Source organism: Streptomyces sp. NPDC005408, assembly GCF_040606445.1.
GTDB lineage: Bacteria > Actinomycetota > Actinomycetes > Streptomycetales > Streptomycetaceae > Streptomyces.
This window is the reverse complement of the sequence record NZ_JBEXEX010000004.1, coordinates 111,956-169,626: the sequence shown is the minus strand read 5'-3', so window position 1 is coordinate 169,626 and position 57,671 is coordinate 111,956. Positions and strand designations below refer to the sequence as shown.

44 protein-coding genes, 2 pseudogenes and 1 riboswitch (1 of these 47 cut by a window edge) are annotated in these 57,671 nt (G+C 70.3%); of the genes and pseudogenes, 26 read left to right on the top strand and 20 right to left on the bottom strand.

The genetic code is table 11. From position 1 onward, the window contains the following. The 4 genes and pseudogenes from ABZS64_RS06120 to ABZS64_RS06105 all read right to left on the bottom strand — a co-directional run. A protein-coding gene (locus ABZS64_RS06120; protein ID WP_355823805.1) for a hydroxyacid dehydrogenase crosses the window boundary here: on the bottom strand, nt 1-476 show its 5' portion. It extends 553 nt beyond the left edge of the window; 476 of the gene's 1,029 nt are visible here — the first part of the coding sequence; it begins with the start codon at nt 474-476; its stop codon lies off the left edge, out of view. A 59-nt stretch (nt 477-535) separates the two neighbouring features. After that, nucleotides 536-1,207 (bottom strand): annotated as a pseudogene (locus ABZS64_RS06115) (carbohydrate ABC transporter permease); the annotation flags it as partial. Next, nucleotides 1,111-2,114, bottom strand: a pseudogene (locus ABZS64_RS06110) (extracellular solute-binding protein). The pseudogenes ABZS64_RS06110 and ABZS64_RS06115, both read right to left, overlap by 97 nt. A 347-nt stretch (nt 2,115-2,461) precedes the next feature. Continuing rightward, nucleotides 2,462-3,562, bottom strand: a complete 1,101-nt coding sequence (locus tag ABZS64_RS06105) for a substrate-binding domain-containing protein (RefSeq protein WP_355823802.1) — start codon at nt 3,560-3,562, stop codon at nt 2,462-2,464. A gap of 162 nt (nt 3,563-3,724) precedes the next feature. On the opposite strand from ABZS64_RS06105, the gene ABZS64_RS06100 reads away from it, so the two are divergent. Beyond that, nucleotides 3,725-5,611 (top strand): DUF2264 domain-containing protein, encoded by a 1,887-nt coding sequence (locus ABZS64_RS06100; protein ID WP_355823799.1) that lies wholly within the window; start codon nt 3,725-3,727, stop codon nt 5,609-5,611. Here ABZS64_RS06100 and ABZS64_RS06095 read toward each other — a convergent pair. Together ABZS64_RS06095 and ABZS64_RS06090 are read right to left on the bottom strand one after the other, a co-directional pair. After that, the gene (locus ABZS64_RS06095; RefSeq protein WP_355823797.1) at nt 5,574-6,347 is read right to left on the bottom strand and encodes an SDR family oxidoreductase; all 774 of its coding nucleotides are present in this window, start codon (nt 6,345-6,347) and stop codon (nt 5,574-5,576) included. The genes ABZS64_RS06100 and ABZS64_RS06095 overlap by 38 nt on opposite strands. 75 nt (nt 6,348-6,422) lie before the next feature. After that, complete coding sequence (locus ABZS64_RS06090; RefSeq protein ID WP_355823794.1) at nt 6,423-7,091, bottom strand: MOSC domain-containing protein; 669 nt, start codon at nt 7,089-7,091, stop codon at nt 6,423-6,425. A 79-nt stretch (nt 7,092-7,170) separates the two neighbouring features. Between ABZS64_RS06090 and ABZS64_RS06085 the strand changes: the two genes are divergently transcribed. Next, entirely contained in the window at nt 7,171-8,061 is an 891-nt protein-coding gene (locus ABZS64_RS06085; RefSeq protein ID WP_355823791.1) for a LysR family transcriptional regulator, read from the top strand. An 86-nt stretch (nt 8,062-8,147) separates the two neighbouring features. Here the strand turns inward: ABZS64_RS06085 and ABZS64_RS06080 are convergent, their stop codons facing one another. Continuing rightward, nucleotides 8,148-8,471 (bottom strand): WhiB family transcriptional regulator, encoded by a 324-nt coding sequence (locus tag ABZS64_RS06080; RefSeq protein WP_355823788.1) that lies wholly within the window; start codon nt 8,469-8,471, stop codon nt 8,148-8,150. Nucleotides 8,472-8,926: 455 nt separating this feature from the next. On the opposite strand from ABZS64_RS06080, the gene ABZS64_RS06075 reads away from it, so the two are divergent. The 4 genes from ABZS64_RS06075 (at nt 8,927) to ABZS64_RS06060 (ending at nt 13,397) form a co-directional block, all read left to right on the top strand. Beyond that, entirely contained in the window at nt 8,927-9,538 is a 612-nt protein-coding gene (locus ABZS64_RS06075; protein WP_003948568.1) for a response regulator transcription factor, read from the top strand. Between the two features lie 416 nt (nt 9,539-9,954). After that, entirely contained in the window at nt 9,955-10,530 is a 576-nt protein-coding gene (locus ABZS64_RS06070) for a sigma-70 family RNA polymerase sigma factor (RefSeq protein ID WP_142214158.1), read from the top strand. 139 nt (nt 10,531-10,669) lie between these two features. Further along, nucleotides 10,670-12,169 carry an IMP dehydrogenase gene (gene guaB / locus ABZS64_RS06065; RefSeq protein ID WP_355823784.1) on the top strand — a complete coding sequence of 500 codons (1,500 nt, stop codon included), beginning with the start codon at nt 10,670-10,672 and terminating at the stop codon, nt 12,167-12,169. 103 nt (nt 12,170-12,272) lie between these two features. Beyond that, nucleotides 12,273-13,397, top strand: coding sequence for a GuaB3 family IMP dehydrogenase-related protein (locus tag ABZS64_RS06060; protein ID WP_355823781.1), 1,125 nt, complete (start codon nt 12,273-12,275; stop codon nt 13,395-13,397). Between the two features lie 87 nt (nt 13,398-13,484). On the opposite strand, the gene ABZS64_RS06055 is transcribed toward ABZS64_RS06060, so the two are convergent. Together ABZS64_RS06055 and ABZS64_RS06050 are read right to left on the bottom strand one after the other, a co-directional pair. Next, nucleotides 13,485-13,970, bottom strand: coding sequence for a hypothetical protein (locus tag ABZS64_RS06055; protein WP_355823778.1), 486 nt, complete (start codon nt 13,968-13,970; stop codon nt 13,485-13,487). Between the two features lie 148 nt (nt 13,971-14,118). After that, nucleotides 14,119-15,360 (bottom strand): nucleotide sugar dehydrogenase, encoded by a 1,242-nt coding sequence (locus tag ABZS64_RS06050; protein ID WP_355823775.1) that lies wholly within the window; start codon nt 15,358-15,360, stop codon nt 14,119-14,121. A gap of 230 nt (nt 15,361-15,590) precedes the next feature. On the opposite strand from ABZS64_RS06050, the gene ABZS64_RS06045 reads away from it, so the two are divergent. From ABZS64_RS06045 to ABZS64_RS06010, 8 genes are all read left to right on the top strand, one after another. Further along, the gene (locus ABZS64_RS06045) at nt 15,591-17,297 is read left to right on the top strand and encodes a glycerol-3-phosphate dehydrogenase/oxidase (RefSeq protein ID WP_355823773.1); all 1,707 of its coding nucleotides are present in this window, start codon (nt 15,591-15,593) and stop codon (nt 17,295-17,297) included. Between the two features lie 307 nt (nt 17,298-17,604). Further along, nucleotides 17,605-19,914, top strand: a complete 2,310-nt coding sequence (locus tag ABZS64_RS06040) for a serine/threonine-protein kinase (RefSeq protein WP_355823771.1) — start codon at nt 17,605-17,607, stop codon at nt 19,912-19,914. A 138-nt stretch (nt 19,915-20,052) separates the two neighbouring features. Continuing rightward, nucleotides 20,053-22,671, top strand: a complete 2,619-nt coding sequence (locus tag ABZS64_RS06035; RefSeq protein WP_355823769.1) for a protein kinase — start codon at nt 20,053-20,055, stop codon at nt 22,669-22,671. A gap of 102 nt (nt 22,672-22,773) precedes the next feature. Further along, a complete protein-coding gene (locus tag ABZS64_RS06030; RefSeq protein WP_355823766.1) occupies nt 22,774-24,372 on the top strand; it encodes a serine/threonine-protein kinase in 1,599 nt (532 codons plus the stop codon). A gap of 29 nt (nt 24,373-24,401) precedes the next feature. Next, nucleotides 24,402-26,051 (top strand): serine/threonine-protein kinase, encoded by a 1,650-nt coding sequence (locus ABZS64_RS06025; protein WP_355823763.1) that lies wholly within the window; start codon nt 24,402-24,404, stop codon nt 26,049-26,051. Between the two features lie 102 nt (nt 26,052-26,153). Beyond that, a complete protein-coding gene (locus tag ABZS64_RS06020) occupies nt 26,154-27,788 on the top strand; it encodes a serine/threonine-protein kinase (protein WP_355823760.1) in 1,635 nt (544 codons plus the stop codon). A 155-nt stretch (nt 27,789-27,943) separates the two neighbouring features. Further along, nucleotides 27,944-29,560: a succinic semialdehyde dehydrogenase gene (locus ABZS64_RS06015; RefSeq protein ID WP_355823757.1), complete on the top strand. Its 1,617-nt coding sequence runs from the start codon at nt 27,944-27,946 to the stop codon at nt 29,558-29,560. 28 nt (nt 29,561-29,588) lie between these two features. Beyond that, a complete protein-coding gene (locus tag ABZS64_RS06010; protein ID WP_355823754.1) occupies nt 29,589-31,418 on the top strand; it encodes a GMC family oxidoreductase in 1,830 nt (609 codons plus the stop codon). Between the two features lie 72 nt (nt 31,419-31,490). On the opposite strand, the gene ABZS64_RS06005 is transcribed toward ABZS64_RS06010, so the two are convergent. Next, entirely contained in the window at nt 31,491-32,231 is a 741-nt protein-coding gene (locus tag ABZS64_RS06005; RefSeq protein ID WP_355823750.1) for an LPXTG cell wall anchor domain-containing protein, read from the bottom strand. Here ABZS64_RS06005 and ABZS64_RS06000 point away from each other — a divergent pair. Further along, nucleotides 32,215-32,538, top strand: coding sequence for a hypothetical protein (locus tag ABZS64_RS06000; protein WP_355823747.1), 324 nt, complete (start codon nt 32,215-32,217; stop codon nt 32,536-32,538). The genes ABZS64_RS06005 and ABZS64_RS06000 overlap by 17 nt on opposite strands. 653 nt (nt 32,539-33,191) lie before the next feature. On the opposite strand, the gene ABZS64_RS05995 is transcribed toward ABZS64_RS06000, so the two are convergent. Beyond that, nucleotides 33,192-33,473, bottom strand: a complete 282-nt coding sequence (locus tag ABZS64_RS05995) for a chorismate mutase (RefSeq protein ID WP_355823744.1) — start codon at nt 33,471-33,473, stop codon at nt 33,192-33,194. A 311-nt stretch (nt 33,474-33,784) separates the two neighbouring features. Here ABZS64_RS05995 and guaA point away from each other — a divergent pair, with 311 nt between their 5' ends. Continuing rightward, entirely contained in the window at nt 33,785-35,368 is a 1,584-nt protein-coding gene (gene guaA / locus ABZS64_RS05990; RefSeq protein WP_355823741.1) for a glutamine-hydrolyzing GMP synthase, read from the top strand. A gap of 114 nt (nt 35,369-35,482) precedes the next feature. Beyond that, nucleotides 35,483-36,067, top strand: a complete 585-nt coding sequence (locus ABZS64_RS05985; protein WP_355823738.1) for a Uma2 family endonuclease — start codon at nt 35,483-35,485, stop codon at nt 36,065-36,067. Between the two features lie 5 nt (nt 36,068-36,072). Here ABZS64_RS05985 and ABZS64_RS05980 read toward each other — a convergent pair whose 3' ends face one another. Then, nucleotides 36,073-36,516: a cupin domain-containing protein gene (locus ABZS64_RS05980; protein ID WP_355823735.1), complete on the bottom strand. Its 444-nt coding sequence runs from the start codon at nt 36,514-36,516 to the stop codon at nt 36,073-36,075. Between the two features lie 80 nt (nt 36,517-36,596). Here ABZS64_RS05980 and ABZS64_RS05975 point away from each other — a divergent pair, with 80 nt between their 5' ends. The 3 genes from ABZS64_RS05975 (at nt 36,597) to ABZS64_RS05965 (ending at nt 39,414) form a co-directional block, all read left to right on the top strand. Further along, entirely contained in the window at nt 36,597-37,385 is a 789-nt protein-coding gene (locus ABZS64_RS05975) for a class II aldolase/adducin family protein (protein ID WP_355823732.1), read from the top strand. Nucleotides 37,386-37,545: 160 nt separating this feature from the next. Then, nucleotides 37,546-38,787 carry a hypothetical protein gene (locus tag ABZS64_RS05970; protein WP_355823729.1) on the top strand — a complete coding sequence of 414 codons (1,242 nt, stop codon included), beginning with the start codon at nt 37,546-37,548 and terminating at the stop codon, nt 38,785-38,787. Nucleotides 38,788-38,892: 105 nt separating this feature from the next. Further along, a complete protein-coding gene (locus tag ABZS64_RS05965; RefSeq protein ID WP_355823726.1) occupies nt 38,893-39,414 on the top strand; it encodes a DoxX family protein in 522 nt (173 codons plus the stop codon). Nucleotides 39,415-39,582: 168 nt separating this feature from the next. Here ABZS64_RS05965 and ABZS64_RS05960 read toward each other — a convergent pair whose 3' ends face one another. Next, a complete protein-coding gene (locus ABZS64_RS05960) occupies nt 39,583-40,896 on the bottom strand; it encodes a PspC domain-containing protein (protein WP_355823724.1) in 1,314 nt (437 codons plus the stop codon). Nucleotides 40,897-41,048: 152 nt separating this feature from the next. Between ABZS64_RS05960 and ABZS64_RS05955 the strand changes: the two genes are divergently transcribed. The 3 genes from ABZS64_RS05955 (at nt 41,049) to ABZS64_RS05945 (ending at nt 44,330) form a co-directional block, all read left to right on the top strand. Next, nucleotides 41,049-42,341, top strand: coding sequence for a PspC domain-containing protein (locus ABZS64_RS05955; RefSeq protein ID WP_355823722.1), 1,293 nt, complete (start codon nt 41,049-41,051; stop codon nt 42,339-42,341). Then, nucleotides 42,338-43,033 carry a response regulator transcription factor gene (locus ABZS64_RS05950; RefSeq protein WP_355823720.1) on the top strand — a complete coding sequence of 232 codons (696 nt, stop codon included), beginning with the start codon at nt 42,338-42,340 and terminating at the stop codon, nt 43,031-43,033. The genes ABZS64_RS05955 and ABZS64_RS05950 overlap by 4 nt, the downstream gene beginning before the upstream one ends. Before the next feature lie 70 nt (nt 43,034-43,103). Next, nucleotides 43,104-44,330 (top strand): alpha/beta hydrolase-fold protein, encoded by a 1,227-nt coding sequence (locus ABZS64_RS05945; protein WP_355823718.1) that lies wholly within the window; start codon nt 43,104-43,106, stop codon nt 44,328-44,330. Nucleotides 44,331-44,351: 21 nt separating this feature from the next. Here ABZS64_RS05945 and ABZS64_RS05940 read toward each other — a convergent pair whose 3' ends face one another. Then, nucleotides 44,352-45,119: a GNAT family N-acetyltransferase gene (locus ABZS64_RS05940; protein WP_355823716.1), complete on the bottom strand. Its 768-nt coding sequence runs from the start codon at nt 45,117-45,119 to the stop codon at nt 44,352-44,354. 43 nt (nt 45,120-45,162) lie between these two features. Next, complete coding sequence (locus ABZS64_RS05935) at nt 45,163-46,224, bottom strand: NlpC/P60 family protein (RefSeq protein ID WP_355823713.1); 1,062 nt, start codon at nt 46,222-46,224, stop codon at nt 45,163-45,165. Between the two features lie 344 nt (nt 46,225-46,568). Here ABZS64_RS05935 and ABZS64_RS05930 point away from each other — a divergent pair, with 344 nt between their 5' ends. Further along, nucleotides 46,569-46,922: a hypothetical protein gene (locus tag ABZS64_RS05930; RefSeq protein WP_355823710.1), complete on the top strand. Its 354-nt coding sequence runs from the start codon at nt 46,569-46,571 to the stop codon at nt 46,920-46,922. 92 nt (nt 46,923-47,014) lie between these two features. Here ABZS64_RS05930 and ABZS64_RS05925 read toward each other — a convergent pair whose 3' ends face one another. Continuing rightward, nucleotides 47,015-48,178 (bottom strand): NlpC/P60 family protein, encoded by a 1,164-nt coding sequence (locus ABZS64_RS05925; RefSeq protein ID WP_355823707.1) that lies wholly within the window; start codon nt 48,176-48,178, stop codon nt 47,015-47,017. Between the two features lie 2 nt (nt 48,179-48,180). Beyond that, a riboswitch (cyclic di-AMP (ydaO/yuaA leader) is annotated at nt 48,181-48,344 on the bottom strand. A 262-nt stretch (nt 48,345-48,606) separates the two neighbouring features. Here ABZS64_RS05925 and pcrA point away from each other — a divergent pair. After that, on the top strand, nt 48,607-51,048 hold the full coding sequence (gene pcrA / locus ABZS64_RS05920) for a DNA helicase PcrA (protein ID WP_355823704.1): 2,442 nt from the start codon (nt 48,607-48,609) through the stop codon (nt 51,046-51,048). A gap of 18 nt (nt 51,049-51,066) precedes the next feature. Here the strand turns inward: pcrA and ABZS64_RS05915 are convergent, their stop codons facing one another. Further along, nucleotides 51,067-52,611, bottom strand: coding sequence for a M23 family metallopeptidase (locus ABZS64_RS05915; protein ID WP_355823702.1), 1,545 nt, complete (start codon nt 52,609-52,611; stop codon nt 51,067-51,069). Between the two features lie 239 nt (nt 52,612-52,850). Next, on the bottom strand, nt 52,851-53,705 hold the full coding sequence (locus ABZS64_RS05910) for an alpha/beta fold hydrolase (protein WP_355823699.1): 855 nt from the start codon (nt 53,703-53,705) through the stop codon (nt 52,851-52,853). A 381-nt stretch (nt 53,706-54,086) separates the two neighbouring features. Between ABZS64_RS05910 and ABZS64_RS05905 the strand changes: the two genes are divergently transcribed. Next, the gene (locus ABZS64_RS05905) at nt 54,087-54,500 is read left to right on the top strand and encodes a cobalamin B12-binding domain-containing protein (protein WP_355823697.1); all 414 of its coding nucleotides are present in this window, start codon (nt 54,087-54,089) and stop codon (nt 54,498-54,500) included. 65 nt (nt 54,501-54,565) lie between these two features. Here ABZS64_RS05905 and ABZS64_RS05900 read toward each other — a convergent pair whose 3' ends face one another. Together ABZS64_RS05900 and ABZS64_RS05895 are read right to left on the bottom strand one after the other, a co-directional pair. Beyond that, the gene (locus ABZS64_RS05900; RefSeq protein ID WP_355823694.1) at nt 54,566-56,182 is read right to left on the bottom strand and encodes a DUF5691 domain-containing protein; all 1,617 of its coding nucleotides are present in this window, start codon (nt 56,180-56,182) and stop codon (nt 54,566-54,568) included. Nucleotides 56,183-56,197: 15 nt separating this feature from the next. Continuing rightward, nucleotides 56,198-57,547 (bottom strand): SWIM zinc finger family protein, encoded by a 1,350-nt coding sequence (locus tag ABZS64_RS05895; RefSeq protein WP_355823691.1) that lies wholly within the window; start codon nt 57,545-57,547, stop codon nt 56,198-56,200. Between the last annotated feature and the right edge of the window lie 124 nt (nt 57,548-57,671).

Here is a 57,671-nt window from a genome sequence, read left to right as displayed (position 1 = left end):
CCCGCGCCGGCGAGTTCACGCCGCCAGTCGTAGTCGGTGCGCAGCTTCTCGTAGCGCTGTGCCGAGCGCAGGACATGTTTGCCCGCGAAGAGGATCGCGGCGAGCGTGTACTCGGCCACGGGCAGGGCGTTGGCGGCTGCGGCCGAGGTCACCGCGATGCCCCGCTCCCAGCAGGCGTCGGTGATGTGGTGCTTGACGGAGCCGGCGGCGTGCACGACCGCGCGCAGGCGGGGTGCCCTGTCGAGGATTTCGGCGGTGAGCGGGGTGGCGCCCCAGCAGGTGAACAGGACGTCGGCCTCGGCAAGGGCGGCGGCTACGGCGGGCGTGGCGGCGGCCAGGTCGTGGGCGATCAGACGCGGATCGGTGCGGGCGAGCGTGGCGAGGCGGTCGCGGTGGCGGTCGGCGAACAGGCGCTCGGCGATGCCGGGGCCCATGGCGAGCAGGACGGCAGGGCGATTGTCAGTGGCGTGGTGCATGGTGGAACTCGAGCTCCTCGTATGTCGCTTGAGGTCACTGGGCGCGCGGCCGGCGGAGGTCACTTGACGCTGCCGGCGGTCAGGCCTGCCTTCCAGTGCCGTTGCAGGGAGACGAAGGCGACGATCAGGGGGATGACGGCGAGAAGGGAGCCGGTGACGACGAGCGGATAGAAGTCGGGCTCGGCGTGGGTGTTGCTGTTCCACGCGTACAGACCGAGGCTCAGCGGGAAGAGCTTCTGGTCCGAGAGCATCACGAGAGGGAGAAAGAAATTGTTCCAGATTGTCGTGAACTGGAAGAGGAAAACGGTGACAAAACCCGGCATGACCATGCGCAGTCCGATGGACCAGAAAGTGCGCAGCTCGCCGGCCCCGTCGATGCGGGCCGCCTCCAGCGCCTCGTTCGGTATATAGCCCGCGCTGAAGACGCGCGCGAGATAGACGCCGAAGGGGTTGACGAGTACGGGGATGAAGACGGCCCAGTAGGTGTTGGCGATGCCGGTCTTGCTGGCGAGCAGATACATGGGAAGCGCGAGCGCGGTGGTCGGCACCAGCACCCCCACCAGGACCAGGCCGAAGAGCTTCTCCTTGCCCCGGAATTCGTACTTGTCGAAGGCGTAGCCCGCGGCGACGCTGATCAGCGCGCAGACGAGCGCGCCGCAGCCCGCGTAGAGAAGGCTGTTGAGGTACCAGCGGAAGTAGATCCCGTCGCTGTACGAGGTGAGCCGGGAGAGCCGCCGTAGTAGCTCGCGTCGAAGGCCTTCTTGGCGGCCGGGCGCAGTTCGTAGGTGGCCGGGAAGGCGCTTGAGGTACCGGAGGCGATGCGCGCCGTGATGCCGTCCTCGGTGGTGGCCATCCAGGTGGCGAACTCCACCGCGGCCTCGGTCTTCTTGCTGCCCTTGGTCACGGCGTAGGTCGAGCCGCCGAGCATGCCGCTGGCGGGCTTACCGTCCCAGGACGGCATCGGGCGACGGCCCACTTGCCGCTCTGCTCGGGCAGGGTGCCCTTGAGGACGCCCGCGCCCCAGGAGGCGCCGAGGTAGCCGATGGTGCCGCCGCTCTTGAGGGAGTTGGTCCACTCGGGCGTGAAGGAGGGTGCGTTGCGGATCAGATCGTCGTCGAGCAGGCCCTGCCAGTAGCCGGCGACCTTGTTGGTGGCGGCGTCGGCGGTGCTGACCTTCCACGTCTCGTCCTCGGCCTTGAACCACTGGGCGCCGGCCTGCCAGGCCATCGCCTCGAACGAGGTCGGGTCGTCGGGGAAGAAGGTGGCGATACGGGCCTTGGCATCGGCCTTCTTGACCTTGGCGGCGGCCGCGCGGAACTCGTCCCAGGTCTTCGGCACGGTGACGCCGTACTTGGTGAAGAGGTCCTTGCGGTAGTAGAAGGCCTGGGGAGCGGCGTCGAAGGGGAGCGCCCAGTTCTTGCCGCCGAGGGTGGTCAGCTCCACCGCCTGCGGCAGCATCTTGCTCTTGATGTCGTCGGTGACGTACTTGCTGATGTCCTGGAGCGAGCCCGAGCTGACGAATTCGGGGAGCGAGGGGTACTCGATGGAGACCAGGTCGGGGGCGTTGCCCGCCTTCACGGCGTTGGAGATCTTGGCGTAGCCGCCGGCGTTGCCGGAGGGGATCTCCTCGAACTTCACCCGGATGTTCTTGTGCGACGCGTTGAAGGCGTCCACGACTTCCTTGGAACCCTTGGTCCATCCCCAGAAGGTGATGGTCACGGGCTTGCCGTCGGCCCCGGAGGCCGCGGAGTCGTCGCCGCTGCCGCCACAGGCCGTGAGTACGGCGAGGGCGGCGGCGCCGACTATGGCAGGGGACTTCCTGGTCCAGCTGGTCCAACTACGGCTCACGGCACAGCTCCTGAGAACGCGGCGACATTGACGTTGGCCGCGATCCTTGGGCCAGTTCTGACCGAAGTCAAGAGCGAAAGATTGATTGATCGAAAAAAGACCAGGCAATGTTCATTCTCGGGCCCCAGTGGCGGTGGTCATCGCTCGACGGCACCGCAGGACGCGCGCACCCGCAGCCTCGGCAGCAGCGAAAGATGCCGCCGCGGCTCGTCCGCATCCTTCGCACCGGTCAGCCGCTCCACCAGCAACCGTGCCGCCTGGCTGCCCACCTCGTGCTTGGGCGGGGCGACCGCGGTCAGCGGGGTGTCGGCGAGCGCGGCCACCTCGTCGTCGTACGCGATCAGGGCCAGGTCCTGGGGCACCCGCACACCCAGTTCGGCCAGGCGCTGGACCATCTGGATCGCGTCCACGTCGTTGTGCACCAGGGCCGCGGTCGCCTTCCCCGAGGCCACCGCGGAGTGCAGCGCCCGCACCGCGGCCTCGAACTCCTCGGGCTGCTGGTCGGCCGGCACCGAGTCGATGACCTCGCGGGGTGCTCGCAGCCCCAGCGCGCCCAGCGCCTCCGTGTACCCGGAGCGCACCGCTAGCGCGGTCGGGCTGTCGGCGCGCGCCACCAGCACCGGCGCCCCGTGCCCGAGGTTCACCAGATGCCGTACGGCGAGCACCACCCCGTGCCGGTGGTCGGACGCCACCCGGTCCAGGCCGTCCAGGGCGCTGCCGGGGACCGCGCGGCGCTCCAGCAGCACGGCGGGCACGGGCAGTTCGGTGATCCACTCGCCGTGTTCGGCCGCGTCCCCCGGCCCGCGCCAGCCGGGCGCGATCAGCAGCCCCTCGGCTCCGGCCGTGAGCAGCCCTTCGGTCCGGGCGCGGTCGTCCTCGGGGCGGTAGTCCGAGATCCGCAGGATCAGCCGGGCCCCGGCGAGGGCCGCGGCTTCGTGCGCCCCGCGGATCACCTCGGCGAAGTAGTACGTCGCGGAGGGCGCGAGCAGTCCCAGTACGGGGCCGCCGCCCGCCGGGCTCCCGGCCGTGGCCGGGCCCCCGGCCGTACGCCGCTCGGGCCAGGAGACCGAACCGTGCACCCGGTCCAGCCGCCCCTGCCCGGCCAGCGCCTCCACGTCCCGGCGCACCGTGACGGGGGAGACCCCGAGCTGGGACGCGAGGTCCGAGACGCGCGCGCTGCCGCGCTCCCGCACCAGCTCAAGCAGTCTCTCGTGACGTTCAGCAGCACTCTCGCGCACGGCGGCAGTCCCCCTCGCAGTGTGGTGGCTCGGCTGGCACAGATCCTAGTGCAGTTTGATCGAACGACGGGAGTTTCGATCATTCGCTCTAGATCCGTTGACGTTCGATCGGTGCCAGTCCATGATTCCGGCGATGCCGTCGTCCGCCTCCTGGGGAGCATCATGCCGAGGCCGCCCGAGAACCGTGAACTGAGCCCGTACACGGGCTGGACACGGGCCCACTGGGAGGTGTCAGCCGATGAACTCCTGCTGGCCGTGCGGCCGTACGCGTCGCGCCGCCACGGCCTGATCAACCTCCCGGGCCCGAGACCCAGTTCATCGGGACCTCGCTCCGACGGCCTTGAGGGCTATGCCCGTACGTTCCTCCTCGCCGCCTTCCGTATCGCGGGCGCGCACGGGCACGACCCCCACGGCCATCTCGACCGGTACGCCGAAGGTCTGGCCGCAGGCACCGAAAATCCCGTCCCCACCGGCCAGTTGAGCGGCTCCGACCCCGACGCCTGGCCACTCATGGCGGACGTACGCCAGGCGATCGTCGAATCCGCCTCCATCGCCCTGAGTCTTCGGCTCACCCGCCCCTGGCTCTGGGACACCCTCGACGACCGCACCCGCCAACAGGCCGTCGACTGGCTGCTTCCCGCCCTCGGCCCCTCACCCGTCGACAACAACTGGTGGCTCTTCGGCCTCACGGTCGCCGGCTTTCTCCAGGACGCCGGGATCGAGACCGACCGCGCCCGGCGCACGATCGACCGCTCCCTCGCCCGGATCGAGGAGTGGTATCTCGGGGACGGCTGGTACAGCGACGGACCCAATCGCGCATTCGATCACTACAACGCGTGGGCCCTGCACTTCTATCCCGTACTGCACGCCCATCTCGCGGGCGACGCTGCCCTCCTCGCCACCCACGGCGCCCGGCTGCGCGAGCAACTCGACGCCGCCACCCGCCTCTTCGACACCGACGGCGCGCCCATGCCGTACGGCCGCTCCCTCACCTACCGGTTCGCCGCGGCCGCGGCCCCCTGGCTCGGCGCGCTGACCGGGCACACCCCGCTCAGCCCCGGCGCCACCCGCCGGCTGGCGTCCGGCACCCTGCGCCACTTCCTCGACCGGGGCGCGACCGGCGAGCGCGGCCTGCTCAGTCTCGGCTGGCACGGCCCGTACGAACCGGTCCTGCAGACCTACTCCGGTCCCGCCTCCCCGTACTGGGCCTCCAAAGGCTTCCTCGGGCTGCTGCTTCCGCCCGGCCACCCGGCCTGGACCGACCGTGAGGAACCCCTGCCCGCCGAGAGGCAGGACGCGGTCACCACCCTCAGCCCGCCGAACATGCTCATTCAGTCCACCGCGGCCGACGGTGTCGTCCGCCTCCACAACCACGGCAGCAACCACCTCGGCTACGACGAAGACCCCGCCGGATACTCCCGCTTCGCGTACTCCACCCGCACCGGGCCCACCACCCGGCACGACCTGACCGACAACCACTTCGCGCTGCTCATCTACGGCCGCCCCACCGCGCGCGGCCCGGCGGAACCGCTCGGATCCGGCCCCGGCTGGGCCACCTCCGCCCACATCCCGCACCCCGGCGTCCGGGTCGTCTCCTCCACACTCGCCCACGGCCGCGTCGAAGTCCGCGCCCATCTGGTGACCGGAGCACTCGAAGGCACACCCGTACGCCAGACAGGCTGGGCCACCGGCGAGGACGGCCCCACCGCCCAACTCCACCCGGTCCTGGGCTACTCGGCCGACAGCACCTACGAAACAGGCTCCACGCCCCTCGCCCCGCGCACCCGTACCGCGGCCCTCGAAGGCCGTATCACCGGCGAGAGCGCACACGGCTCACTCTTCGTCGCGCTCGCATCGCTCACGGCCGAACCGGACCCCGCCCCCGTCCACTCCCTGGCCGAGGTCGAGGTCACGTACGAGGGAGACGCAGCTCCCGGGACCGACGCAGCTCCAGGGGCCGTCCTCCGCATCCGCTGGCCGGACGGCAGCCGCAACACCCTTGCCGTGGGCCCTACTGCGGACCGTACTTCCGGCCTGTCCTGGACGTGACCCCGCCGAGCAGCCCGCGCGGCGCCAGCTTCACCACACCCATCAGCGCCTTGTAGCGCGGGTCCGGAATCGACACCGCCTTCCCGCGCGCCAGATCCGCCAGCGCGGCCGACACCAGCTTGTCCGCGTCGAGCCACATCCAGCCGGGGATGTTGTCCGTGCCCATCCCGGCCCGCTGGTGGAACTCGGTGCGCACGAAACCGGGGCACAGCGCCATCAGCCGCACCCCCGACCCCGCCAGATCCCGCGCGGCGCCCTGCGTGAACTGCACGACCCACGCCTTCGAGGCGCCGTACGTACCGCGTGGCACGAAAGCAGCCACCGACGCCACATTCACCACGCCGCCCCGCCCGCGCTCGCGCATCGACTCGGCAGCCGCCGACGTGAGCCGCAGCACCGCCTCGCAGTGCACCTTCAGCATCGTCAACTCATCGGCCATGGACACTTCCAGAAAGCGTCCCTTGTTCCCGAACCCGGCGTTGTTGACCAGCAGATCCACCGGATTCTTGCGGTCGGCCAGCCGCTTCTCGACCGCTCCGATCCCCGCGTCCTGGGACAGGTCGGCGCTCAGCACCTCCGCCTCGATGCCGTGCCGGTCGTGCAGCTCCGTGGCCTGCTCCTGCAGCCGCTTGGTGTCGCGGGCCACCAGCACCAGGTTGTGTCCCTCGGCCGCGAGCCGCCGCGCGAACGCGGCGCCGATCCCCGCGGTCGCTCCCGTAATCAGTGCAGTCGTCATAGGCGGCACGTTAGTGCCCCCTGTGTGAGCGCGGCGTACGCGGCCGCCGCGGCCGCCGCGCCCCCGGGATGTCCGCTACGCGCTCTGCTTCGCGACGTACTCCCGTGCCGCCTTGAGCAGTTCCGGGTGGAGCGTGTCGCCCGCCGCGAGCACCCTGGGCAGCAGCGTCCGCTCGGTGGTCTCGGCCCGGAACACCATGTCGACCGTCACCTCGTGATCCGGCCGGTGCACGATCTCGATCGGGTCGCCCGCGCGGATCTCGCCCGGCTCGATGACCCGCAGATACGCGCCGGGCGCGCCCTGGCGCGTGAAGCGCTTGACCCAGCCGCTCTCACCCAGCCAGCTCGCGAACGTACGACACGGAATGCGGCCGCTCGTCACTTCGAGCACCAGCTCGCCGCCTATCCGCCAGCGCTCGCCGATCTTCGCCCCGTTCACATCGAGCCCGCTCGTGGTGAGGTTCTCCCCGAAGGCGCCGTTGCCTATGGGCCGCCCCAACTCCCGCTCCCAGAAGTCGAGATCCTCGCGTGCGAAGGCGTACACAGCCTGGTCGGTACCGCCGTGGTGGCGTAGATCGCAGACCGCGTCCCCCGCGACACCGCTGGCCCCCTCGCCCTTGGGGCCGGGGTCCGTCACCCGAACGGCCCCTTCCGCCGGCTGTTTGTCGATGCCGGTGGCGCCGCCCTTTGTGTCGGTGTACTCGACGATCTTCGGCCGGCCCACATTCACGGTCAGAAGCTTCATGGACAACACGCTAGCCCCCGCTCTCAAAGTGGCCAACCAGATTTTGGGCTCCCCTCCAAGCTTCCCTTATGCTCGGGGGGTGATCGAAGCACGTCATCTGAGAGTTCTGCGCGCCGTGGCCGCCACCGGATCGTTTTCCGCGGCCGCGCGCCGGCTGGGCTGCACCCAGCCGGCCGTCAGCCAGCAGATGAAGGCGCTCGAAAACTCGGCGGGCACCCCGCTGCTGGTCCGTACGGGCCGTGAGATGCGCCTGACCCAGGCGGGTGAAGTGCTCGTACGCCACGCATCCGGCATCCTCGCCGGGCTGACCGCCGCCGAGGAGGAGATCGCAGCCATCGCGGGCCTGCGGGCGGGCCGGGTCCGGCTGGTGTCCTTCCCCAGCGGCAGTTCCACGCTCGTACCGGCCGCGCTCGCCGCCCTGCGCGCGGCCCACCCGGGCACCCGGGTCTCGCTCGTCGAGGCGGAGCCGCCGCGTTCGGTGGAGATGCTGCGCGAGGGCGACTGCGATGTGGCGCTCGCCTTCCGCTACGGGGGTACGACCGCGGAATGGGACGACCTGGTCGTCCGCCCCCTGCTCACCGACCGCCTGGTCGGCCTTGTCCCGGAGGGGCACCGGCTCGCGGGCGCCGATGCCGTCACCATCGCCGATCTCGCCGACGAGCCCTGGATCGCGGGCTGCCCGCGCTGCCGCCGCCAGCTCGTCGAGGTCTGCGAGGAGGCCGGATTCACCCCCCGGATCGACTTCGCCACCGACGACTATCCGGCGGTGATCGGCCTGGTCGGCGCGGGTCTTGGCGTGGCGGTGCTGCCCGAGCTGGCGATGGAGTCCGTACGGCCCAAGGGCGCGCGCACCGTGACCGTGGAGCCCTCCGTGCACCGCGAGATCGTCGCCCTCACGCTGCCGGACCTGGCTCAGGTGCCCGCGGTCGCCGCCACCCTCGATCAGCTGGCCCTGGCCGCACCCCGCTGAGCCGACCACCCCCGTCCGGCAGCCCGGCGGGGGTGATGCGGATCCCTTGCAGGAACGTTTCTTCGAAATCTTGCCAAGCGTGGGTGTCAGCTACGCGTTGTGCCGCCCACGCTGGTCGCCGGGATCAGCCGATGTCGCGCACGCCCCATCAGCTCCTCCCGTTCGTCCTCAGTCAATCCACCCCACACGCCGTACGGCTCCCGCACCGCCAGCGCGTGCGCCGCGCACTCCGCTCGTACCGGGCACCTCATGCAGACCTCTTTCGCCGAGTTCTCGCGCGCACTCCGTGCGGCCCCCCGCTCTCCCTCGGGGTGGAAGAAGAGCGAACTGTCCACCCCACGGCAGGCTGCGAGGAGCTGCCAGTCCCACAAATCGGCGTTGGGTCCGGGAAGGCGGGAGAAATCTGCCATAGCGCATGTCCCCTTGAAACCGTGCTGCGTGGATACAGGTCAGGTCGTGCACGAGCGGGATCCGAGCAGGGTCAGGGGCCGGATCGGAGCCGCATGCGGCATCCGTTCGTGCATCCCGACCGTACATCTCCTGTGTAAGTAGATGTAAATATGACTCATTGCGAATCTAGCTACAGACACTGCAAAAAGGGAAGAAAAGCAGCTAAATGGGGCATAGCTTCCGGGTGAAGGACTCCACCACCTGCAGTGCTCTCCTCTGCGCACGGCCCCTCACATAGAGTGCTGAAGGCGGAAGTCCGACCCGTAACTCTTTCGAGTGACCGTCGTTGAGAGTGCGGAGGCGGTTGAAGGAACAAGCGCTCGGGCACATGTCCGAGAGCGTTCAACCGCACAGGTGACGAAACGTACCCAGCCTGGAGGCTCAAGGTGACGCGCATCAGCTGCGGAGGGCGGCCATGACATCCGTCCTCGTCTGCGACGACTCCCCGCTTGCCCGAGAGGCGCTCCGCCGGGCGGTTGCGACCGTGCCCGGCGTCGAGCGCGTGACGACCGCGGCCAACGGCGAGGAAGTCCTCCGCCGCTGGGGCGCCGACCGCTCGGACCTGATTCTGATGGACGTACGCATGCCCGGTCTCGGCGGTGTCGAGACCGTGCGCCGGCTGCTGTCCGCGGACCCGGGCGCCCGGATCATCATGCTCACCGTCGCCGAGGACCTGGACGGTGTCGCGCTCGCGGTCGCCGCCGGTGCCCGCGGCTATCTGCACAAGGACGCATCGCGCGCCGAACTGCGCGCGACGGTCACCCAGGCGCTCGCCGACCCGACCTGGCGGCTCGCGCCGCGGCGGCTGCGTTCGGCCGAGATGGGCGCCGCGCCCACCCTCACCGCGCGTGAGATCCAGGTCCTCGAAGGCATGAGCCACGGCCGGTCGAACGCCGAGATCGGCCGGGAGCTCTTCCTCTCCGAGGACACCGTGAAGACCCACGCCAGGCGGCTTTTCAAGAAGCTGGGCGCCTCGGACCGGGCGCACGCCGTCGCGCTCGGATTCCGCTGGGGCCTGGTCCGCTAAGCGGTGCCGGGGAAGTGCAGGTGGGACAAGGAGCGGGTCGAGGGCCGAGTCTGGCAAGGCAGAGGAAGGAGCCCACGCGGAGCGTCGGCGACTGACGACAACGCAGCCAGGCGACAGCCGTCGGCCCGCGACGCCGCCCGCACTTCCCCGGCACCGCTCAGGTCCGGACGAGTGGGTCGCCGCGGGGGCACGACAGACCCCGCCCGCCGGCGGGCGGGCGGGGCGGCGGATGACCGCGGGCATCCGTTTCCCTCGCGATGCCGCATCCTTGAGGGGTGGAGTTCCTCGGGGACGAGTCGGTCGAGCGTGATGGGAGGGCGCAGGAGATGAGTTCCGGCGCACCTGCTCATAACGCTTCGGTGCACAACATTGGACGCAGTGCCACGGATGCTCAGCAGCCAAGGCACCATGGACCGATGCGCGACGACGAGACCACGGTGATCGGTGCACTCGTTCACCGTGCCGTCGAAGGCGACGAGCAGGCTACGCACGATCTCCTCGCGTGCGTCCATCCGCTCGCGCTTCGGTACTGCCGCACCCGGCTCAGCCGGCTGCCCGGCGACGCGCGTCACTTCGTGGAGGACCTCGCCCAAGAGGTCTGTGTCGCGGTGCTCATGGCACTGCCGCGCTACAAGGACACCGGAAGACCTTTCGAGGCCTTCGTCTTCGCCATCGCGTCGCACAAGGTCGCCGATCTGCAGCGGGCCGCCATGCGGCACCCGGGATCGACGGCTGTGCCGTCCGACGAGATGCCGGAGCGGCCCGACGACTCCCTCGGTCCCGAGGAGCGCGCGCTGCTCAGCGACGACGCCGAATGGGCGAAGAGGCTTCTCGCCAACCTCCCGGAGAACCAGCGCGAGCTTCTGGTGCTGCGGGTCGCAGTGGGGCTGACCGCCGAGGAGACCGGGCAGATGCTGGGGATGTCTCCGGGCGCGGTACGGGTCGCGCAGCACCGCGCTCTCAGCCGGCTGCGGGCACTCGCCGAGCAGTGAACCGGGCAGCCTTCGCCTACGTATGGTCATACGTAGGAATGCACAAAGCTGCTTACTGATCTTGATCGTGGAATGAGACGGTCGCTACGCCCGTTAGCATGGACATCCGCACCGATCAAGGCCATTTGGGGAAGGTGTCATGACCAACGTCGACGGAGTGCCCGAGAAATTCGCGACACTCGGGCTGACCTACGACGATGTGCTGCTGTTGCCGGGTGCGTCGGAAGTACTTCCGAACGCGGTCGACACCTCGTCCCGCGTTTCCAGGAACGTCCGGGTGAACATCCCGCTGCTCTCGGCGGCGATGGACAAGGTCACCGAGTCCCGGATGGCGATCGCCATGGCGCGCCAGGGCGGCGTGGGCGTGCTGCACCGCAATCTGTCCATCGAGGACCAGGTGAACCAGGTCGACCTGGTCAAGCGTTCCGAGTCCGGCATGGTCACCGATCCGATCACGGTGCACCCCGATGCCACGCTCGCCGAGGCCGACGCCCTGTGCGCCAAGTTCCGTATCAGCGGCGTGCCGGTCACGGACGCCGCGGGCAAGCTGCTCGGCATCGTCACCAACCGCGACATGGCTTTCGAGACGGTCCGTACGCGGCAGGTGCGCGAGGTCATGACCCCGATGCCGCTGGTCACCGGCAAGGTCGGCATCTCCGGCGTGGACGCCATGGAGCTGCTGCGCCGCCACAAGATCGAGAAGCTTCCGCTGGTCGACGACGCGGGCATCCTCAAGGGCCTCATCACGGTCAAGGACTTCGTCAAGGCCGAGCAGTACCCCAACGCGGCCAAGGACTCCGAGGGCCGTCTGCTCGTCGGTGCGGCGGTCGGTGCCAGCCCCGAGGCCCTGGAGCGGGCCCAGGCGCTGGCGGCGGCGGGCGTCGACTTCCTCATCGTCGACACCTCGCACGGGCACAACAGCAACGCCCTCAACTGGATGGCGAAGATCAAGTCGAGCGTGGGCGTCGACGTCATCGGCGGCAACGTGGCGACCCGTGACGGTGCTCAGGCCCTGATCGACGCCGGTGTGGACGGCGTCAAGGTCGGAGTCGGCCCCGGCTCCATCTGTACCACCCGCGTGGTCGCCGGCATCGGTGTCCCGCAGGTCACGGCGATCTACGAGGCGGCGCTGGCCGCGCGGGCTGCGGGCGTGCCGGTCATCGGTGACGGCGGCCTGCAGTACTCCGGCGACATCGGCAAGGCACTCGCCGCGGGCGCCGACACGGTCATGCTTGGCAGTCTCCTCGCGGGCTGCGAGGAGTCCCCGGGCGAGCTGCTCTTCATCAACGGCAAGCAGTTCAAGTCCTACCGCGGCATGGGCTCGCTCGGCGCCATGCAGTCGCGCGGCCAGGGCCGCTCGTACTCCAAGGACCGTTACTTCCAGGCCGAGGTGGCCTCCGACGACAAGCTCGTCCCCGAGGGCATCGAGGGCCAGGTACCCTACCGCGGCCCGCTCGCGGCCGTGCTCCACCAGCTGGTCGGCGGTCTGCGCCAGACCATGGGCTACGTCGGGGCGGCCGCCATCGACGAGATGGAGAGCAAGGGCCGCTTCGTGCGCATCACGTCGGCGGGGCTCAAGGAGAGCCATCCGCACGACATCCAGATGACGGTCGAGGCGCCGAACTACAGCCGTAAGTAGTCCACGTACTGAGAGGGGCGGTCCCGGGGATTCCCGGGGCCGCCCCTGACGTATGTGTCGGGGATACTGGTAGGCGCAGACGTAGAGGGAAAGGCCACACATCGTGACTGAGATCGAGATCGGGCGCGGCAAGCGCGGCCGCCGGGCGTACGCGTTCGATGACATCGCCGTCGTACCGAGCCGGCGTACGCGGGACCCGAAGGAGGTCTCGATTGCCTGGCAGATCGACGCCTACCGCTTCGAGCTGCCCTTCCTGGCCGCTCCGATGGACTCGGTGGTCTCCCCGCAGACCGCGATCCGCATCGGCGAGCTGGGGGGTCTGGGCGTACTGAACCTCGAAGGCCTGTGGACCCGGTACGAGGACCCGCAGCCGCTGCTCGACGAGATCGCCGAGCTGGACGAGGCCGCCGCGACCCGTCGTCTGCAGGAGATCTACGCAGCCCCGATCAAGGAGGAGCTGATCGGGCAGCGGATCAAGGAGGTGCGCGACTCGGGTGTGGTGACCGCAGCCGCGCTCTCACCGCAGCGCACCGCGCAGTTCTCCAAGGCCGTCGTCGACGCCGGTGTGGACATCTTCGTCATCCGCGGTACGACGGTCTCCGCCGAGCATGTCTCGGGTGCGGCCGAGCCGCTGAACCTCAAGCAGTTCATCTATGAGCTCGATGTGCCGGTCATCGTGGGCGGCTGCGCCACCTACACGGCCGCGCTGCATCTGATGCGTACGGGCGCCGCGGGCGTGCTGGTCGGCTTCGGCGGCGGCGCCGCGCACACCACGCGCAACGTCCTGGGCATCCAGGTCCCGATGGCGACGGCGGTGGCCGACGTGGCCGCGGCCCGCCGGGACTACATGGACGAGTCCGGCGGCCGGTATGTGCACGTCATCGCGGACGGCGGCGTGGGCTGGTCGGGTGACCTGCCGAAGGCGATCGCGTGCGGCGCGGACGCGGTGATGATCGGCTCCCCGCTCGCGCGTGCGACGGACGCACCGGGTCGCGGCCACCACTGGGGCATGGAGGCGGTCCACGAGGACGTGCCGCGCGGCAAGCTGGTGGACCTGGGCATCGTGGGCACGACCGAGGAGGTCCTCACCGGTCCCTCGCACAGCCCTGACGGGTCGATGAACTTCTTCGGCGCGCTGCGCCGGGCGATGGCGACGACGGGCTACAGCGAGCTCAAGGAGTTCCAGCGCGTCGAGGTGACGGTGGCGGACTCGCAGCACCGCCGCTGACTGCACGCTGACTCCAGCGCGTACGAAAGGGCCCCGCACCGGGTGGTGCGGGGCCCCTTTCCGTATGCCCGGATCAGGCGTTGGGCTTCAGCCGTTGGCCTTCTTGGCGCCACCGAAAGCGGCGACGGCGCCGATGACCAGGAAGACGTACGTCATGCCGTCCGCCGACTTGCTCCACGCCTCGGTCAGCACACTGAACTTGTCCAGGAAGATGTCCAGGAAGGCGAGCTCCGTTTCCTTGGCGACGATGACCGCGATGGCGATCAACTGGCCCAGGTACACGGCGGGGAGCGCGAGCAGCGCGCTGACGACGGGCAGCGCGGGGTTGCGGCCGCCCACCTTGGCGGCGGCGAAGCCGATGAGGAAGCCGACGCCGATGGCCGCGTAGCCGATCTCGCGCTCGATGGCACCGCCGAGGGCGCCGTACGCGCCGGCACCGATCAGCGCGGCGACGAGGGCGACGACGATGCCGAGGCCGACGTTGTCACGGACGGGCGCCGCGGGAGCCGGGGTGTACGGGGCGTCGCCGCCGGCGAACGGGTTGTCGGACTGCGGTGGAACGGGCTGGCTCATGTGGAATTTTCCCCCAGGGACGAATGCATCGCACGAGCGTGCGAGCGGAGATCCCGGAGACTAGCAGTCCGGTACGACAGTTCGGCACTGCGTTATCGAGCTGTTGGAATGCGGCTGTTGGAGGCTCGCATTGGGCTCGGAGTGGGGCTCAGAGGCGGTGTGCGGCCCCGGCCGGGGTGGCTCCCCTTGTGTCCAGGAGGAGTTGTGCCTTGACCGCCAAGCCCTGCAGGTCATACGTGCGGTGGTGCTGGAGCAGCACCGTCAGATCCGCGTTGGCTGCGGCCTCGTAGAGGGAGTCCGCGCGCGGGACCGGCAGTTGGCCCACGCGCCAGTCGGAGACGTACGGGTCGTGGTAACTGACAGCCGCGCCCAGGTCCATGAGACGGCGCGCGATTTCGGTGGCCGGGGAGGTCTCCAGGTCGGGGAGGTCCGGCTTGTAGGTGATGCCGAGGAGCAGCACGCGCGCGCCGCGGGCCGATTTGCCGTGTTCGTTGAGGAGTGTGGCGCAGCGCTGGATGACGTACTGCGGCATCCGGGTGTTGATCTCCTGGGCGAGGCCGACCATCCGCAGGGGGTGACCGCTGCCGCGGCCGGGGTGGGGGATCAGGCCCGGGTCCATCGGGACGCCGTGGCCTCCGACGCCGGGGCCCGGGCGGAAGGCCTGGAAGCCGAAGGGCTTGGTCTCGGCGCAGCGGATGACGTCCCAGAGGTCGACGCCGAGGTCGTGGCAGAGCACCGCCATCTCGTTGACCAGGGCGATGTTGACGTGGCGGAAGTTTGTTTCGAGGACCTTGACGGTCTCGGCCTCGCGCGGTCCGCGCGCGCGGACCACCTTGTCGGTGAGGCGGCCGTAGAAGGCGGCGGCCGATTCGGTACAGGCGGGGGTGAGGCCGCCGATGACCTTGGGGGTGTTGGCGTAGCCGTGGGTGCGGCTGCCGGGGTCGACGCGGCTGGGGGAGTACGCGAGATGGAAGTCGCGGCCGGCGCGCAGCCCGGAGCCTTCTTCGAGGATCGGGCGCAGGAAGGTCTCCGTGGCGCCGGGCTGGACAGCCGATTCGAGAAGCACGGTGGTGTGGGGGCGAAGCCTCGCGGCGAGTGTCCGGGCGGCCTCGGCGAGGGCCGTGAGATCGAGCGTCCCGTCGGCGCCGAGGGGGGTGGGTGCGCAGATGACGGCGGTGCGTACGCGTCCGAGCTCGGCCGGGTCCGTGACGGTCCGGAAGCCGCGGGCGAGCATGCGGCGGATGTCGGCCGGGGTGACTCCCGCCGCCGGTTCTGCCAGATGGCGGGGATCGGTGTCGTAGCCGATGGTCTCGATGCCGGCGGCTACGGACGCCTGGGCGAGGGGCAGGCCGAGATGACCGAGTCCGATGACGGCGAGATCTGCGGGCATGGCGTTGGCCGTCCTTCCCTATAAGCCGCGGGGACAGTGAGCGCAAGCCCTGTGGGCAGAACGAGCACGCGCAATGTCAGACTAGGCGTAAATATGACCGATATGCCGCATTGCAAGCTTGTGGCTGTCCGAGTGTTATCCACAGGCGGTGGCTGAAGTCGGCGAGTGCGGACAGAATCGACGTTGTGAGCCCGACCGCAGGGACCGTACGGGGGCGACGGGAGGCAGCAGTGAGGACAGCGACACTGGGACCGGAGGAGCGCGCCGAGGCGCTCGCCGGGATGGCCGAGCGTGAACTGGACGTGCTGGTGGTCGGCGCGGGCGTGGTCGGAGCAGGGACCGCGCTCGACGCTGCGACGAGAGGGCTCTTCACAGGTCTGGTCGAGGCGCGTGACTGGGCGTCGGGCACATCGAGCAGGTCGAGCAAGCTGATCCACGGCGGGCTGCGCTATCTGGAGATGCTGGACTTCGCACTCGTCCGGGAGGCGCTGAAGGAGCGCGGGCTGCTGCTGGAGCGGCTGGCGCCGCATCTGGTGAAGCCGGTGCCGTTCCTGTATCCGCTGCAGCGCAAGGGCTGGGAGCGGCTCTATGCCGGATCGGGCGTCGCGCTGTACGACGCGATGTCTGTGTCGTCAGGGCACGGACGCGGACTGCCCGTCCACCGGCATCTGTCGCGGCGGCAGGCGCTGCGGGTCGCGCCCTGCCTGAAGAAGGACGCCCTGGTGGGGGCGTTGCAGTACTACGACGCCCAGATGGACGACGCCCGCTATGTGGCGACGCTGGTGCGGACGGCCGCGAGCTATGGCGCGCATGTCGCGAGCCGGGCCCGCGTGATCGGCTTTCTGCGGGAGGGCGAGCGGGTCGTCGGCGCGCGCGTGCAGGACGTCGAGTCCGGCGGGGAGTACGAAGTCCGCGCCAAGCAGGTGGTGAACGCGACCGGGGTGTGGACGGACGACACCCAGGCGCTGATCGGGGAGCGCGGGCAGTTCCATGTGCGCGCCTCCAAGGGCATTCATCTGGTGGTGCCCAAGGACCGGATCCACTCGACCACCGGGCTGATCCTGCGCACCGAGAAGTCCGTACTGTTCGTCATCCCCTGGGGACGGCACTGGATCGTGGGAACGACGGACACCGACTGGGACCTGGACAAGGCCCATCCGGCGGCGTCCAGCGCGGACATCGACTATCTGCTCGAGCACGTCAACTCCGTGCTGGCAGTGCCCCTGACACGTGACGACGTCCAGGGTGTGTACGCGGGGCTGCGGCCGCTGCTCGCCGGGGAGTCGGACGCGACCAGCAAGCTGTCGCGCGAGCACACGGTGGCGCATCCGGTGCCGGGACTGGTTGTCGTGGCGGGCGGCAAGTACACGACGTACCGGGTGATGGCGAAGGACGCGGTGGACGAGGCGGTGCACGCGCTCGACCAGCGAGTTGCCGCGTGCGTCACGGAGAACGTGCCGCTGGTGGGGGCCGAGGGCTATGGCGCGCTGTGGAACGCACGGGCGAGGATCGCGGCGCGGACAGGGCTTCATGTGGTGCGCGTGGAGCATCTGTTGAACCGGTACGGCTCGATGATCGAGGAGCTTCTGACGCTGATCGCCGACGACCCGAAGCTCGGTGAGCCGCTGGGAAGCGCGGAGGACTATCTGCGGGCCGAGGTCGTCTATGCCGCATCGCACGAGGGGGCGCGGCATCTCGACGACGTACTGACACGGCGGACCAGGATCTCGATCGAGACTTTCGACAGGGGGACGCGCAGTGCTCGCGAGTGCGCGGAGCTGATGGCGCCGGTGCTCGGCTGGGACAAGGAGCACATCGAGAAGGAGGTCGAGCACTACGAGAAGCGGGTGGAGGCGGAGCGTGAGTCGCAGCGGCAGCCGGACGACCTGACGGCGGACGCTGCGCGGCTGGGGGCGCCGGACATCGTGCCGATCTGATCCTGTCGTTTCGGCCCCGGCCCGGTGGAAATCGGCCATGTGGAGAGCCGGTTCGGGGTGACGAGTGAGGTGGAGGGGTGTACTCCGCTTGGTCGGGCAGCGCCCCGACCAGCGGAGCGGTGACCTTCACTGCGAGTAGTGGCATGGTGGGTGGACCCATGCTTCTCACCCGTCCAGGCGGACGGCGGACCCGGGAGAAACGCCGGTCCCGGAGTGAGGGACAATGGGGGCTCTGCCAGGGCGGGTTACCCGCATCGCGCGGGAAGCGGCAGGCGCGGGCGAAGATCAGGGATCGCAGAGGGGACGCATGTCGGAGGCGGAGCAGTCGCGGGAGCCCCAGCGGGACACGGCCGATGAGCCCCAGCGGGACGCCGGGCAGGATTCCGGGACGGAACTCAAGACGGAGTCCCAGGACGCCGAGAAGAAGCTCGACACGGGGTCGGTGCCCGAGTCTGAGCCGAAGCTCGAGTCGGAGTCGGAGTCGGAGCCTGCGAGGCCGGCGAAGCCTGAGTCGGAGTCCGGCGCCGGGTCCGGGTCCGGGGTGGCGACGGAGCCTGGGAAGGTTTCCGGGCAGGGTTCTGAGCAGGGCTCAGGGCAGGGGTCCGCATCGGGCTCGGGGCAGAGCGCCGCGAAGGACTCGGGCCGCGAAGCCGGGGACGCCACGTCCCGGCCCGCCGCGTCGAAGTCCCCGGCCGCCGAATCCGGCGCGCCGGCGTCCGCGGCGGCCACGCCCGAGGCCCCCAAGGCCGGGCAGGGCGGCGCCAAGGCCGGTGCCGGTGGGCGGGGTTCCGGTCGGGAGACCCAGGGGCGGTTGCTTGCCGGGCGGTATCGGCTCGGGGGCGTGCTCGGGCGTGGCGGCATGGGCACCGTGTGGCGGGCCGTCGACGAGACCCTCGGCCGTACCGTCGCCGTGAAGGAACTGCGCTTCCCCAACAGCATCGACGACGAGGAGAAGCGCCGCCTCATCACGCGCACGCTGCGCGAGGCCAAGGCGATCGCCCGTATCCGCAACAACAGTGCCGTCACGGTCTACGACGTGGTCGACGAGGACGACCGCCCGTGGATCGTCATGGAGCTCGTCGAGGGCAAGTCCCTGGCCGAAGCCGTACGCGAGGACGGCATCCTGACGCCGCGGCGGGCCGCCGAGGTCGGGCTCGCGATCCTCGACGTACTGCGCTCCGCGCACCGCGAGGGCATCCTGCACCGCGATGTGAAGCCGTCCAATGTCCTCATCGCCGAGGACGGGCGCGTCGTGCTCACCGACTTCGGTATCGCGCAGGTCGAGGGTGACCCGTCGATCACCTCGACCGGCATGCTCGTCGGCGCGCCCTCCTACATCTCGCCGGAGCGCGCCCGCGGTCACAAGCCCGGGCCGGCGGCCGACCTGTGGTCGCTGGGTGGGTTGTTGTACGCGAGCGTCGAGGGCTGCCCGCCGTACGACAAGGGCTCCGCGATCGCGACGCTGACCGCCGTGATGACCGAGCCGCTGGACCCGCCGAAGAACGCGGGACCGCTGCAAGAGGTCATCTACGGCCTGCTCGCCAAGGACCCCGACCAGCGGCTCGACGACGCGGGCGCGCGGGCGTTGCTCACCCGGGTGCTGCACGCGCCCGAGGCGCCGGAGCGGCCCGCCGAGCCCGAGCCGTCGCCGGAGGCCACCCGCGTCGTCGCACTGCCGCCGGTTCCCCCGGCGCCGCCGGCCACGCCGAAGGACCCGGCCGCCGACCGGGTCCGCGGTGCGCTGCGCTCCGTACGGAACGCCGCCGCGGCCGCGAAGCCGGAACCGAAGCCGAAGCCCGCCCCGCAGACGCCCGCCGCGCGGCCCGCGCCGGTGCGGGCGCCGCTCACCGATGTGGTGCCCCGCCGCACCCTGATGATCATCGCGGCAGTCGTCGCGCTCGCCGTGCTGACGACCGTGCTCTATCTGACGCTGGGCGGCGACGACAAGGGCGGCAAGAACAAGTCCGGGAACGACAAGACCACTTCGGCCGGGGCGACCGGCGGCAAGGACACGGGTGCCGCCGGCAACACGGACGGGGACAAGGGCAAGGACACCGCCAAGGACGACCCCAAGGACGGCACCGGGACGACTGACGGTCAGAGCGGGCAGCCGTCCGGCGGGCCCAAGGGCGACGGCCCTGCGGGCAAGGACGGAATCCCGGCCGGGTATGTCATGGTCTCGAACGACCAGTTCCACTTCATCATGGCGATGCCCAAGGGCTTCACGATGACCGATATAGCGGGCCAGAACTCCGGCGGGATATTCAACCGGAAGAGCGGTGCCTTCCCGCGCGTTCAGGTCGACTTCAACGGCAGTCCCAAGGACGATGCCGCCGCTGCCTGGAATGCGGCGCGGGCAGCGACCGCCGCCAGCAGCAATGGCTATAAGCACCTGGGCATCGGGCCGGTCCAGTACAACGGCTATCCGACCGTCGCCGACTGGCAGTTCGAGCGCAATCAGGGCGGCCAGCGGGTACGAGTCCTCAACAGGGGCTTCAAGGTGGATGCCGAGCACGGCTACTCGATCATGATCACGTGCAAGGCGAGCGAGTGGCACAGCGCGCAGTGCGAGACGTTGCGCAAGACGGCGTTCGCCACATTCAAGCCCAAGGACTGAGCCAGGACACGTATCGTGAGAGCTCGCGGACGGTACGCAGCCGCAAGGGGTCGTAAGAGGCCGTCAAACGACCGGAATTGACGGTTTGGTGCGACCCTTGGGGCCGTCCGGGGGACAGCGCGCGCGTGGGGAGGCGACGTGGACGACTATGCGGGAAGGGTGCTCGCCGACCGCTACCGCCTGCCGCTGCCGCCCTCCGACGAGTACGAACTGGTCGAGACCCGCGCGTTCGACACGTACAGCGGGCAGGAAGTCCTGGTGCGGCAGGTGCCGTTGCCGGAGGTCATCGACGCCGAGGTCGTCGACACGGACGGCTTGGCCGGCGCGGTGCAGCGCAGGGCTCAGGGGCGTACGACACGGCGGCCCACGGACCCGGCCGTGCGGCGGGCGGTCGAGGCCGCGCAGGCAGCCGCGCAGATACCCGACCATCCGCGCCTGGACCAGGTCTTCGACGTCTTCGCCGAGGGCGGTTCGCTCTGGATAGTGAGCGAACGGGTCGCGGCGCGGCCACTCGCCGCGCTTCTCGCCGAGAAGCCGCTCAGTCCGTACCGGGCGGCCGAGGTCGCCTCCGACGTACTGACCGCGCTGCGGGTGCTGCATGCGCACGGCTGGACCCACCGCAACATCACCTCCCGTACGGTCCTCGTCTGCGACGACGGGCGCGTGGTCCTGACCGGACTGGCGTCGGGAGCGGCGGAGGAGGCGCTGTGCGGGTACGCCCCGGTGCCGGGTCCTCCGGACGAGTTGACGGGGGTCACGGGGCCGCAGGAGCAGTCGGAACTGTCGGAGCTGCCGGAGCCGTCGGGGGAACCGCCGCCCCTGGAGGCGGAGACGTACGCGGACCCGGAGTACGAGGACGGGGACGACGACCGGGACGAGGACCGGGACGGAGACGGCGACGACGGTCCGTACGGGGCTTCGCCCGGCGCTCAGACCCCCCTGCCGGGGCCCGGGACCGGTGTGCCGGACCTCCGTTCTGCCAGGGCGGGTGCGATCGCGGCGTACCGCGCGGGTGCGCGGGCCGCGGCGCGCGTCAGCGAGGACCAGCGCGAGGGCGACCGTCCGGTCCAGGCGGGCTTCGACCCGGACTGGTGGGCCAGGCGTCCGGGCGAGCCGGGCCCGGTCCTCGAGATCGACGACGACGAGATCGACGACGAGGAGGACGGCGGCTGGTCCGGCCCCGGCCACGCCCGGCTGGCCGGTACGTGGCACGACGGCCCCTTCCCGGCCCAGGACGGCCCGCGCCCCCTCCCGGCGGGCGGCAGCCACGGCACCGGCAGCCACAGCACCGGCAGTCCCGCACCGCGCGCCCACAACGACCCGTACGGCACCCGCCCCGCGCTCCCCAGTCCCCGTACCAGCAACGTGCCCGCACCCTCCGGTCACGGCGGGACCGCCCGCGAGGCGCTGCGCGCCGACGCCCAGCGACAGCCGGTCGTCGCCGAGGTCCAGGCGGCCACGGGGCGGTGGGACGAGATCGTCGCGAGCGGCAGCACCCCCGCCTACCGTGGCCCCGCCACACCGCTCGCCGCCGAGCGCGCCCGGCAGGCACGGATCGCAGTCGTCGGCGCCGTCACCGAGCGATGGGCCCCCGAGCAGGCCGGACCGGTCCATGAGAACTGGCAGTTGGCGGCCCCCGTCGGCCCGGCCACCGACCTCTGGGCGCTCGGCGCCCTGCTCTACCGCGCCGTCCAGGGCCACGCCCCGTACCCCGAGGAGAGTGCGGTCGAGCTGGTCCAGCTCGTCTGCACCGAGCCGCCCGCGTTCGCCGAGGAGTGCGGGCCGCTGCGCCCGGTCGTGGAGTCGCTGCTGCGCCAGGACCCCCTGGAGCGCCCGGACTTCGAGGAGCTGCGCGGCTGGTTGCGTTCGCTCGTACGGTCCGCGCCCGAGCCCGAGGCCGGGATGGACGTCGTGCCGGTCCCCTCGGCCGCGGTCGACGGCTCCCGGCTGCCTGTCGTACGGCGCAGGGGCGAGCTCGTACGCAAACGGCGCGGCTCGGCCGAGATGGTGCACGGCCGCCACCGCCACAAGAAGTCCAAGCGTGAGCGGCGCGGCCCACGGTCGCTGGGCCGCACCCTCCTGCTGCTGGTTCTGCTTCTTCTGGTCGCGGCTGTCGCGTACGCCGTGATGTTCATGCCGAAGGCCGACTCGCAGCAGCAGGACCGTTCTCAGGGCAGGAACGGCGGGCGTCCGCCGGCCGCAAGTCCGAGCCCGGACAACACCGCCCCCGACAGCAAGCCGTCGACTCCCGCCACCAGCCCCGGCGCCCAGCAGCCCCAGACCTCCGCACCCGCCGGGAACCTCCCGACCGGATACGTGCTGCGCAAGGACCCCGAAGGCTTCCAGACAGCCGTTCAGAAGTCCTGGCAGCGCCGCCCCATCAACGACGTCGGCCAAGTCCGTTACACCGACGGAGACTTCATTCTCATCGTCGTCCCCGGCCGTGACACCGTGAAGGCGAACGGCGACGATCCGCTGACGTATCAGCGCGACAAGGAGCGCGAGCTCCAGCCGTGGCGGGACTCGTCCTGGGCCGGGGCGTCCGGGCTGCGCCGTATCGACGTCGGACAGCGGGCCATGGCCGAAGGGCAGTTCACCTGGCAGGACAGCAACGGACGTGAGGTGTACGTACGCAATCTCGCCCTGATCGTCGACGGCGGCTACCACGTCATCCAGGTGATCGGTCCTGACGACCAGCGCGACAGGGTGAACGAGGTCTACCAGGAGGCCACGAAGGCGTATCGGACCACGCGCTAGCATCACGGCCCAGCATCACGGCGAGGTCACTTGAGGCATCCGGGCTTCCGCGCCCGTACTTCCCCTCCGTAACCTGTCATCCCAAGGAACTGGGCGGGGGACGTGGAACACAGTCAAAGCACGGGCGCGGGTCTGCTGCTCGCCGGACGCTACCGGCTGAGCGAGACCATCGGCAGCGGCGGCATGGGCAAGGTGTGGCGCGCGCACGACGAGGTGCTGCACCGGGTCGTCGCGGTCAAGGAGCTGACCGCCGGACGGTATGTATCCGAGGCGGACCGGATCGTTCTGCATGCCCGGACCCAGAAGGAGGCCCGGGCCGCGGCCCGGATCAGCCACCCGGGTGTGGTCACCGTGCACGACGTCCTCGAACACGACGCCCGCCCCTGGATCGTCATGCAGTACGTCGACGGGCCGTCGCTCGCCGACGCCGCCAAGGAGTCCGGGCGCATCCCGGCCGCCGAGGCCGCCCGCATCGGGCTGCACGTGCTGCGCGCGCTGGGCGCCGCGCACGCCGCCGGAGTGCTTCACCGGGACGTCAAGCCCGCCAACGTCCTGCTCAACCGCGACGGCCGGGCGCTGATCACCGACTTCGGGATCGCCGCGATCGAGGGCGACTCGACGATCACCCGGACCGGGGAAATCGTGGGTTCCATCGACTACTTGGCCCCCGAGCGGGTACGTGGCGCGGACCCGGGACCCGCGTCCGACCTCTGGTCGCTCGGCGCGACGCTGTACACGGCGGTGGAGGGCGAGTCGCCGTTCCGGCGCTCGTCGCCGCTGGCCAGCATGCAGGCCGTGGTGGGCGAGGAGCCGCGTCATCCCGATCACGCGGGCCCGCTGGCACCCGTCATCATGGCGCTGCTGCGCAAGGACCCCGCCGCCCGCCCGTCGGCAGCCGAGGCCGAGCAGTTGCTGGTGGACGCGATGGGCGAACGCCGGGCGGCCCCGCGGGCTGCGCAGGTTCCGCCACAGCGGACCACACAGCGGCACACCCGCCCCGCGACCACGCAGCTTCCGGTGCCGACGCCCGCCGCTCCGATGCCCGTACCCGGTCCCGACTCCGGTGTGACGGCTCACGCGGCGCGGACCCGGCGCGGCGGCAGGCTGCGCAGGGCCGCGATCGTCGTCGTACTTGCGGCCGTTGTGGGAGTCGGTGCGGGATTTGCCGCCATGAAGTACGCGGGCGGCGACAACGATGGCGGGCGGCGTACGGGCACCCAGGCGACGACCAAGCCGGGCACTTCGACTGTGCCGCCCGGCTGGCACCGCGTGAACGAGCCGGAAGGCTTCAGCCTGCTCGTACCGGACGGCTGGACGCGCCAGATGGACGGCGACCAGATCGACTACACGCCCGACAATGGCGAGCACCGCATCCGGATCAGCAGTAACGCTTCGCCGGACTTCGAGAATCCGTATATGCACATGCTGGACATGGAGAAGGGACTCGAGAAGCGGCTTCCGAAGTACAAGAGGCTGAAGCTGGGCCAGAACACCTACCGTGACCAGGTGAACTCCGCCCGCTGGGAGTTCACCTGGACCGAGAAGAAGACCTTCGCCGGTCCCCGCCGTGCCATCGACCAGATGTACGTCGAGGATGACGGCACGGAGTACGCGCTCTACATGTCGGGCCCGGCCAAGGACTGGGCGACGACGCGTCAGCAGTTCGACACCATGCTCCAGGGCTGGCGTCCTCCGGCATGATGGACGCAGGCTGATCGAGGGGGAGTTGCGTGTCCGAGGAAACGCGGCTGATCGCGGGCCGCTACCGGCTTCTGGACCGGCTGGGACGCGGGGGCATGGGCACAGTATGGCGTGCGGACGACGAGCTGCTCGGCCGCAGTGTCGCCGTCAAGGAGCTCCATCCGGAGGATGCGAGGGGTGGCCGTTCGGCGTCCCCGTACACCTCCGCGGCCGCGCCGCTGCGCGAGGCCCGGGCCGTCGCCCGGGTCAAGCATCCGCATGTGATCGTCGTCCATGACGTGGTCGTAGATGACGGACTTCCGTACATCGTCATGGAACTGGTCGACGGCGGCTCGCTCGCCGAGCGGATGTCGCGCCGCGGTCCCGTCGATGTGGCGGAGGCGGCTCGGATCGGGCTCGCGCTGCTCGGCGCACTGCGGGCCGCGCACGATCTGGGGGTGCTGCACCGCGACCTGAAGCCCGCCAACGTACTGCTCGAGGAGTCCACCGGGCGGGTCGTGCTGACCGACTTCGGTATCGCGCAGCTCGCCGGGTCCACGACGATCACCGAGTCGGGGTCGTTCGTCGGATCGCCCGAATACACCGCGCCGGAGCGGATGCAGGGCGAAACAGCCGGGCCCGAGTCCGATCTGTGGTCGCTGGGGGTGCTGCTGTGTGCGGTGCTGAGCGGCGAATCGCCGTTCCGCCGCGACTCGCTGGGCGGCATTCTGCACGCCGTCGTCGAGGACGAGATCCGTCCGCCCGCGCAGGCGGCGCCGCTGCTGCCCGTCGTGCTGGGGCTCCTCGAGCGGGACCCGGAGCGGCGGCTCGGCGCGACGGAGGCGGAGCAGCTGCTGCGTTCGTACGTCACGACGGGGGCCGTACCGGTTTCCGCCGGGCGTGACATCCCCAGCCGCCGGGACACCCGCCAGGACAGCACGGCGACGCCGCGTGAGCCCGCGCCGCGGCAGCCCGTGACCGCTCCGGCCGCCCCGGAGCCCGCGCGTGCCGGACGCCGGCGTGCGCCGCTGCTCGTCGCGGCGGCGCTGGTCGCCGCGATCGCCGGGGCGGGAGGAGCGGCCGCCGTCCTGCTCCAGGACGACGGCGGGGGCGGAACGGGGGCAGCTCCGGGCCCGACTGCCATGAGCAGCGCGCCTCCGGTGCGTACCGCACAGACGCCCGCCGCGAACGCCAGGCCGAACCCCACCGTGACCGTCACCACCTCGGCCTTGCCGCCCCCCGCCAAGAAGCCCGTGGCACCCGAGGGGTATCTCTCGGTCTCCGATCCGGACGGGTTCGCGCTCGTCGTCCCCGAGGGCTTCTCCCGCTCCCAGGACGACAAGCGGGTCTACTACATGGCGCCGGACCAGGGCATCAGGATCGGCATCCGGGTGCAGAGCCCGGCCTCCGACGGGCCGCTCGGATCGATGCGCCGCTCGGACGCCGACGCGCCGAACACCAACCCCGGCTACCGCGACGGCAAAGTCACACCGACCACGCACAACGGACTGTCCGCCGCACTCTGGGAGTTCACCTGGAACGGCTTCTCCAAGGCGGAGGGGGACCGGCACACGTTCGACATCTGCTGGGACGAGAACGGGAAGATGTACGACGTGTGGGTCTCGGCCCCCGTCGGCAGGACGGACGAGGCGCGGCGGCACTTCGACACCGCGCTGGACTCCTTCACACCTGCGGGCTGACGTCCACACCCGCGGGCCGACGTCCACAGGCCGACGTCACGGGTCTGCATCCGGTCACCTGCTCCTGTGGCATCCACCACCTCAGTTGGACAGGATGTGAGCATGACCAACGATGGGGGACGGGCCGGCGAGCCCACCAGTTACGGGCTTCGGCCGCCGAACGCCGCACATGTGCCCACCCAGACAACCGAGTTGCCGTCCACCGTCCCCGATGCCGGCCCTGATACGGGCCCGGACACGGGCCGGGTGATCGGCGGCCGCTACCGGCTGGTGAGCCGCCTCGGGCACGGCGGCATGGGCACGGTCTGGCGGGCCCGCGACGAGGTCGTGGACCGTGAGGTCGCGGTCAAGGAGCCGCGCATACCGGACCACTTGGGCGAATCCGAACGGGGCAAGGTCTATCTGCGCATGCAGCGCGAGGCGCGCGCCGCGTCCCGTATCGACCACCCTTCCGTCGTCACCATGCACGATGTGGTGATCGAGGACGCCAAGCCGTGGATCGTGATGGAGCTCGTACACGGCCAGTCGCTCGCCGACCGGCTCCAGGACGGCACGCTCGACGTCCGCGAGGCGGCCAGGATCGGCCTCGCCGTACTCGGCGCGCTCACGGCGGCGCACGAAGCCGGGGTGCTGCACCGTGACGTCAAACCGGACAACGTCCTGCTGGGGCGCGGCGAACGGGTCGTGCTGACCGACTTCGGCATCGCGCAGGTCGAGGGCGAACAGGGGCTGACCGAGACCGGCGCCTTCGTCGGATCGCCCGAATTCATCGCACCGGAGCGCGTGTTGGGGCAGCGGCCGGGTCCCGAGTCGGATCTTTGGTCGCTGGGCGTGGTGCTCTACGCGGCGGTCGAGGGCATGTCGCCGTACCGTCGCTCCAACAGCCCCGCGACCCTGCAGGCCGTACTCTCCGCCGAACCGCAGATGCCTGCGCGCGGGTCGGGGGCCTTCGGCACGCTGGTCATGCAACTGCTGCGCAAGGACCCGGCGATGCGGCCGGACGCGGCCGAGATCCGGCAGACGCTGGAGTCGGTGGCGCGGCCGCCGCAGGTCCCGCTCGATGCGACGAAGCTCTTCGCGAGCGGCGGCCAGGGGGCGGCGGGCGGCAGCCGGTGGGTCCCGCCGGTGCTCCAGGGCAACCGCAAGGCGCAGTTCGGGCTCGGCGGCGGGCTGCTTGCGGTGGCCGTCGCGGTCGTTCTGTTCCTGGTCGACCCGTTCGGGGGCGACGGGATCCCGGCGGGCTGGGAGGTGCGCCCGGACCGTGAGGTGGTGTCGGCGAGCATGGCCGTGCCCGCGGAGTACGAACGGGTCGAGGGCGACGGCGGCAACTCGGTGACGTACTCCGATCCGAGCGGTGTCTTCCAGGTCTTCCTGGAGCGGATCGACACCAAGGCCGTGGAGGGTGAGCTCAAGCCGGATGCGGACGTATGGCGGACGTACTACGAGAAGGGCGGCAAGGACGCCGTCGAGATCAAGGACCAGGAGGTGACGTCCTCGTCCACGACCCAGCAGGGCAAGAAGGCGTTCGACACGCTCGTCGACTACGTGCCGTACGGCGTGAGCGACGACAATCCGGTCCGCTACCGCTGGCACGAACGCGTCGTCGCCACGGGCAAGTCCGGCAGCGAGGTCTACTGGCGGCTGCGGGTCTCCGGACCGGCCGAGGGCTGGGCTTCCAAGGAGGGCGGCACGCTCTTCGACGAGGTCGTCAAGCATCTGAGGATCCAGGATCTGTAAGTGCGTGTACGAGAGCGGCTGAAGCCTGGAAAAGCCGGGACGCGGCCCTGATCAGGACTTATCTGCCAGTGATCGCTGGCGCGATGGTGAGGGCCTGGTGAAAAGCCGTTACCGACGGGTACCCAAAGTTCCGGATGCGGCATACTCTCGCCCCCATGACGGACTCGCAGGCCCCCGCAGCCGCCCCCGGCACCAACCCGACAGCAGCCGCCCCGGCCGGTGCGCGCACCGCGGCCGACGTGGTCACTCCCGAGGTGGTCGCCCAGCTCACCCGTGGAGTGATCGGCTCCGGCCGTACCGCGAACCACACCCCCTTCACCGGGGAGAAGCTGGCGGATCTGCCCGAGTCCACCCCGGAGGACGTGGCCGAGGCCTTCGAGCGTGCCCGTGCCGCCCAGCCCGCGTGGGCCGCCATCCCCGCCCGGGCCCGCGCCGCCGTCCTGCTCCGCTTCCACGACCTCGTACTCGAGCGCCAGGCCGAGGTGCTCGACCTCATCCAGCTGGAGACGGGCAAGGCCCGTCTCCACGCCCACGAAGAGGTCCAGGCCGTTGCCGTCGCCGCCCGCCACTACGGCCGCAAGGCGCCCGCCTATCTCAAGCCCAAGCGGCACACGGGCGTTGTCCCCGTCCTCACCAAGACCACCGAACTGCGCCAGCCGCGCGGCGTCATCGGCCAGATCGCCCCCTGGAACTACCCGTTCGAGCTCTCCGTCGGCGATGCGCTGCCCGCTTTCGTCTCCGGCAACGCCGTCGTGATGAAGCCCGACACCGAGACCGCGCTCACCGCGCTGTGGGCCCGCGACCTGCTGATCGAGGCCGGTCTGCCCGACGGCGTCTTCCAGATCGTCCTCGGCGAGGGCCCGGTCGTCGGCCCGGAAGTCGTCAAGCACGCGGACTACGTCTCCTTCACCGGCTCCACCCGCACCGGCCGCGAGGTCGCCCAGGGCGCGGCCGCCCGCCTGGTCGGCGTCTCCCTCGAACTCGGCGGCAAGAACGCCATGCTGGTGCTGCACGACGCCGACATCGAGAAGGCCGCGGCCGGAGCGATCCGTGCCTGCTTCTCCTCCGCGGGCCAGCTGTGCATCTCGATTGAGCGCCTGTACGTCCACGAGTCGATCGCCGACGCGTTCGTCGAGCGGTTCGCCGCCCGTACGAAGGCGATGCGCCTCGGCAACTCCCTCGCGTACGGCGCAGACATGGGCTCCCTCGTCGGAGAGCGCCAGCTGGAGACCGTCACCCGCCATGTCGAGGAGGCCGTCGCCAAGGGCGCCACGCTCGTCGCGGGCGGCGTCGCGCGCCCCGACATCGGCCCGCTGTTCTACGAGCCGACCATCCTGGACGGCGTCGAGGCCCCGATGGCCGTATGCACCGAAGAGACCTTCGGCCCTGTCGTCTCCATCTACCGCTTCAAGGACGAGGACGAGGTCGTCAAGCAGGCCAACGCCACTCCGTACGGCCTGAATTCGAGCGTCTGGACGCGCGACGGCCGCCGCGGCCACGCCGTCGCCGCGAAGCTGCGCACCGGCACGGTCAACATCAACGAGGGGTACGCCCCCGCGTACGGCAGCGTGCAGTCCCCGATGGGCGGCATGAAGGACTCCGGCCTCAGCCGGCGCCACGGCTCGGAAGGCATCCTCAAGTACACCGAGGCACAGACCGTGGCCCAGCAGCGGCTGATGCCGCTGGCGCCGTCCTTCGGTATGGACGACGAGAAGTACGCCGCGTTCATGAGCCGCAGCCTGAAGGCGATGAAGGCCCTGCGCCTGCGCTGATACAGCCCCTTTCGCACCGAGGAGAGCCATGCCCGAGGTACCCCCTGCCCAGAAACAGGACGAATCCGGCGCCCTGGCCGCCCACGACGACTCCGCGTACGACTACGACGTCCTCGTCGTCGGCTCGGGCTTCGGCGGCTCGGTCTCCGCGCTGCGGCTGACCGAGAAGGGCTACCGGGTCGGCGTCCTGGAGGCGGGCCGCCGCTTCACCCGCGAGACGCTGCCCAAGAACTCCTGGGACCTGCGCAACTATCTGTGGGCCCCGGCGCTCGGCCTCTTCGGCATCCAGCGCATCCATCTGCTGGGCAATGTGATGGTGCTGGCGGGCGCGGGGGTGGGCGGCGGCTCGCTCAACTACGCCAACACGCTGTACGTGCCGCCCGCGCCCTTCTTCGAGGACCCGCAGTGGAAGGACATCACGGACTGGCAGGAGGAGCTCGCTCCGTACTACGACCAGGCCAGGCGGATGCTGGGCGTGCGGCTCAATCCGACGATGACGCCCTCGGACGTCCATCTGAAGGCCACCGCACAGGCGATGGGCGTCGGCGACAGCTTCCACATGGCCCCGGTCGGCGTCTTCTTCGGCGACGGCGAGGACGCCGACGGCACGTCGAAGGCCAAGCCGGGGGCGGAGGTCGACGACCCGTACTTCGGCGGAGTGGGACCCTCCCGCAAGGCGTGCACCGAGTGCGGCGAGTGCATGACGGGCTGCCGCCACGGCGCGAAGAACACCCTCAACGAGAACTACCTCTACCTGGCGGAGAAGGCGGGCGCGGTCGTCCACCCCATGACCTCGGTCGTCACGGTCACCGAGGACTCGCGGGGCGGCTTCGCGGTCAACACCCTGCCAAGCGACAACAAGCGCAAGGGCAAGGGGCGTACGTTCACGGCGCGACGGGTCGTCATCGCCGCCGGTACGTACGGCACCCAGACCCTCCTGCACCGGATGAAGGACAGCGGGCTGCTGCCGAGGGTCTCCGCCCGGCTGGGCGAGCTGACCCGTACCAACTCCGAGGCGCTGGTGGGCGCGATGACCGACAACCGCCGCTACCGCAAGCGGCACGGCGCCGAGAAGGTCGACTTCACCCGCGGAGTCGCGATCACCTCCTCGATCCACCCGGACGAGAACACCCATATCGAGCCGGTCCGCTACGGCAGGGGCTCGAACGCGATGGGCGGCCTGACGATCCTCCAGGTCCCCTACAACACCCGGGCGCGCGTGGCGGGCTGGTTCGGCAGCATGGCCAGGCACCCCTGGCTCGCGCTCCGTTCCCTCTCCAGCCGCCGCTGGTCGGAGCGGACCATCATCGGCCTTGTCATGCAGTCGCTGGACAACTCCCTGACGACGTACCGCAAGCCGAAGGGAGTCGGCAAGGGTCTGCTCACCGCCCGCCAGGGCCACGGCGCACCCAACCCCAACCAGATCCCGGAGGCCACCCGGGCCGCCTCGCTCCTCGCCGAGGAGATCAACGGCTTCGCGGGCTCCAACATCGGCGAACTGATGGGCACCCCGCTGACGGCCCACTTCCTCGGCGGCTGCCCGATCGGCGCCTCCGCCGACGAGGGCGTCATCGACCCCTACCACCGGTTGTGGGGCCACCCGGGCATCTCGGTCGTCGACGGCGCGGCGGTCTCGGCGAACCTGGGCGTGAACCCGTCGCTGACGATCACGGCACAGGCGGAGCGGGCGATGTCGCTCTGGCCCAACAAGGGCGAGGAGGACGCACGCCCGCAGCAGGGCGCGACATACGAACGCCTCCCGGCGGTGGCCCCGAAGTCCCCGGCGGTCCCGGACTCGGCGTTCGGCGCGCTGAGGCTGCCGTTCCTGGGGATCCCGGCGGTCCCGCCGAAGGCGTGACCCGTCCCGGACATACGAAGGCCGCTGCACCCCCCTCCGAGTGCAGCGGCCTTCTGGCTTTACGGCCGGGTGTTACGCGGCGGCGTCACCGCTGCGGCGGCGCTTCATCGCGAAGACGACACCGGCACCGGCGACGATGGCGATGCCACCGGCGATACCGACGGTCGGCAGCATGGAGTTGGAGCCGGTCTCGGCGAGGTTGCCGGTGACCGGGAGTTCCTTGGCCCCACCCTGCGGCTTGACGTCGCTGTCCGGCTTCTGCCCGTTCGGCTTCGAGTCGTCGACGTCACCGGGGTTGGTGCCGGCCTTGACGATCGCGAACGGGTAGATGTCGCCGTTGTCGTAGCACTTGAACGAGTCGTCCTCGGCACCGTTGTCGTAGGTGCCGGCGGCGATCGCGAGGCCATCGCCCGCGGGGGCGGCCTTGTCGATCTTGACGCGGAGGTCGATCGTGACCTTCTGGCCGGCGTCGAGCGGGAACTCGCCGAAGAAGATGCCGTTGTTGATCGGGGAACCGGCGAAGTCGTTGACCCACTTGCCGGACTCGGGGTCCTTGTACTCGAAGTGTGCGTACTTCTCGACGAGCTTGTCGTCGGGGTTCTCGAGACCGTCCGCGTACGTGGCGACGGTGTAGACGAGCAGGCTCTCGATATCGGTCTTGCCCGTGTTCTTCACGTTGTACGTGAAGTTCTTCCAGCCACTGCCCGCAACGATCTTGTTCGGGAAGCCACCGAGGGAGACCTTGATGGTGCCCTCTTCGCACTCGAAGTCGTCGTCCTCGCCCGGCTCGCTCGCCGTGGCACTCGGCGTCACCGCCGGCGTGGTGGCGGGCGTGCTCGGGGTCGTGGCCGGGGTGCTGCTCGGTGCATCGGCCGGCGTGCTCGGCGTCGTCGCCGGGGTGCTGCTCGGCGCGTCCGACGGGGTGCTGCTCACCGTCTCGGACGGGGTGGTGCTCGCCGTGTCGGTCGGCGTCGGCGACGGGTCCGCGAACGCGGCCGGAGCCGACAGGAACGCGGCGGGTGCTATGACAGCGGTCGCTGCAGCGACGGCCATAGCGCGGCGAAGCTTCATTAAGACCTCAGTGAAGTCCGGCGTACCGCTCGCGCGGCACGGAGTCTGAAGGGCCTTCCGAGGTGGGGGTGCACGGTTGAGGCCTTTGTTTCGCATGCTTGACCGGCCAATGGCTGAAAAGGTTGCCCTCGGACTCACAGAAAATTTATGTGGCCCCCGTCACATGCCCTGCGGCCGGGCACGGGCAAGGGCAAGGGCCCCGCGGACGCATGATCCGCGGGGCCCTTGTGGTCAGCACCGACGTCAGGGCAGCGCCGGTGCCGAGGCGCGGCGCCGGGGGGTAGCGCCGCGTGGGGGAGGGTCGCCGACCCGGCGCACTGAGGGCGCTCGGGTGGTATCGACCTTTGGCAGTTGTGTCGCGCAGAGGGGGACGCGCTTCTCTTGCATCGTGCTGGACGGGCTGCGGCGTGCGCAACCGTTTGGACCGGATGCGGTCGGCTCCGGGCGTCCCCGGAGCCGACCGCCCTTGGGGTGACCGGGCTGCTGTCCCCTGCCGACCGGTCACGCGCGCTGGGGCGAGGTCCCACGACGTACCTGCGGTACGTCACACGCCCCAGCGAAGCCACGCGTGGTTTCTTGCAAGGCCCGCCCCTGGCTGGCACGGACACCGGTACCAACGAAGGCCCGTCGGGTGCGGTCACGCGCCGTACGGGTGAGGATGCGCCCGAACTCAGTTACGGCTCCGCAGGGCTCGGCTCGGCCTCAGATGCGCCCCCGGCACAGCTCCAGGAGCGTCATCGCGAGCGCCGTTCCGGGCTTTCCGAGCGCGTCGCGGAAATGGCTGAGAACCTCCATTTCCCGCGACAGATTCACGCGACGGCCGCCGGAGGAGATACGGGCCTCCTGGATGACGGCCGAGACCGCCATGCGTTCTTGTACGAGGCCGATGATCCGGTCGTCGAGTGCGTCGATCCGCTCGCGGGCGCCGGTGATGAGATCCGCGGCCTCTTCGGTGCGGGCGCCGGTCTGCTCGGTGACGGTCATGGGTGGGGCTCCTTGTGTTCTGGGGCGGCGACCCCGGAGCGGCAAGGCCCGGAAATGACAGAACGCCCCGGGCCTTGTCGGCCCGGGGCGCCTGGGAAGTTGCTTGTCAGTGGCTCAAGCAGCACGACCATGGCAGCCGGACGGGCCGGTGCCATAGGTAAAGACGAAGGTCAGCTGCTTGTGCATGGGCACAGTATGGCCCGCCCGCCGACGGGGGCCAAAGCCCGGTTCGGATGGTGAGACGAAAAGCGCACCCGCGGCGCCGGTAGAATCGACAAAACCGACCCCCTCCCACCGCCGGAAGGCCGCCAGTGTCCTCAGCGTCCCCCGCTGCCGCGCCCGACGTCGTCCTCGTCGTCGACTTCGGCGCCCAGTACGCCCAGCTCATCGCCCGCCGCGTCCGCGAGGCCCGGGTCTACAGCGAGATCGTCCCGTCGACGATGCCCGTGGCCGAGATGCTGGCCAAGAACCCCAAGGCGATCATCCTCTCCGGCGGCCCGTCCTCCGTGTACGCGGAAGGCGCTCCCCGTCTCGACCGCGCGATCTTCGAGGCCGGGGTCCCCGTCTTCGGCATGTGTTACGGCTTCCAGCTGATGGCGACGACGCTGGGCGGGACCGTCGACAACACCGGCGCGCGTGAGTACGGCCGTACGCCGCTGCATGTCTCCAAGACCAGCTCGACCCTCTTCGAGGGCACCCCGGCCGAGCAGCCCGTGTGGATGTCCCACGGCGACGCCTGTTCTGCCGCCCCCGAGGGCTTCACGGTCACCGCGTCCACAGACGTCGTGCCGGTCGCGGCCTTCGAGAACGACGAGAAGAAGCTGTACGGAGTCCAGCACCACCCCGAGGTGATGCACTCGACGTACGGCCAGCAGGTTCTCGAGCACTTCCTCTACCGCGGCGCCGGTATCGAGCCGACCTGGACCACCGGCAATGTCATCGACGAGCAGGTCGCGGCCATCCGCGAGCAGGTCGGCACGAAGCGTGCGATCTGCGGGCTCTCGGGCGGTGTGGACTCCGCGGTCGCCGCGGCCCTCGTGCAGAAGGCCATCGGCTCCCAGCTCACCTGCGTGTACGTCGACCACGGTCTGATGCGCAAGGGCGAGACCGAGCAGGTCGAGAAGGACTTCGTCGCGGCCACCGGCGTCCAGCTGAAGGTCGTCGACGCGCAGGAGCGGTTCCTCGGCGCGCTGGCCGGGGTCTCCGACCCCGAGGAGAAGCGGAAGATCATCGGCCGCGAGTTCATCCGTGTCTTCGAGCAGGCCCAGGCCGAGATCATCGCCGAGGCCGAGCACGGCGAGGACGTCGCGTTCCTCGTGCAGGGCACGCTCTACCCGGACGTCGTCGAGTCCGGCGGCGGCACCGGCACCGCCAACATCAAGTCGCACCACAATGTCGGCGGCCTTCCCGAGGACCTCGAGTTCGAGCTCGTCGAGCCGCTGCGCCAGCTGTTCAAGGACGAGGTCCGGATGGTCGGCCAGGAGCTCGGCCTGCCCGACGAGATCGTCCAGCGCCAGCCCTTCCCGGGCCCGGGCCTCGGTATCCGTATCGTCGGCGAGGTCACGAAGGACCGCCTGGACCTGCTGCGCGAGGCGGACGCGATCGCCCGCGAGGAGCTGACCGCGGCCGGCCTCGACCGTGAGATCTGGCAGTGCCCGGTCGTGCTGCTCGCGGACGTGCGCAGCGTCGGCGTCCAGGGCGACGGTCGTACGTACGGGCACCCGATCGTGCTCCGGCCCGTCTCGTCCGAGGACGCGATGACGGCGGACTGGACGCGCATGCCGTACGACGTACTGGCGAAGATCTCGACCCGGATCACCAACGAGGTCGCCGACGTGAACCGCGTGGTGCTCGATGTGACGAGCAAGCCGCCGGGCACCATCGAGTGGGAGTAAGCCTTTCTGCAGGGTCAACGCCGACGCCGTCGCTCATTCGTTTGGGCGGCGGCGTTGTCGTATTGGCTGGGTACGCTGACCGTACGGCCCGGAATCCCGTCCATGGGAGGACTTATGACCGCTGAGATCGCGCACCCCTGGCCGGTGCCGCCGCAGGACGGTTACACCGTGGACGACCTGCTGACGCTGCCCGACCTCCCGCCGCACACCGAGCTGATCGACGGGAGCCTGGTCTTCGTGAGCCCGCAGCGCTACTTCCACAGTCTTGTGATCGACCTGCTGGTGAGCAGTTTGCGTCGCACCGCGCCGCCCGAGCTGAAGGTTGTGCGCGAGATGACGGTGGTGATGGACAAACGCAACGGCCCGGAGCCGGATGTCGCCGTCGTGCGTGCCGCGGCCGCAAGGAGCCGAACTCAGACCTATTTCGAGGTCAGGGACGTGTTGCTCGCCGTCGAGGTGGTCTTTCCGGAGTCCGAGGCCCGTGACCAGGACACCAAGCCGCACAAGTACGCCAACGCGGGTATCCCGTACTTCTGGCGGGTCGAGATGGCCGGGGCGGACGAACACCCGGTCGTCCACGTCTTCGAAATCGACAAAGAGGCGCGGGCCTACCGTCCGAGCGGCGTGTTCCACGACCACCTCAAGCTTTCCGTCCCCTTCACCATCGACATCGACCTCTCCGAGATCGACAACCTGTAGGAGCTCTACAGCGGCTCCTCCAGCTCGAAGTCCTCGTAGTGGAAGCCGGGGGCGACGATGCAGGTCACCAGGACCGGCTCGTCGCCCGCGGGTTCCGCTGCCTGCCAGGTCCCGGCCGGGATCAGCAGCTGGGGCTGTTCGCCCGACTCGATCGCGGGGCCCAGGGTCAGGCTCTTCGTCTCGGACGGCTTCTCCTCCGTGCCGCCGAAGTGGAGCCGGAGCGGGCCGCCGCGGTGCCAGAGCCAGAGTTCGTCCGAGCGCACGCGGTGCCAGCGCGAGCTCTCGCCCGGGTGCAGCAGGAAGTAGATCCCGGTGGCGTACGCACGCGGGCCGGGGTAGCCGGGCGGCGTCGTCGAGCTGGTCGTCTTCCAGGTCTCCCTGAACCAGCCGCCCTCGACGTGCCGTTCGAGGCCGAGGAGCTGGACCAGCGGGGATGTCGTGTCGGTCATGGCCGCATTCTCGTGCAAGGTGCGTGAAGTCTTGCGTGAACTCTCTGGTCACTTGCGGTACCCGGAGGTAGCTTCCGGCCATGACTGAGACGCCCCCGCCCATCCCTGTCGAGCAGCTGCGATTCGCCATGCCGCCCGTGCACGAGTCCGTGGTGGACGAGCGGGCCTACCGCAAGGAGCGGCTCGCCGGGGCGCTGCGCCTCTTCGGGCGGTTCGGTTACGAGGAGGGGGTGTCCGGCCATATCACCGCGCGGGACCCGGAGTTCACCGACTGCTTCTGGGTGAACCCCTTCGGAGTGCCGTTCGCGCAGGTCACGGCCGGTGATCTGATCCTGGTGAACGGCGAGGGCCAGGTCGTCGTCGGGCGGTACCACGTCAATCAGGCCGCGTTCGCCGTGCACGCCCAGGTGCACCGCGCCCGGCCGGACATCGTCGCCGTCGCGCACACCCACTCCGTCCATGGCCGGGCGCTGTCCGCGCTCGGTGAGCTGATCGAGCCGGTCACGCAGGAGGCCTGCGCCTTCTACGAGGACCATGCGCTGGTCGACGCGTACACCGGAGTGATCGTGGACGAGGAGGAGGGCCGGCGGATCGCGGGCGCCCTCGGTGCGTACAAGGCGGTCGTTCTGCGCAATCACGGACTGCTGACCGTGGGCGACTCGGTCGACGCGGCGGCCTGGTGGTTCATCTCCATGGAGCGCTGCGCACAGGTGCAGTTGGCGGCCCGGGCGGCGGGCAAGCCCGTGCTGCTCGAGCACCGGGACGCGGTCGCCACACGCGAACAGCTCGGCAGCGATCTGGTCGCTTGGATCAACTACCAGCCCCTGTGGCGGCAGATCAGCCAGGAGGAACCCGGGCTGCTTCAGTAGCCCCCATCCCTGCTGTTCAGGGCCCGAAGTCAATCTCGGCGCGGCACATTCACCCCTCCTGGCCTCGGGCACCGAGGCGTGCGCCCCTTCCGTACGGCACAATTCCCAGGAATTACAGGGAAGTTCAGTCGGTGTGCGGGCGGGAAGGGCGGCGTCGGTCGTGGCGGTGCAGGAAGCGGGACAGTGCGACGAATGCACGCACGGGGCGCGCGACGGGCATCGGCGTGCCGTGGCGGCCTTCATCACCAAACGGGACGAGCTCGCCGCCGGGCAGGGGCTGCCGGTCGCCCTCTCGCATTCGCCGAGCGCCTCGCGCCAGTGGGTGTCGGACGAGCTGACCCAGTCGGCCCGCACGGTGGCCGACCGCAGCCGTGAGGCGGGCGAGGCCTGGCTCCAACTGGTGTGGCGCCGAACGCTGTTGATCGTCTGGATGAGCGTGGGGGCGCTGCTGCTCGGGCAGGCGGCGACCGCGATCGGCGCAGGCTGGACCGGCGCCCGTACGTCAGGGCTGATCGCCGCATTCGCGGTCGGCGGGCTGCTCACCGCGACCGCACGCCTGCACCGTTCGCGCGGCGGTCTGCTCGCGCCGCTGATCGGCGAGGACAACCGCCTCTCCACCTCCCGTGCCGTGGCCACCGCATGGGTGCTGCTCGTCGCCTTCGCGGTCCTGGTGCTCGCGCTCCAGCTTGGCTGGGCATCGTCCGCCGCCGACCGGGACGAGCTGATCGAAGGGCTCGGCCTGGCCCATGGCGCGGGGATGCTGTCCGCCCTCGCCCTGGTGTGCGTGATCGCCGTTGTCGTACGCAGCGTTGTGGCCGTACGCGTCACGGGCAGGCAGCTGCAGAAGATCCGGGCCGACCGCCCGCGGCTCGCGGACCTGCTCTGCGACGACGGCGGGCGCGGCAACTTCGCGGATGTGCAGTACGCGCTCGTGACCGCGGTCGCCGTGGTCTTCGCGTTGGTACGGCTGGCACGCCGGCCCGAGCAGCTGCCCGATCTGCCGTGGGGGCTTGCGCTCCTTGTCGCGGTCTCGGCGGCGACGTACTTCGCCGGGAAGTACGCGGAGGGCGGCCGGCCCGTGGTCCTGTCGGTCGTACGGGCCCGCGAGGCCGGGGATCTGGACGCCCCCATCCGTACCGGCGACGACATCGAGATCCGGGGCGCGGGCTTTGTGCCGCCCGGCGCGGGCGCGCCCGACCGGCTCGCCAGGCTGGTCGTGCGGATCGGCGCTGTGCATGTCCATGTCCCGCTGATCCCGGTCCCCGGCGGCTTCGCCAATCCGACGGACACGGTGCTCACGGTGCCGGTCCCGGCGGAGGTCGAGCCCGGGCAGGTGGACATCCAGGTGGTGACGGCGGCGGGCGTGGAGAGCAATCGCTGCCTGATCCAGGTGAAGGACTGACCCACCACTTCCGCTTGTCACAGAGTGAGCCGCACCACTGGTGAGCGGCTCGGCTTCGACGTACGTATGGTCAGTTGACGGGTCAACCCGAAGGCGGGACCAGTGATGACACACACATATAGGACGACGGCCAATTACGGGACGGTCGACGGCAGGCGCGGCGGGTGGAGGGAGAGGGCGAGTCATTACGCCCTCGTCCCGCTGCGGATCTTCCTCGGCGTGACTTTTATTTATGCGGGCATCGACAAACTCACGGACAGCCAGTTCATGGCGGCCAGTGGCTCGGGATCCATCGGTGATCTGATGCGCAGCGTGCGCGACACCTCCGCCGTGCCCGCGCTGGTCGATCTTGCGCTCAAGAGCCCCGAGGGCTTCGGCTATGCGATCGCCTTCGGTGAACTCGCCGTCGGTATCGGCACGCTCGTCGGGCTGCTGGGCCGGCTGGCCGCCCTCGGCGGGGCGCTCATCTCGCTGAGCCTGTGGCTGACCGTGAGCTGGCAGACCGAGCCGTACTACTACGGCAACGATCTCGCCTACCTCATGGCCTGGCTGCCGTTGGTGCTCGCCGGTACCTCGGTGTTCTCGCTCGATGCGCTTCTGGCCGATCGGCGGCGCCGGATCCCGTAGTGCGCCCAGGTCACCGCCCCGGCCAGGAACAGACCGCCGAACACGACCGGGAGGACCACGAACCAGGGTGTCTGCCACGAGCCGGCCGCATCGCCCGCGTACAGCAGCGCTGTGGCCAGCACGGCGAGACCCGCGACCACCTTGCCCGGCCGGAAACCATGCCGGAGTTCACGACGCGGCACGGGTCACCTCCACCTGTCCGATGCCCACTTCGAGGCTCAGCTCCAGGGTGCCCGACGGCTTCGCGCCGGCGGGCGCGGGCAGCGTCTGCTGCCGCTCCTTGCCGGCCGAGACGTCGATGTCGTTCGGCGCGTCGGAGGGGAGGCGGATGTCGCCGATGCCCGCCTCGGCCCGCACCTTCACCGGCGAGTCCTTCGGCACGATCACTTTGAGCCTGCCGGCCCCGACTTCCGCCTTCGTCGACACCGTCCCGCCCGCGGGGACGGTGAGAGAGGACAGGTCGAGGGTCGCGACGCCCGAGCCGAGTTCGTACCGCTCCTGGACGGCTGCGACGGAGGCGGGCTTCCAGTCCGTACGCACCCAGTGGGTACTGATGTCCTTCGGCAGCGCGGCCGCGCCCGCCAGCAGTGCCGCAGTGATCATCGTCATCATGATCGTGCCGAAGCCGGTACGGCCGAGCAGCGAGCTCACCAGCAGGCCGGTCCCGAACACCGCCAGCGCGCAGACCAGTCCGATCTGCAGGCTTGTGCCCAGCGGGTTGCTGTCCCAGCTGAGTCCGGTGCCGAGACCGCCCGCGATCAGCGCGTTGAGGAAGATGGTGCCGCCGATTCCGCGCGGGCCGCGCGACTGCGGGGGAGCCGATGACGTACGCCGCCGGGGCGGAACACCGGCCTCACTCTCCGCCTCCACGACGGCATCCACCGGACCCCACAGATAGCCGGAGGCCACCGGGCCCGTCGTGCCGTCCTTGATGATCGGGTCCCGCCACCACGAGGGACTGTCGGGCGCGGGCGGCGCCTTCGTCTCCGGCGGGGCCTCGGCCACCGCGTGCGCTGTCGCCGCGTCGAGGGGAGCGCCGTCGGGCGCGGCGACACGGCGGCGCTGCGACCACACGGCCGCGCCCCCGACCGCGAGCGAGAGCAGTGCCGCGAAGGCGAGCGTCCCGCCGTTGCTCAGCATCGACAGGAACAGTCCGCAGCCGATCAGCGCCAGGAGTACGGCGGTCAGCGAAGCGCCGTCGACCCGGCCCGACAGCAGCCTGCGGCCCTCGTTCTCCTCCTCGCCCTCGACGGGGATCAGCAGCCATGCGAAGCCGTAGAAGATCAGGCCGATACCGCCGGTCACCGCCAGCACGCCGATCACGATCCGGAAGATCACCGGGTCTATGTCGCAGTACCGCCCGAGCCCACCGCAGACACCGGCCACGACCTTCTGGCGGGGGGCGCGGCGCAGCGGCACCTCGGGGTGCGCATCGGGCGGCAGCTCCGGCTGCGCCTGAGGCGGGGTGGTCGGCTGTGTCATACGTCCATGGTGACGGGCTCCGCGCCGCGATGGCATCCAGGTCAACCCTGGCCGTTCCCTGATATCGGCCCACGGCTCGCAGCCTCGGATCAGGGTCGGTTTAAGGGACGACCCTGATTCCGCGGCTCGTCCTCGCGTGTGACGATCGGAGCATGCCAGTCGCCACGCCCCGACCCGCCGCACCCTCCCGCGCCCCCGTGCCGGAGGAGCCGCCGCTGCGCAAGCTGTACCGCAGCGCCGACGGCCGGATGCTCGGCGGTGTGGCACGGGGCCTCGCGGGCCATCTGGGACTGCCCGTCATCTGGGTACGGCTGGTCTTCCTCGGCCTGTTCATGGCCGACGGCCTCGGGGTGCTGCTCTACGCCGTCTTCTGGATCGTCGTGCCGCTCGGCGTCGGGGGCAGGACCGCCGAGCCGCGCTCCGTCTTCGAGACCACGTCCGACGGCCGGCGCCGGCTGCGCAAACCCGACAAGGGCCAGCTCTTCGCGATGGTCGCGCTGATGATCGGCGCGGCGATCTTCGTCGGCAACGTGAACATGGGCAGCAGCACCGGCCGCTATGTCTGGCCGATCCTGCTGATCGGTGCCGGTGTGGTGCTGGTGTGGCGCCAGGCGGACAACGCCCGCCGCGCCCGCTGGACCGAGGTCGGCCGCAGCCGCAGGCTGCTGCAGCTGGGCCGCGCGCTGGCGGGTGTGGCCCTGGTCGGCATGGGCCTGACCGTGTTCATCGTGGTGCGCGGTTCGGCCGCCCAGCTCGGCAACGTACTGACCGCGGCGATCGCCGTGATCGCCGGTGTCGCGCTGCTCGCCGGGCCCTGGCTGGTGCGGATGACCCAGGACCTCTCGGAGGAGCGGACGATGCGCATCCGCGCTCAGGAACGCGCCGAAGTCGCGGCCCACGTCCATGACTCCGTCCTGCACACCCTCACCCTGATCCAGCGCAACGCCGACGACGGAGGCGAAGTGCGCAGGCTCGCCCGCGCCCAGGAGCGCGAGCTGCGGAACTGGCTCTACAAGCCGGAGGGCACCGGCAAGGACGAGGACGAGGAACCGGACACGCTCGCCGACGCGGTGAAGAAGGCCGCTGCCGAGGTCGAGGACAAGCACGGCGTCCCGCTGGAGGTCGTCGTCGTCGGCGACTGCCCGCTGGACGAGAAACTGGTCTCACAGATGCAGGCCGCACGCGAGGCGATGGTCAATGCGGCCAAGTACGGTGGCGAGGGCGGGGCGGTGCAGGTCTACGCGGAGGTCGAGGGCCGTACGGTCTTCGTCTCCGTAAGGGACCGGGGGCCCGGATTCGATCCGGATTCCGTACCCCAGGACCGGATGGGCGTAAGAGAATCGATCATCGGCCGGATGCAGCGCAACGGCGGGACGGCACGGCTTCGCTCGGTGCCCGGCGGGGGCACCGAGGTCGAGCTGGAGATGGAGAGGGCGAGCGAATGACCGAGACCGAGGCTGCGGGAGAGACTGCGGAGCGGCGCGTACGGGTCGTGCTCGTCGACGACCACCGGATGTTCCGCACCGGAGTGCAGGCGGAAATCGGCCAGACCGAGAGCACCGGCGTCGAGGTGGTCGGCGAGGCCGCCGATGTCGACCAGGCGGTCACCGTGATCACGGCGACCCGGCCGGAGGTCGTCCTGCTGGACGTTCATCTGCCGGGCGGCGGTGGTGTGGAGGTGCTGCGGCGCTGCGCCTCGCTGATGGCGGCCGCGGAGGATCCCGTACGGTTCCTGGCGCTGTCCGTCTCGGACGCCGCCGAGGACGTCATCGGGGTCATCCGAGGCGGTGCCCGCGGCTATGTCACCAAGACGATCACCGGGAAGGACCTGGTCGACTCGATCTTCCGGGTGCAGGACGGGGACGCGGTGTTCTCGCCGCGGCTCGCGGGCTTCGTGCTCGACGCGTTCGCCTCGACGGACGCGCCGCCGGTGGACGAGGACCTCGATCGGCTCACTCAGCGGGAACGGGAGGTGCTGCGGCTGATCGCCCGGGGGTACGCGTACAAGGAAATCGCGAAGCAGCTGTTCATCTCCGTGAAGACGGTGGAGTCGCATGTGTCGGCGGTCCTGCGCAAGCTTCAGCTCTCGAACCGGCACGAATTGACCCGATGGGCGACGGCTCGTCGTCTCGTTTAGGCTCCGTTGTGAGGTAACTGGTACATAGCCGGGCAACCGACTGAGCCATGTTCACCTCTTGTTTTGCGTGATGAATTTGACGGGGAACACCTTCTTCGTGATCACGATCGTCCTGGTCGTGATCGCCGTACTCCTGCCGCTCCTGTTCTGGAGCCGGCTGCGCGGACCCGCCATGGTGCGGGGCGCCGGCCGGCTGGTCATGGTGCTCTTCGCGCAGGCGACGGCGGTTCTGATGGTGTTCGTGGCGGTCAACAACGCCAATGGCCTTTACGACAGCTGGGACGACCTGCTCGGCACGTCGAACCATGTGAACAACGCGGTCGACCTCGGGCCGAGCGGCACCGGCGGCCGGCAGATCTCCTCGCTGCCGACGATGCATCAGAAGTTCGACAAGGTCGATGACCCCTCGCTCGGCAGCGGGCTGCGCCGCACCTATCTCAAGGGCGGGATCTCGGGCGTTGAGGGCGAGGTCTACGTCTGGCTGCCGCCGCAGTACGACGAGCCCGCGTACCGCAACAAGCAGTTCCCGGTCGTTGAGCTGCTCGCCGGGTTCCCCGGCACCTCGAAGAGCTGGTTCCGGGCGATGCAGGTGCAGTCGAAGATCCAGCCGCTCATCGAGTCGGGCAGGGTCGCCCCCTTCATACTTGTCGCGCCCCGCACCATGCTGCTCGGCGCCTCCGACCCCGGGTACGCGAACATCCCGGGCACGGTCAACGCGGACAGCTGGCTGACCGTCGACGTACGCAAGATGATCAGCGACAACTTCCGGGTCTCCCTCAAGCCCGACAGCTGGGCCATCGCGGGCTACTCAGCAGGGGGGCACGGCGCGGCCAAGCTGGCCTTCCAGCACCCCGACCGCTATCGCGCGGCCATCAGCCTCTCCGGCTACAACGACCCGGCCGCGGAGAAGGACTCGATCACGGGCTCCGACCCGGAGCTGCGCCGTGAGAACAACGTCCTGCACATCCTGAAGTCGGCCAAGAAGCCGCCGCGGGTCTCGCTCTTCGCGACCGGGGAGGGCGCGGACGGATATCTGCCGGGTCTCGCGCTCCAGCGTGCGGCCAAGCCGCCGACGAAGATCGAGGTGCGCAAGACGACGGGCGGGCACCTGACCCACGTGTGGGGCAGGGAACTGCCGTACGCGTTCGAATGGCTGACGCGGCAGATGCATCTGCAGGGCATGACCCAGCACGAGGGACAGCGCGACGGCGAGGCCGTGGGACAGGCCCGGGGGCAGAGCGAGGACCGGAAGCTGGACGGCGAGGTCGCCGGCAGCCCCGTCGGCCTGCTGGAGTAGCACCGGGCCTGTGGCCGTGGCCTACCGGGGGGAGGCGTCCAGAATCATGTCGGCCTTGGCGCCGACCCGCCGGTAGCCGATCCCCGCGTAGATCCGCTCGATGTCCGCGTCACCGGGCTCCAGCCACACGACCTGGCAGCCGCGGTCGAAGGCCGTGGCAGTGAGATACGCGGAGAGGGCGGCGCCGATGCCGCGGCGGCGGTGCGACGCGGCGACCGCGAGACCGGCCAGCTCGCTCAGCCCGCCGACCGGAATGGAGCAGCCGCCCGCGGCGACCGTGGTCCCGTCCTTGTCGTCCGTGGCGAGGGCCGCGACCCCGCCGCCCTCGTGGGCCCCGCGGAGCCAGGCGATCTCGCCCTCGGTCGGCTCGCCCGTATCGCCGTAGGCGAGATGCTGCACGGCGGCCGCGGCCGTGAATCCGGTCAGGTCGGAGGGCTCGCCGACGGAGATTCCGGCCGGCGGTGCGGGCGTGACGAGGGAGCCGGGCGAACAGGCCAGGACCGGGGCGCGGTTGACCACCGTGAAGCCGGCGGCGAGCAGAGCGGGCTCGACCTCGGGCGCGCAGGACGGCAGGAACTCCAGGCGCGGCAACCGGTCCCGCTCGCGGAAGACGGCGACCAGCGCGTCGATCTCTTCGGTGGTCGGCTCTGCGCCGTGATCCGGTATGGCGTAATTCGCGGGCGGGATGGACCAGTTGGGGTTGTAGCGCACCGTGAAGGGGCCGACCCGTACATGATCGGGGGAGCGGAGCGTGAGGGTGCGTACGTAGTTCTGGATGTCGACGTCCACTTCGGGCTCCTGCCGCGACCGGGATCTTGGGACGCCGGGGATCCTACGCGGGACGGGCAGCCCCCGCGAAGGGCATTTCGTCGATCGGGGCGACGCGGACAGGGGCCCCTGGGCGGGGCGCGTGGATCATCTGCCCGCCGCCGATGTAGAGGCCGACATGGCTGACGCCGGAGTAGAAGAACACCAGGTCGCCGGGGGCGAGTTCGGAGCGGGAGACACGGCGGCCCGCGTTGATCTGGGTGTACGTGGTGCGCGGCAGCGAGACTCCGGCGGAGCGCCAGGCGGCCTGGGTGAGCCCGGAGCAGTCGAATGAGGTGGGCCCGGTCGCGCCCCAGACGTACGGCTTGCCGAGCGCCCCGTAGGCGTAGGCGACGGCCTGTGCGGCACGGGGGTTGGGGGCCTGGAGGGAGCCGCGGGGGGCAGCGGAACGGTCCGCGCGTGTGCCCGACGCCTCCCCGTAGGAAGTCCCCTGCGAGGTGTCGTAGGAGGCGCGCTGCTCGGCCGTGAGCTGATCCAGCAGGCGTTCGGCGGCCGAGAGCTTCTCCTGGACTGTCGCCTTGTTCCTGGCCAGCTCGGTCTGCCGGGCCTTGAGGGCGCCCATACGCTCGCCCGCCTCGGCCCTCAACCGGGCGATCTCCACCAGCTGCTGGTGCACCCCGGCGATGGCGTCGGCCTGCCGGGTGCCGACCCGCTCGGCGAGCGCTGCCCGCTCCAGATACTCGTCAGGGTCGGAGGTCAGCGCGAGCTGCAGCCCCGGGTCGATGCCGCCGGCGCGGTACTGGGCGGTGGCGATCGAACCGAGTGCGTTGCGCGAGGTGTTGAGCCGCTCGGTCCTGCGGGCGGCCTCGTCGCGCAGCTCGTCCAGCGACCTGCGGGCGCTCGTGGTCTGCTGCTTGGCGCCGTTGTACTTCTCGGTGGCGGCCTCGGCCTCCTCGTACAGCTTGTCGACCTTGGCCTTGATCTGTGCGGGGGTGAGGACGGGTTCGGCGTGCCCGGTGCCGTCGAATGCGGTGGCGGTCGCGGCGCCTGCGAGCGCGATGGTGGCGGCGGTCCGCGCCGCGGGCCCGGTGAGCGGATGCTGCTTCGGTTTCCGGTGCGCTGCCACGAGGGCGTCCACGTCCTTCCGTCTTTCCTGCGGTCCGAGGCCGGTCCGACGGCGGTCCGCACAGGGGGAGCGGTCCGCCGCCGGATCTCTCGGCGGTGGTGTCCGACGGCCGCCCGGGAGCCCGGCGGCGGTGGGGAGTCGGTCACCTGAGGGAGGACGGTAAACCTGGAGGTCACGGGAAAGAGGCGTAAGGACCGATAGTGCCCAAAAGTGGACAGTTGGGATCGGTTTCTGAGAGCAGACGTGATGGCATCGGCCCAACCGCGGTACCGCTGTGACCGATGCGGCGAATGAGGCACACCAGCCCAAAGGGCGGTGGTATGGGGAGGGTTAGGCTCCGCCTCATGGACGTACTCATCAATGTCTTCGTCGCCCTGCACATCATCGGCATCGCGTCGCTGCTCGGCGGCTTCCTGACCCAGATGAAGGCGATGAGCGCGGGAGCGGCGCGCTTCAGCCCGGCGATGCTGCACGGGGCGCTGACCATGCTGATCACGGGCGTGGTGCTGGTGGGCCTGAACCAGGCGGACGACCAGCCGGTCAACAACCTGAAGATCAGCATCAAGCTGGCGATCCTGGTGGTGATCCTGGGGGTGGTCTACGTCAAGCGTGACGAGGAGAAGGCCGAGAAGGCGCTGTTCGGGGCGGTGGGCGGACTGACCGTCGCGAACATCTTCATCGCGACGCTGTGGACGTAGTCTCTGCCGGGGGTCCGCTGTGGACGTGATGCCTCGGACATGAGAACGCCCGGGCGCGCTTCGGAGGCCCGGGCGTTCGGCTGTCGGCGGCGTTACGCGGGGCGCACGCTGCCGTAGATCGGCATGTAGTAGATCGACTCCTCGCGGACGTTCGCACCGGGCTTCGGCGCGTGGATCATCTTGCCGTCACCGATGTAGATGCCGACGTGGCTGATGTCGTCGTAGAAGAAGACCAGGTCACCCGGGAGCAGATCCTTGGTCTCGACCCGCGTGCCCACCTTCACCTGGTCCCAGGTGGTGCGCGGCAGGTCCACGCCGGCCGCCTTCCAGGCGGCCTGGGTCAGTCCCGAGCAGTCGTACGAACTCGGGCCGGTCGCTCCCCAGACGTACGGCTTGCCCGTCTGGGCGCGGGCGAAGGCGAGGACCTTGTCGGCCTTGGCCGCGTAGGTGCCGTCGGCCGTGCCGGTGCCGGTGCCCGTACCGGTTCCGGTTCCCGTGCCCTTGTCGGCCTCCTGCTGCCGGCGCGCCGCCTCCGCCTTGGCGCGGGCCTCCGCCTCCGCCTTGGCCTTCGCCTCGGCCTTGCGGCGGGCCTCTTCCTGCTTCTGGCGCTCGATCGCGGCGAGCCGCGCCTTCTCCTCGGCGGTCAGCTTCGACAGCAGCGAGCGCGCCTCGGCGAGCTTCGTCTGGACCACCTGCTTGCTGGTGCGCAGGGCCTTCTGCGAGAGCGTGAGCGAATCGAGCTTCTCCGTCGCCTGCGCGCGCTGCTTGGCGGCCGCGGCCCGCTGGGTCTCGTAGTCGTCGATCACGGTGCGCTGACGGTCGGTCATCCGGTCCATCAGCTGCGTCTGGTCGAAGTACGCCTGGGGGCTGTCCGCGAAGATCAGCGCGGCGGTCGGGGTGACCGCGCCCGTTCGGTACTGCGCGGCCGCGTAGTTGCCGAGCGCCCTGCGGGACTCGTTCAGCTTCTCCGTGCGCTTGGCGGCGTCGTCGAGGAGCTCGTCGACCTCACGACGCTTCTCGTCGGTGGACTCCTTGACCTTGTTGTACTTCTCGGTCGCGGTGCCGGCCTGCCGGTAGAGGTCGTCGACCTTCTTCTGCACCTCTTCGATGGAGGGCTTCGGTTCGGTGGGCGCGGCGTTGGCGCTCTGCGTCGACAGCAGGGTGACGCCGGCGATGGCCGCCGTCGTGAGCCCGACGGCGGGCGAGGTCTTCGCGGTACGGCTGCGTTCTTTGCGATGCGAGGCCAAGGCCGGCATCTCCTTCTTCCGTGGACCGCCTACCGGGTTAGCTGTCGGGTTCGGGCGGAACGGAAGATCGCCCTACGGACCGAATGGAGCACGGTCCGATTCACCCCGGTTGTGCATAGTGGGTCCCCGGTTCCGAACTTCCTTGCGGAAAGCCCGAATTCGGCGCGAGCTGCCCGATGTGGCGTGGATCGCCAGGGGGGTACGGGCCGCCTGATCGAGCACGCTAGCCAACTCGTGTGGCTGCTGTGAAGGTTGATGTTCGAAATGCCCGATACATTTTCGTGACCTTACTCATCGACGGATCTGTGTGTTCCGGATGATGACCCGACGACATGGCCCGATCACGCAGGGTTGCCAGGAGGTGCTGCCAGGTTACGGAGGGTGGTGGCCGAATGCGGCGGCAAGCTGTCAGTGCGGCGGCCTAGACTCGTAGAGCGATGAGCAGCCTCTTTGACGACAGCTTCCTGGCGGACCTCCAGCCCAGCTCGGAGCACCCTCCGCCACCGCCCGAGGACTCGGCCCAGGAGGAGATCCCGGACGATCTCTTCCAGGGCGCGTTCGACGTGCCTCCGGCCCGCGATCCGTACCACCGCGACGGCGCGCCGCGCACGGTCGTGGACCCCGCCGCCCTGCTGGAAGGGCTGAACGATGAGCAGCGCGCGGCCGTCGTGCACACCGGCTCGCCGCTGCTCATCGTCGCCGGGGCCGGGTCCGGCAAGACCCGGGTGCTGACGCACCGGATCGCGCATCTGCTGGGGTCCCGCAGCGTCCACCCCGGCCAGATACTGGCGATCACGTTCACCAACAAGGCCGCCGGCGAGATGAAGGAGCGCGTCGAGCAGCTCGTCGGGCCGCGCGCCAACGCCATGTGGGTGTCCACCTTCCACAGCGCGTGCGTGCGCATCCTGCGCCGCGAGTCCAAGAGGCTCGGCTTCACCTCGTCGTTCTCGATCTACGACGCGGCGGACTCGAAGCGGCTGATGGCGCTGGTCTGCCGGGATCTCGATCTCGACCCCAAGAAGTTCCCGCCGAAGTCCTTCAGCGCGAAGATCTCGAATCTGAAGAACGAGCTGATCGACGAGGAGACCTTCGCCGACCAGGCCGCCGACGGCTTCGAGAAGACGCTCGCCGAGGCGTACCGCATGTACCAGGCCAGGCTTCGCGAGGCCAATGCCCTGGACTTCGACGACATCATCATGACGACGGTGCATCTGCTCCAGGCGTTCCCGGACGTCGCCGAGCACTACCAGCGCCGCTTCCGCCACGTCCTGGTGGACGAGTACCAGGACACCAACCACGCTCAGTACACACTCGTACGCGAGCTGGTGGGTACGGGGTACGAGGACCTGCCGCCGGCCGAGCTCTGCGTCGTCGGCGACGCCGACCAGTCGATCTACGCCTTCCGCGGCGCGACCATCCGCAACATCCTCCAGTTCGAGGAGGACTACCCGGACGCGACGACGATCCTGCTCGAGCAGAACTACCGCTCGACGCAGACGATCCTCTCCGCAGCCAACGCGGTCATCGAGCGGAACGAAAGCCGCCGACCCAAGAACCTGTGGACCAACGCGGGCGCGGGCGCGCAGATCACCGGCTATGTCGCCGACACCGAGCACGACGAGGCGCAGTTCGTCGCCGACGAGATCGACCGGCTGACGGACGCGGGCGACGCGAAGGCGGGCGACGTCGCCATCTTCTACCGTACGAACGCCCAGTCCCGTGTCTTCGAAGAGATCTTCATCCGCGTCGGACTGCCGTACAAGGTCGTCGGCGGAGTGCGCTTCTACGAGCGCAAGGAGGTCCGCGATGTGCTGGCGTATCTGCGGGTGCTCGCCAATCCGGAAGACAATGTGCCGCTGCGCCGGATCCTGAACGTCCCCAAGCGCGGCATCGGTGATCGCGCCGAGGCGATGATCGACGCGCTCGCGCTGCGCGAGAAGATCACCTTCCCGCAGGCGCTGCGGCGCGTCGACGAGGCGTACGGCATGGCGGCCCGCTCCGCCAACGCCGTCAGGCGCTTCAACGTGCTGATGGAGGAGCTGCGTACGGTCGTCGACTCGGGTGCAGGCCCGGCGGTGGTTCTGGAGGCCGTCCTGGAGCGCACCGGCTATCTCGCCGAGCTGCAGGCATCGACCGACCCGCAGGACGAGACACGTATCGAGAACCTCCAGGAACTGGCCGCCGTGGCGCTGGAGTTCGAGCAGGACCGCGCCGAGGAGGAGGGCGCGGGCACGCTCGCCGAGTTCCTGGAGAAGGTGGCGCTCGTCGCCGACTCCGACCAGATCCCCGACGAGGACGAGGACGGCTCCGGCGTCATCACCCTGATGACACTGCACACCGCGAAGGGCCTTGAGTTCCCTGTGGTGTTCCTGACGGGCATGGAGGACGGCGTCTTCCCGCACATGCGCGCCCTCGGCCAGGCGAAGGAGCTGGAGGAGGAGCGGCGGCTCGCGTATGTCGGCATCACGCGCGCCCGCGAGCGCCTCTATCTGACCCGGTCGTCGATGCGCAGCGCCTGGGGCCAGCCCTCTTACAACCCGCCCTCGCGCTTCCTGGAGGAGATCCCGGGCCAGCACCTGGAGTGGAAGCGGACGGGCCCGATGGCCGCGCCCGCGGGCCCGACCTCCGGCATCGCGTCGTCGCTCTCGTCCTCGCGCTCCCGCTCGGGCGGCGGAGCATCGGGCTTCGCCACACGGCGTACGAGCGACAAGCCGGTGATCTCGCTGTCGGTGGGTGACCGGGTCACGCACGACCAGTTCGGCCTGGGGACCGTGGTGGAGGTGACGGGGTCGGGCTCGGACGGGCAGGCGACGATCGACTTCGGGGACACCAAGCCGAAGCGCCTGCTGCTGCGTTACGCGCCGGTCGAGAAGCTGTAGTTCCGGAGTTCCGGGGGCTCAGGTCGGGTCGAGGCCGTGGCTGCGAAGCCACGGCAGCGGGTCTATGGCCGAGCCGCCGCCGGGCCGGACCTCGAAGTGGAGGTGCGGTCCGGTGGAGTTGCCGGAGTTGCCGGAGTACGCGATGACGTCACCGGCCTTGATCGAGCCGGAGCGGATCTTGGTGCTGCTGAGGTGGCAGTACCAGGTCTCGGTGCCGTCGGGCGAGGTCACGATGGCCATGTTGCCGTAGGCGCTGTTCCACTGCGTGCGGACGGTGCCGTCGGTCGCGGCCATCACCTCGGTGCCGTACGACACCGGGAAGTCGATGCCGGTGTGCACGGACATCCAGTTGACGCCTGCCTGGCCGTAATAGGCGCTCAGGCCCTGCTGCTTCACGGGCAGTACGAACTTGGGGCGCATTGCCTCGCGGCGCTTGGCCTCTTCCTCGCGCTTCTGCTTCTCCGCCTCCTGGCGCGCCTTCAGATCGAGGCGCTCCTGGGTACGGGAGGCGCGGTCACCGAAGTCGCGGGCGTCTGCGCTGAGAGCGGCGAGCTGCGTGTCCATCTTGTTGTTCGCCGCGACGGGCTTGACCGAGGAGGGATCGGCGGCCGCGACGTTCTTGGAGCCGTCCTTGGTGTCGCCGGTACCCAGATTGCCGACGGAGGCGGCGGCGATGCCCGCGACGCCCATCACGCAGGCCGACGGCACCGCAACGGTGAGGAGGGCTGAGCGTTTGGCGGGGGTGCGGCGACGGCCGCGGGATCCGCCGGAACGGCGGACGGGGCGCGGGGTGACGGCCGCGGAGAGAGGTTCCGGTTCCGACGTGAACTCCGAGTCGAACTCGGACGCGGCGCCCGGTTCGTCGTCGGCTTCGGACTCGATCTCGGCTTCCGCTTCGAAGTGGGCCTCGGGCTCGGGCTCGGCCGTGAACTGGGCCGCTTCGAACTCCGTTGCCTCGAACTCCGGCTGGAACTCGGTCGTGAGGTCGGGCTGGAACTCGGCCTGGAAGTCCGGCTGAAACTCGCTGGTGATGCCGTCGTACGTGACGTCGCCGTGGAACTCGGTCTGGAGGAACTCGTGCTGCGGCGTGAACTGGTGCGGTACGAGGGCTTCCGCGCCGGTGTTCCAGGCGGTTGCGTCATACGTCCCGGTGTCGAAGGCGGGCGCCGCCCACTGTCCGGTCGTGTCGTACGCGAATGTCGCCGCGGCCGTTTCGTACTGACCTGTCTGAGTCGTCTGGTTCCAGGCGCCGGCGTCCCACTGTCCCGTCGTGTCGTACTGGACGGCGGAGGTGTCGTACTGGCCAGCGCCGCCCGCCGCGCCTGTGGCGTCGTACTGCGGGAATTGCTGCGTGTACTGCGGCTGTTGTGCCTGCTGCGCACCGTAGACGTCGTAACCGCCGGTCTGGTGCGACCCGGTGTCCCACTGGGTGGTGTCGTACTGGCCGCTGTGGCCCGCTTCGTAACTCCCGGGGAGCGCACCGAAGAGCGGGTCGGTGTCGAAGCTGCCAGTGGAGTACCCGTCGTATCCGACGTACCCGGCGTGGGCGTGCTGGTCGTTCACCAACTTCTCTCTCGCCTCGGCAGCAGGACCTGGGTTCCGGGGCCGCCACGGGGGAGTGGGGGTCCCAGAGGGAAAGCAGTGGCGCGACTGTACCCGGCGGTATGCGACGGCGACAATCTTCGGCAGGTTTTAGGCAATCAGGAAACGGGCATTCGGCCGTCTTTCGGCGGACTGTGGGCACAGCTTTGGCCCTACGTTCGAAAAGCGTTCGACGATTCGTTGCCCCGCAGCACGTCGATTCAGGCGACGAAGACCGCACCCGCGGCGCCTGCCGCCGAGTCGCTCGACTCGAGTGCCTCCCGGATGCCGGCCGCGACGGCGGGGTGGACGGGCAGGGCGAGATGACCGATTCCGCTGACCTGCACGTTCTGCGCGATGAGGTCGGGGTGGTCGATACAGGCCGTCTCGACCGGGACCATGATCTGGTCGAGATCGCTCCAGAAGCTCACGAACCGGGTGCGGCACCCGGGGGCGGGCGTGGTCAGCTCCTCGATCACGGCGGAGCCGGGACGCATCTGGCGCACGATGGGGTGCGCGCTGGCGAGCGGGGCGACGGCTGTGCCCGAATGCGGGGTTCCCAGCGTCACAAGGGTGCGTACGCGCTGGTCGCCGCCGAGGCGCTGCACGTAATAGCGGGCGATCAGGCCGCCCAGGCTGTGTCCGACGATGTCGACCTCGGGCCGGCCGGTGCGTGCGCAGATCTGCTCGACATGGCGGCCGAGCAGCTCGGCGGCGGTGCGGATGTCGCAGGTCAGAGGCGAGTAATTGAGGCACTCGACCTGCTGTCGGCCGTGCCGGGCCAGCGTGCGGCGCAGCAGGACGAAGACGGAGCGGTTGTCCACGAAGCCGTGGAGGAGAACGACGGGCGGGTGGACCGGGCCTCCCGCCAGGAGCAGCACGGCGTCGGAAGGGTGGGGCTCCGGGCCCGGTGGCGGGGTGGGGGCGGGGCGCTCCGGGGTGAGGCCGGTGGGATAGAGGAGCAGATGCCCGGCGAGGATCGCCAGCTCAAGCGCGGTGGCGCGGAGCAGCGCTGCGGATATTCGCAGCTGTCGGACGGGGCGCAGACACAGCGGAATGAAGGAGAGAACCTTCATGGCCGACCTCCCGTGCGGCACACCGGAGGACGGCTCCGTCCCCCGTGTGCCCTCATGGGAGCTGCGGCAGGAAGTGTGCGGCTCTCTGGCCCGTGCCGGGCCAGAACCGACGGTGTCGTACCGCCGTGCCGCGCGGCTGACGGCACGGGGGTACGACCCTGTAGTGGCTCCCGTAGCGACCGTGCCTGCGCGGGCGGCTTGTGTTCCGCCTGATGCGGGTACGACGCATAGCGAACTTGTCCCACGTGTGATTTCCCCCTCGCTATCCACCGTGAAACGGCCGGGTGCGGGATGCTGGGAGATAACGTTCGTTCACTTCCCCGGGCCATGGTCGGCGCGGGACCCGTGCCCATGCGGCGCAGTCGGTATGTGGAGGCAGTGATGGGTGTGACTGGTCCGATCCGTGTGGTGGTGGCCAAGCCGGGTCTCGACGGCCACGACCGGGGGGCCAAGGTGATCGCGCGGGCGCTGCGCGACGCCGGTATGGAGGTCATCTACACCGGCCTCCACCAGACCCCGGAGCAGATCGTGGACACGGCGATCCAAGAGGACGCGGACGCGATCGGCCTCTCCATCCTGTCCGGCGCGCACAACACGCTCTTCGCGAAGGTGATCGCGCTCCTGAAGGAGCGCGAGGCGGAGGACATCAAGGTCTTCGGCGGCGGCATCATCCCGGAGGCCGACATCGCGCCGCTGAAGGAGCTGGGCGTGGCGGAGATCTTCACGCCGGGCGCGACGACGGCGTCGATCGTCGACTGGGTCAACGCGAATGTGCGGCAGCCTGCGGAGGCATAACGCTTCGCGGTGAGGTCCGCCGGGCGCGGGGGGCTCGGGGGCGGGGGTCCAGGTCGGAGCCCCGGTCACGGGGCACCCCCCAGTTCCACCCGCATCGCCGCCCGCAGCCGCAACGTCGACACCAGCCGCTGGAACGCCTCCGACCAGTACCCGCCCGCCCCCGGCGACGCCCCCTCCGTCTCGTCGGGCGTCGCCGTCAGCAACTCCAGGCGGCTCGCCTCCGCCGGATCCAGGCAGCGTTCCGCCAGGCCCATCACCCCGCTGAAGCTCCAGGGGTAGCTCCCCGCGTCCCGCGCGATGTCCAGTGCGTCGACCACCGACCGGCCCAGCGGCTCCGCCCATGGCACCGCGCAGACGCCGAGGAGCTGGAAGGCCTCCGACAGGCCGTGCGCCGCGATGAACTCGGCCACCCAGGACGCCCGCTCCTCCGCCGGAAGCGTCGCCAGCAGCTTCGCCCGCTCGGCGAGTGACGATGTGCCGGGACCGGTCTCCGGCGGGGAGGCCGGTGCGCCGAGCAGGGCGCGTGACCACTCCGCGTCGCGCTGCCGCACCGCCGCCCGGCACCACGCCGCGTGCAGTTCCTGCCCCCAGTCCTCGGCGACGGGCAGGGCGACGATCTCCTCGGCCGTACGCCCCCCGAGCCGCCCCGGCCAGGTGGACAGCGGGGCCGCCTCCACCAACTGGCCCAGCCACCACGACCGTTCACCCCGGCCGGACGGCGCATTCGGCACCACACCGTCGCGCTGCATGTCCGCATCGCATTCGTGCGGCGCCTCCACCGCTATCGATGCGCGGCTCGCGTCACCGCTGCGGTCCAAGCCGACACAGGACGCCGCCCGCGCCGCCATCCGTCCGGCGAGCGCGGAGTGCGGCAGAGCGGACAGCAGCTCGGCCGCCGTGGCGCGGACATTGCGGCTGCGGTCCGACAGAGCCTGTTCCAGGAACGGCTCGTCCGCGTCGGAAAGCCTCGTACGCAGCGAGTCGAGGAACATCAGCCGGTCCTCGGCCCGCTCCGTCCCCCACGTCGCGGCCAGCAGCGCCAGCGCGGCCCCCGCGTCATGCACCCGTACCGCGGCCAGCAGCGCAACACGCTCGGCGAACAGCCCCTCGTCCCACAGTCGTTGAACCGCCTCGGCGTCCGTCACGTCCGGCAGCACGGCGCCGCCGGACGCACCCCGCAGCGCGAACTTCCACTCCGGGTTGAGGCGGGCCAGCCACAGCCCGCGCGTCCCGGCGAACGCGAGCGCCTGCGGCCGCAGATCCGTACGCGCCCGGGCCGCGTCGAGCAGCGCGGGCAGCAGGGACGACGGCGCCTGGTAGCCGTGCTCGTTGGCCCCGGCGAGCCACTGCGGGAGCAGCTCGGTCAGATCGGGCGCCGTACCTCGCCGCCCGCCCGCGTGTGAGGGGACGGACCGGTCGGCCAGCAGCTGGGCGAGCCGGCGCCGCGCGGCCACGGGCAGTTGCGGCCGTGCGTCGTGCGGTGCGGGCTCGGGACGGGCGGCCGCGGGTGCGGGCAGCAGTCCCGCCCTGCGCCGTACGGTGTGGAGCGCCGCGGCGTCGAGCAGTGCGGCCGGGGCGTCCTTGCCCGGGGTCAGGACCGCGTCCGGCGGTGTGCGGCGGTCGGTGCCGAGCAGGGCCGCGGTGACGACTTCTTCCCAGGCCGATGTGCTGGTGGCAGTCATGGGTCCTCCGTACGTTCAGATCAGCGGGACCGTCTCGGACCCGTCCACGGACCAGGCGGCGAGCGGCGAGAAGCCCTGGTGGCCGCACTCTCCGAAGAGGGTCACCGGGCCGCCGCCGGAGAGCGCCACGAGCTTCCACAGCCCGGTGCGGGCGAGCGCCGCGGGTGCGACGGGCAGCGCGGACTCGCCGTCGGCGTCGGCCAGTTGCCACCCGTCGCCCGACGGGACCGGTATGACGCCGCTCAGCGTCACCGGCCAGGAATCCAGCCACGGGTCGTCCCGCAGCGCCTTGCCGTACGCATCCAGAGCCGACGCCACCGACCCGCCCGGCGGCGGCGAGACGATCGGCACGGGTGCGCCGAACGGCTCGCCCAGCTCCGCCCGCAGCTGTCCCGCGCCCGCGTACCCGGTGAGCTCGGCGTCGACCATCAGCCCCACAGGAAGGGCCTGCTGCGGGGACCGGCCCGCCGCGCCGAAGGAGAGCAGCAGTGCCGTGCGCCCGGACTCACGCCCGTACAGCCATATCCGGCGCGTGGTGATCTTGCCGTCCGAGGAGTCGTACTGGGCCAGGATCAGCCAGTCGTCCCGTACCGGCGGGCCCTCGGCGGGCGAGGTGAGCCCGACCCGGGTGCGGACCGTCGCGGCCAGCGGCTGCGGCAGCCGCTCGATCCCCAGCCAGGCCGTGTCCAGCAGGTGGATCAGCGCGCACTCCTCCAGCAACCGCACCGGCCAGCCGGGCCCGGAGCCCGGTATCGCACCCAACTCCCGTACCCGGCCTGCCAGTCCGGGCGCCTGCGCGTCGACCATGCGGGCAGCCGTCTCCTCCCACAGCCCGTACCCCGCCTGCTCGGCCGCCGCCAGGCCGCCGCGCAGCAGATCGGCCAGCCGCTGCTCAAGCTCGGTCGCCCCCGCGGTGATCCGCCCCGCCCGGCGCTCGGCCCTGCGCCTGGCCGCCTCGGGATCGGCGGTCTTTGCCGCCTGCCCCGCGCCCTCTCCGCTCTGTTCCTTGTCCGTGGCGCGCTGCTTGCGCCCTTCCAGCCACTCCTCCGCCCAGTCCGGTGTGCTGGAGACCTGGACTGCGGCTTCGTCCGCCGCCCAGAGCAGCAGCAGTCCCAGCGCGTGCTTGCACGGGAACTTCCGGCTCGGGCAACTGCACTTGTACGCCGGGCCCGTGGTGTCGATGACGGTCTGGTACGGCTTGCTGCCGCTGCCCTTGCACAGGCCCCACACGGCCCCCGAGCCGCTGCTGCCCGCGCCGGACCACGGCCCGGCCGCGCCGAGTTTGTTTCCCGCTTTGCGTGATGCGTCGTCAGGAGCCAGTGCCAGCACCTGTTCCGACGTCCAGCGCACCCCCACCTGATTCATGGCGACGACGCTACGGGCCGGCACTGACAATGGGCCCTGACCTGCAACGACGGTCGATTGTCAGTGGCATGGTGCACCGTGGAATCCACATCGGGTCGAAGGATCTGGAACCGATCTGGAGGGG

Excerpts from the sequence above, each read along its gene's own strand:
- ABZS64_RS06100 (WP_355823799.1), top strand. The coding sequence starts at position 3,725 with ATGCCGAGGCCGCCCGAGAACCGTGAACTGAGCCCGTACACGGGCTGG.
- ABZS64_RS06095 (WP_355823797.1), bottom strand. The coding sequence starts at position 6,347 with ATGACGACTGCACTGATTACGGGAGCGACCGCGGGGATCGGCGCCGCG.
- ABZS64_RS06090 (WP_355823794.1), bottom strand. The coding sequence starts at position 7,091 with ATGAAGCTTCTGACCGTGAATGTGGGCCGGCCGAAGATCGTCGAGTAC.
- ABZS64_RS06080 (WP_355823788.1), bottom strand. The coding sequence starts at position 8,471 with ATGGCAGATTTCTCCCGCCTTCCCGGACCCAACGCCGATTTGTGGGAC.
- ABZS64_RS06075 (WP_003948568.1), top strand. The coding sequence starts at position 8,927 with ATGACATCCGTCCTCGTCTGCGACGACTCCCCGCTTGCCCGAGAGGCG.
- ABZS64_RS06070 (WP_142214158.1), top strand. The coding sequence starts at position 9,955 with ATGCGCGACGACGAGACCACGGTGATCGGTGCACTCGTTCACCGTGCC.
- guaB (WP_355823784.1), top strand. The coding sequence starts at position 10,670 with ATGACCAACGTCGACGGAGTGCCCGAGAAATTCGCGACACTCGGGCTG.
- ABZS64_RS06055 (WP_355823778.1), bottom strand. The coding sequence starts at position 13,970 with ATGAGCCAGCCCGTTCCACCGCAGTCCGACAACCCGTTCGCCGGCGGC.
- ABZS64_RS06050 (WP_355823775.1), bottom strand. The coding sequence starts at position 15,360 with ATGCCCGCAGATCTCGCCGTCATCGGACTCGGTCATCTCGGCCTGCCC.
- ABZS64_RS06040 (WP_355823771.1), top strand. The coding sequence starts at position 17,605 with ATGTCGGAGGCGGAGCAGTCGCGGGAGCCCCAGCGGGACACGGCCGAT.
- ABZS64_RS06020 (WP_355823760.1), top strand. The coding sequence starts at position 26,154 with ATGACCAACGATGGGGGACGGGCCGGCGAGCCCACCAGTTACGGGCTT.
- ABZS64_RS06015 (WP_355823757.1), top strand. The coding sequence starts at position 27,944 with ATGACGGACTCGCAGGCCCCCGCAGCCGCCCCCGGCACCAACCCGACA.
- ABZS64_RS06010 (WP_355823754.1), top strand. The coding sequence starts at position 29,589 with ATGCCCGAGGTACCCCCTGCCCAGAAACAGGACGAATCCGGCGCCCTG.
- ABZS64_RS05995 (WP_355823744.1), bottom strand. The coding sequence starts at position 33,473 with ATGACCGTCACCGAGCAGACCGGCGCCCGCACCGAAGAGGCCGCGGAT.
- ABZS64_RS05985 (WP_355823738.1), top strand. The coding sequence starts at position 35,483 with ATGACCGCTGAGATCGCGCACCCCTGGCCGGTGCCGCCGCAGGACGGT.
- ABZS64_RS05980 (WP_355823735.1), bottom strand. The coding sequence starts at position 36,516 with ATGACCGACACGACATCCCCGCTGGTCCAGCTCCTCGGCCTCGAACGG.
- ABZS64_RS05975 (WP_355823732.1), top strand. The coding sequence starts at position 36,597 with ATGACTGAGACGCCCCCGCCCATCCCTGTCGAGCAGCTGCGATTCGCC.
- ABZS64_RS05965 (WP_355823726.1), top strand. The coding sequence starts at position 38,893 with ATGACACACACATATAGGACGACGGCCAATTACGGGACGGTCGACGGC.
- ABZS64_RS05960 (WP_355823724.1), bottom strand. The coding sequence starts at position 40,896 with ATGACACAGCCGACCACCCCGCCTCAGGCGCAGCCGGAGCTGCCGCCC.
- ABZS64_RS05955 (WP_355823722.1), top strand. The coding sequence starts at position 41,049 with ATGCCAGTCGCCACGCCCCGACCCGCCGCACCCTCCCGCGCCCCCGTG.
- ABZS64_RS05950 (WP_355823720.1), top strand. The coding sequence starts at position 42,338 with ATGACCGAGACCGAGGCTGCGGGAGAGACTGCGGAGCGGCGCGTACGG.
- ABZS64_RS05945 (WP_355823718.1), top strand. The coding sequence starts at position 43,104 with ATGAATTTGACGGGGAACACCTTCTTCGTGATCACGATCGTCCTGGTC.
- ABZS64_RS05930 (WP_355823710.1), top strand. The coding sequence starts at position 46,569 with ATGGACGTACTCATCAATGTCTTCGTCGCCCTGCACATCATCGGCATC.
- ABZS64_RS05925 (WP_355823707.1), bottom strand. The coding sequence starts at position 48,178 with ATGCCGGCCTTGGCCTCGCATCGCAAAGAACGCAGCCGTACCGCGAAG.
- pcrA (WP_355823704.1), top strand. The coding sequence starts at position 48,607 with ATGAGCAGCCTCTTTGACGACAGCTTCCTGGCGGACCTCCAGCCCAGC.
- ABZS64_RS05910 (WP_355823699.1), bottom strand. The coding sequence starts at position 53,705 with ATGAAGGTTCTCTCCTTCATTCCGCTGTGTCTGCGCCCCGTCCGACAG.
- ABZS64_RS05905 (WP_355823697.1), top strand. The coding sequence starts at position 54,087 with ATGGGTGTGACTGGTCCGATCCGTGTGGTGGTGGCCAAGCCGGGTCTC.
- ABZS64_RS05900 (WP_355823694.1), bottom strand. The coding sequence starts at position 56,182 with ATGACTGCCACCAGCACATCGGCCTGGGAAGAAGTCGTCACCGCGGCC.
- ABZS64_RS05895 (WP_355823691.1), bottom strand. The coding sequence starts at position 57,547 with ATGAATCAGGTGGGGGTGCGCTGGACGTCGGAACAGGTGCTGGCACTG.